This window comes from Kribbella deserti, assembly GCF_042434725.1.
GTDB classification, from domain to species: Bacteria; Actinomycetota; Actinomycetes; order Propionibacteriales; family Kribbellaceae; genus Kribbella; species Kribbella deserti.
In genome coordinates this window covers 171,844-228,685 of the sequence record NZ_JBHLTC010000011.1, presented here as the reverse complement: position 1 = coordinate 228,685, position 56,842 = coordinate 171,844, and the positions used below count along the sequence as shown (strand labels likewise).

Annotated in this window: 43 protein-coding genes and 1 pseudogene (1 of these 44 cut by a window edge); 26 read left to right on the top strand and 18 right to left on the bottom strand. The window is 68.0% G+C overall.

Annotated features, from left to right (window positions below):
* Positions 1–90: 90 nt before the first annotated feature.
* The 3 genes from ACFFGN_RS10450 to ACFFGN_RS10440 are packed head-to-tail and all read right to left on the bottom strand — an operon-like array spanning position 91 to position 1,952.
* On the bottom strand, positions 91–303 hold the full coding sequence (locus ACFFGN_RS10450; protein WP_380045899.1) for a hypothetical protein: 213 nt from the start codon (positions 301–303) through the stop codon (positions 91–93).
* The gene (locus ACFFGN_RS10445) at positions 300–1,307 is read right to left on the bottom strand and encodes an aldo/keto reductase family protein (RefSeq protein WP_380045897.1); all 1,008 of its coding nucleotides are present in this window, start codon (positions 1,305–1,307) and stop codon (positions 300–302) included. Before ACFFGN_RS10445 ends, ACFFGN_RS10450 begins: the two co-directional genes overlap by 4 nt.
* Positions 1,308–1,346: 39 nt before the next feature.
* Complete coding sequence (locus ACFFGN_RS10440; protein ID WP_380045895.1) at positions 1,347–1,952, bottom strand: DUF3043 domain-containing protein; 606 nt, start codon at positions 1,950–1,952, stop codon at positions 1,347–1,349.
* A gap of 154 nt (positions 1,953–2,106) precedes the next feature.
* On the opposite strand from ACFFGN_RS10440, the gene ACFFGN_RS10435 reads away from it, so the two are divergent.
* From ACFFGN_RS10435 to ACFFGN_RS10405, 7 genes are all read left to right on the top strand, one after another.
* Complete coding sequence (locus tag ACFFGN_RS10435; RefSeq protein ID WP_380045892.1) at positions 2,107–2,907, top strand: PspA/IM30 family protein; 801 nt, start codon at positions 2,107–2,109, stop codon at positions 2,905–2,907.
* A complete protein-coding gene (gene pspAA, locus ACFFGN_RS10430; protein WP_380045890.1) occupies positions 2,907–3,182 on the top strand; it encodes a PspA-associated protein PspAA in 276 nt (91 codons plus the stop codon). The genes ACFFGN_RS10435 and pspAA overlap by 1 nt, the downstream gene beginning before the upstream one ends.
* A 382-nt stretch (positions 3,183–3,564) precedes the next feature.
* Positions 3,565–4,998, top strand: a complete 1,434-nt coding sequence (locus ACFFGN_RS10425; RefSeq protein ID WP_380045888.1) for a sugar transferase — start codon at positions 3,565–3,567, stop codon at positions 4,996–4,998.
* Positions 4,998–5,942 (top strand): GDP-L-fucose synthase family protein, encoded by a 945-nt coding sequence (locus tag ACFFGN_RS10420; RefSeq protein ID WP_380045885.1) that lies wholly within the window; start codon positions 4,998–5,000, stop codon positions 5,940–5,942. The genes ACFFGN_RS10425 and ACFFGN_RS10420 overlap by 1 nt, the downstream gene beginning before the upstream one ends.
* Entirely contained in the window at positions 5,939–6,928 is a 990-nt protein-coding gene (gmd, locus tag ACFFGN_RS10415) for a GDP-mannose 4,6-dehydratase (protein ID WP_380045883.1), read from the top strand. Before ACFFGN_RS10420 ends, gmd begins: the two co-directional genes overlap by 4 nt.
* Position 6,929: 1 nt before the next feature.
* Complete coding sequence (locus tag ACFFGN_RS10410; RefSeq protein WP_380045881.1) at positions 6,930–7,718, top strand: WecB/TagA/CpsF family glycosyltransferase; 789 nt, start codon at positions 6,930–6,932, stop codon at positions 7,716–7,718.
* On the top strand, positions 7,610–8,989 hold the full coding sequence (locus tag ACFFGN_RS10405; RefSeq protein ID WP_380045879.1) for an MATE family efflux transporter: 1,380 nt from the start codon (positions 7,610–7,612) through the stop codon (positions 8,987–8,989). Before ACFFGN_RS10410 ends, ACFFGN_RS10405 begins: the two co-directional genes overlap by 109 nt.
* On the opposite strand, the gene ACFFGN_RS10400 is transcribed toward ACFFGN_RS10405, so the two are convergent.
* Both ACFFGN_RS10400 and ACFFGN_RS10395 read right to left on the bottom strand, forming a co-directional pair.
* Complete coding sequence (locus ACFFGN_RS10400) at positions 8,962–10,488, bottom strand: fibronectin type III domain-containing protein (RefSeq protein WP_380045877.1); 1,527 nt, start codon at positions 10,486–10,488, stop codon at positions 8,962–8,964. The genes ACFFGN_RS10405 and ACFFGN_RS10400 overlap by 28 nt on opposite strands.
* A 147-nt stretch (positions 10,489–10,635) precedes the next feature.
* Positions 10,636–12,828: a LamG domain-containing protein gene (locus tag ACFFGN_RS10395; RefSeq protein WP_380045875.1), complete on the bottom strand. Its 2,193-nt coding sequence runs from the start codon at positions 12,826–12,828 to the stop codon at positions 10,636–10,638.
* Positions 12,829–13,085: 257 nt separating this feature from the next.
* On the opposite strand from ACFFGN_RS10395, the gene ACFFGN_RS10390 reads away from it, so the two are divergent.
* Both ACFFGN_RS10390 and ACFFGN_RS10385 read left to right on the top strand, forming a co-directional pair.
* A complete protein-coding gene (locus tag ACFFGN_RS10390) occupies positions 13,086–14,726 on the top strand; it encodes a Wzz/FepE/Etk N-terminal domain-containing protein (RefSeq protein WP_380045873.1) in 1,641 nt (546 codons plus the stop codon).
* The gene (locus tag ACFFGN_RS10385) at positions 14,723–16,180 is read left to right on the top strand and encodes an O-antigen ligase family protein (RefSeq protein ID WP_380045871.1); all 1,458 of its coding nucleotides are present in this window, start codon (positions 14,723–14,725) and stop codon (positions 16,178–16,180) included. The genes ACFFGN_RS10390 and ACFFGN_RS10385 overlap by 4 nt, the downstream gene beginning before the upstream one ends.
* A gap of 193 nt (positions 16,181–16,373) precedes the next feature.
* Here ACFFGN_RS10385 and ACFFGN_RS10380 read toward each other — a convergent pair.
* Positions 16,374–16,982, bottom strand: a pseudogene (locus tag ACFFGN_RS10380) (right-handed parallel beta-helix repeat-containing protein); the annotation flags it as partial.
* A 643-nt stretch (positions 16,983–17,625) separates the two neighbouring features.
* On the opposite strand from ACFFGN_RS10380, the gene ACFFGN_RS10375 reads away from it, so the two are divergent.
* Positions 17,626–18,798 (top strand): glycosyltransferase, encoded by a 1,173-nt coding sequence (locus ACFFGN_RS10375; protein WP_380045869.1) that lies wholly within the window; start codon positions 17,626–17,628, stop codon positions 18,796–18,798.
* A 107-nt stretch (positions 18,799–18,905) separates the two neighbouring features.
* On the opposite strand, the gene ACFFGN_RS10370 is transcribed toward ACFFGN_RS10375, so the two are convergent.
* Positions 18,906–20,642, bottom strand: a complete 1,737-nt coding sequence (locus ACFFGN_RS10370; RefSeq protein WP_380045867.1) for a right-handed parallel beta-helix repeat-containing protein — start codon at positions 20,640–20,642, stop codon at positions 18,906–18,908.
* Between the two features lie 582 nt (positions 20,643–21,224).
* Between ACFFGN_RS10370 and ACFFGN_RS10365 the strand changes: the two genes are divergently transcribed.
* From ACFFGN_RS10365 to ACFFGN_RS10355, 3 genes are read left to right on the top strand one after another with little or no spacing between them, the layout of a single operon-like run.
* Positions 21,225–21,656, top strand: a complete 432-nt coding sequence (locus ACFFGN_RS10365; protein WP_380045865.1) for an adenylyltransferase/cytidyltransferase family protein — start codon at positions 21,225–21,227, stop codon at positions 21,654–21,656.
* Positions 21,653–22,438, top strand: coding sequence for a CDP-alcohol phosphatidyltransferase family protein (locus tag ACFFGN_RS10360; protein WP_380045863.1), 786 nt, complete (start codon positions 21,653–21,655; stop codon positions 22,436–22,438). Before ACFFGN_RS10365 ends, ACFFGN_RS10360 begins: the two co-directional genes overlap by 4 nt.
* A gap of 7 nt (positions 22,439–22,445) precedes the next feature.
* The gene (locus ACFFGN_RS10355; protein WP_380045861.1) at positions 22,446–22,862 is read left to right on the top strand and encodes an FAD synthase family protein; all 417 of its coding nucleotides are present in this window, start codon (positions 22,446–22,448) and stop codon (positions 22,860–22,862) included.
* 17 nt (positions 22,863–22,879) lie between these two features.
* On the opposite strand, the gene ACFFGN_RS10350 is transcribed toward ACFFGN_RS10355, so the two are convergent.
* Positions 22,880–24,055, bottom strand: a complete 1,176-nt coding sequence (locus ACFFGN_RS10350; protein WP_380045858.1) for a glycosyltransferase family 4 protein — start codon at positions 24,053–24,055, stop codon at positions 22,880–22,882.
* A 39-nt stretch (positions 24,056–24,094) separates the two neighbouring features.
* Complete coding sequence (uxaC, locus tag ACFFGN_RS10345) at positions 24,095–25,477, bottom strand: glucuronate isomerase (RefSeq protein WP_380045856.1); 1,383 nt, start codon at positions 25,475–25,477, stop codon at positions 24,095–24,097.
* Between the two features lie 114 nt (positions 25,478–25,591).
* On the opposite strand from uxaC, the gene ACFFGN_RS10340 reads away from it, so the two are divergent.
* The 5 genes from ACFFGN_RS10340 (at position 25,592) to ACFFGN_RS10320 (ending at position 31,942) form a co-directional block, all read left to right on the top strand.
* Positions 25,592–26,575 (top strand): LacI family DNA-binding transcriptional regulator, encoded by a 984-nt coding sequence (locus tag ACFFGN_RS10340; protein ID WP_380045854.1) that lies wholly within the window; start codon positions 25,592–25,594, stop codon positions 26,573–26,575.
* Between the two features lie 14 nt (positions 26,576–26,589).
* On the top strand, positions 26,590–27,501 hold the full coding sequence (locus tag ACFFGN_RS10335) for a PfkB family carbohydrate kinase (RefSeq protein WP_380045852.1): 912 nt from the start codon (positions 26,590–26,592) through the stop codon (positions 27,499–27,501).
* Positions 27,498–28,889, top strand: a complete 1,392-nt coding sequence (locus tag ACFFGN_RS10330) for a mannitol dehydrogenase family protein (protein ID WP_380045850.1) — start codon at positions 27,498–27,500, stop codon at positions 28,887–28,889. The genes ACFFGN_RS10335 and ACFFGN_RS10330 overlap by 4 nt, the downstream gene beginning before the upstream one ends.
* A gap of 99 nt (positions 28,890–28,988) precedes the next feature.
* Entirely contained in the window at positions 28,989–30,539 is a 1,551-nt protein-coding gene (locus tag ACFFGN_RS10325; protein WP_380045848.1) for a right-handed parallel beta-helix repeat-containing protein, read from the top strand.
* Between the two features lie 236 nt (positions 30,540–30,775).
* The gene (locus tag ACFFGN_RS10320; protein ID WP_380045846.1) at positions 30,776–31,942 is read left to right on the top strand and encodes a glycosyltransferase family 4 protein; all 1,167 of its coding nucleotides are present in this window, start codon (positions 30,776–30,778) and stop codon (positions 31,940–31,942) included.
* Here the strand turns inward: ACFFGN_RS10320 and nadA are convergent.
* Positions 31,911–33,101 carry a quinolinate synthase NadA gene (gene nadA, locus ACFFGN_RS10315; RefSeq protein ID WP_380045844.1) on the bottom strand — a complete coding sequence of 397 codons (1,191 nt, stop codon included), beginning with the start codon at positions 33,099–33,101 and terminating at the stop codon, positions 31,911–31,913. The two genes, ACFFGN_RS10320 and nadA, sit on opposite strands and share 32 nt — an antisense overlap.
* 172 nt (positions 33,102–33,273) lie before the next feature.
* Here nadA and ACFFGN_RS10310 point away from each other — a divergent pair, with 172 nt between their 5' ends.
* From ACFFGN_RS10310 to ACFFGN_RS10300, 3 genes are all read left to right on the top strand, one after another.
* The gene (locus ACFFGN_RS10310; protein ID WP_380045842.1) at positions 33,274–34,368 is read left to right on the top strand and encodes a glycerate kinase family protein; all 1,095 of its coding nucleotides are present in this window, start codon (positions 33,274–33,276) and stop codon (positions 34,366–34,368) included.
* A gap of 254 nt (positions 34,369–34,622) precedes the next feature.
* Complete coding sequence (gene erpA, locus ACFFGN_RS10305; RefSeq protein WP_380045840.1) at positions 34,623–34,985, top strand: iron-sulfur cluster insertion protein ErpA; 363 nt, start codon at positions 34,623–34,625, stop codon at positions 34,983–34,985.
* A gap of 258 nt (positions 34,986–35,243) precedes the next feature.
* Positions 35,244–36,047: a hypothetical protein gene (locus tag ACFFGN_RS10300; protein ID WP_380045838.1), complete on the top strand. Its 804-nt coding sequence runs from the start codon at positions 35,244–35,246 to the stop codon at positions 36,045–36,047.
* 64 nt (positions 36,048–36,111) lie between these two features.
* On the opposite strand, the gene ACFFGN_RS10295 is transcribed toward ACFFGN_RS10300, so the two are convergent.
* A complete protein-coding gene (locus ACFFGN_RS10295; RefSeq protein ID WP_380045836.1) occupies positions 36,112–37,272 on the bottom strand; it encodes a DUF3800 domain-containing protein in 1,161 nt (386 codons plus the stop codon).
* Between the two features lie 280 nt (positions 37,273–37,552).
* On the opposite strand from ACFFGN_RS10295, the gene ACFFGN_RS10290 reads away from it, so the two are divergent.
* Positions 37,553–40,432 (top strand): FAD-binding and (Fe-S)-binding domain-containing protein, encoded by a 2,880-nt coding sequence (locus ACFFGN_RS10290; RefSeq protein WP_380045834.1) that lies wholly within the window; start codon positions 37,553–37,555, stop codon positions 40,430–40,432.
* A gap of 10 nt (positions 40,433–40,442) precedes the next feature.
* Entirely contained in the window at positions 40,443–41,192 is a 750-nt protein-coding gene (locus tag ACFFGN_RS10285; RefSeq protein WP_380045832.1) for a class I SAM-dependent methyltransferase, read from the top strand.
* A 53-nt stretch (positions 41,193–41,245) separates the two neighbouring features.
* On the opposite strand, the gene ACFFGN_RS10280 is transcribed toward ACFFGN_RS10285, so the two are convergent.
* Positions 41,246–42,406: an NAD-dependent formate dehydrogenase gene (locus ACFFGN_RS10280; RefSeq protein ID WP_380045830.1), complete on the bottom strand. Its 1,161-nt coding sequence runs from the start codon at positions 42,404–42,406 to the stop codon at positions 41,246–41,248.
* A 145-nt stretch (positions 42,407–42,551) separates the two neighbouring features.
* Positions 42,552–43,139, bottom strand: a complete 588-nt coding sequence (locus ACFFGN_RS10275; protein WP_380045828.1) for a helix-turn-helix domain-containing protein — start codon at positions 43,137–43,139, stop codon at positions 42,552–42,554.
* A 406-nt stretch (positions 43,140–43,545) separates the two neighbouring features.
* On the opposite strand from ACFFGN_RS10275, the gene ACFFGN_RS10270 reads away from it, so the two are divergent.
* Positions 43,546–44,589, top strand: coding sequence for a class I SAM-dependent methyltransferase (locus ACFFGN_RS10270; RefSeq protein WP_380045825.1), 1,044 nt, complete (start codon positions 43,546–43,548; stop codon positions 44,587–44,589).
* A 59-nt stretch (positions 44,590–44,648) separates the two neighbouring features.
* Positions 44,649–46,187: an MFS transporter gene (locus ACFFGN_RS10265; RefSeq protein WP_380045823.1), complete on the top strand. Its 1,539-nt coding sequence runs from the start codon at positions 44,649–44,651 to the stop codon at positions 46,185–46,187.
* On the opposite strand, the gene ACFFGN_RS10260 is transcribed toward ACFFGN_RS10265, so the two are convergent.
* The 4 genes from ACFFGN_RS10260 to ACFFGN_RS10245 all read right to left on the bottom strand — a co-directional run bounded on the left by ACFFGN_RS10260 (position 46,171) and on the right by ACFFGN_RS10245 (position 50,945).
* Positions 46,171–47,124 (bottom strand): LysR family transcriptional regulator, encoded by a 954-nt coding sequence (locus ACFFGN_RS10260; protein ID WP_380045821.1) that lies wholly within the window; start codon positions 47,122–47,124, stop codon positions 46,171–46,173. The genes ACFFGN_RS10265 and ACFFGN_RS10260 overlap by 17 nt on opposite strands.
* A 301-nt stretch (positions 47,125–47,425) precedes the next feature.
* Positions 47,426–48,301: an exodeoxyribonuclease III gene (locus tag ACFFGN_RS10255; protein ID WP_380045819.1), complete on the bottom strand. Its 876-nt coding sequence runs from the start codon at positions 48,299–48,301 to the stop codon at positions 47,426–47,428.
* 66 nt (positions 48,302–48,367) lie between these two features.
* Entirely contained in the window at positions 48,368–49,555 is a 1,188-nt protein-coding gene (locus ACFFGN_RS10250; RefSeq protein WP_380045817.1) for a M20 family metallopeptidase, read from the bottom strand.
* Positions 49,556–49,586: 31 nt separating this feature from the next.
* Positions 49,587–50,945 carry a serine hydrolase domain-containing protein gene (locus ACFFGN_RS10245; RefSeq protein ID WP_380045815.1) on the bottom strand — a complete coding sequence of 453 codons (1,359 nt, stop codon included), beginning with the start codon at positions 50,943–50,945 and terminating at the stop codon, positions 49,587–49,589.
* A gap of 145 nt (positions 50,946–51,090) precedes the next feature.
* On the opposite strand from ACFFGN_RS10245, the gene ACFFGN_RS10240 reads away from it, so the two are divergent.
* Positions 51,091–51,828 carry a M50 family metallopeptidase gene (locus ACFFGN_RS10240; RefSeq protein WP_380045813.1) on the top strand — a complete coding sequence of 246 codons (738 nt, stop codon included), beginning with the start codon at positions 51,091–51,093 and terminating at the stop codon, positions 51,826–51,828.
* A gap of 976 nt (positions 51,829–52,804) precedes the next feature.
* Here ACFFGN_RS10240 and pulA read toward each other — a convergent pair.
* Positions 52,805–56,842, bottom strand: partial view of a pullulanase-type alpha-1,6-glucosidase gene (gene pulA, locus ACFFGN_RS10235; RefSeq protein WP_380045811.1) — the 3' portion only. Its footprint extends 1,722 nt past the window's final position; 4,038 of the gene's 5,760 nt are visible here — the last part of the coding sequence; the start codon falls outside the window, past its right edge — the gene reads right to left on this strand; its stop codon occupies positions 52,805–52,807.

The window sequence follows — 56,842 nt, the reverse complement described above, 5'->3', positions numbered from 1 at the left end:
CCGCGCGAAACCCCGGCAGCGGGCACCCAAATCCCGGCAGCCGCGCGAAACCCCGGCAGCCGCGCAGAACCCCGGCAGCCGCGCGAAAAGCTAGTCCTCCTGGGCGGCGAGGCTCATGGGGCCGTAGACCTCGCGGCCGTCTTCGAACAGGCGGACCTGGGCGACACCGGCTTCGGCCAGTTCGCGCCAGAACTCGCCGAGCCAGCTCTCGGCGTCACCCTGGGCGGAGAACTCGGCCGTGGCCAGGTCGCCCGGGTCGGCGGGTTCACCCGTGGCGGTCTCGAACCGCCATGACCAGCTCATACCGGCCTCGTCTGGGGCGCGTTCTGGGCGGTCTTGGCCGGGTCGCGCTCGACGATGGTGCCGAGCACCTCGTCGATCTGCTTGAGCAGGCTGTCCTCGAGTTTCACGCCGGCGGCCTTCACGTTCTCGCCGACCTGCTCGGGGCGGGAGGCGCCGATGATGGCCGAGGAGACGTTCGGGTTCTGCAGCACCCAGGCGACGGCGAGCTGGGCCAGGCTGAGGTCCACCTCGGCCGCGATCGGCTTCAGCTCCTGGACCCGGGTCAGTACGTCATCGGTGAGGAACCGCTTGATGAAGTTGGCGCCGCTGGCATCGGTCGCGCGCGAGCCCTCCGGAACCGGCTGACCCGGCAGGTACTTACCGGTGAGCACGCCCTGGGCGATCGGCGAGAAGACGATCTGGCCGATCCCGAGCTCCTCGGAGGCGGGTACCACCTCGCCCTCGATCACCCGCCACAACATGCTGTACTGCGGCTGGTTCGAGACGAGCGGGATCCGCAGCTCCCGGGCCAGCCGATGGCCCTCGCGGAGCTGGTCGGCGGTCCACTCGGAGACGCCGACGTACAGCACCTTGCCGGCCCGGACCAGGTCGGCGAAGGCCTCCATGGTCTCTTCCAGTGGCGTCTCGGTGTCGAAGCGATGCGCCTGGTAGACGTCCACGTAGTCGGTCTGCAGCCGCTTGAGCGAGGCGTTGATCGACTCGTGGATGTGCTTGCGGGACAGTCCGGTGTCGTTGGGGCCGCCTGGCCCGGTCGGCCAGTAGACCTTGGTGAGGATCTCCACCGACTCCCGGCGGACCCCCGCGAGCGCCTCACCGAGAACCACCTCGGCCTTGGTGTTCGCGTAGGTGTCCGCGGTGTCGAACGTGGTGATGCCCGCGTCCAGCGCGGCCTTCACACAGGCCTTGGCCTGGTCGTTCTCCACCTGCGAGCCGTGCGTGATCCAGTTCCCGTACGAGATCTCACTGACCTTGAGGCCACTGTTTCCGAGGTAGCGAAAGTCCATGCTCCGACCCTACGTCGTCGTACCCGCGAGTGGGCGTTGTTACAGCTTCTGGCCACGCTCGACCAGCGGCTTCGGCAACCGCCAGCGGCGCATCTGCATGGTCCGGCGCACGGCGTAGAAGCCGACGCCCTTGGTCGGCTCGTCCGGGAACCGCTCGGTGACGGCCTTGCGCAGGCCGCGGGTGAGCAGGAACCAGTCCAGCGCGATGGCGAGAATGATCGCCAGGAAGAGCATGTTCACCGCGCCCGGCACCCACGGAATACCCGAGAACAGAATGCCGGCGAACGAGAAGACCAGCAGTACGGGCAGCGCGTACTCCATCACGGACCAGCGCACGTCGACGTAGTCCCGGGCGAACCGGCGCACCTTGCCCTTGTCGGCGAGCGGCAGGTACCGGTCGTCACCCGACTTCATCGCCTCCTGGACCTTGATCCGCTCGGCCCGCGCCTTCTCCCGGCGGTACGCCGCCGCCTCCCGGCGGGTCCGCGGCTTCTTCAGCCCGGCCTTGCGGGCGGCCTCGGCCTCCTTGCGGGTCGGCGTCGGGCGGCCCTTGCCGCCTTCCTTCGGGCCGCGCTCGGCGGCCGGCGTGGGCTTCGGGGCTGTTTCGGTCTTGGCTCGACGGAACACGGGGACTGATGACCTCATTCGGCTGTCTTTGGTAAAACCGGCACTCGGGGTGGTCCCCGGACGTTTCACCACTTTATCCGGGCCGGTCCTGATGGTGCCGTGACCCGTGGCGACATAGGGTGGTTGACGCACGCCGGGTCCACTCGCCGGCGCAGAAGGGGTACGGATATCGATGAGCATCTTCAAGCGGATGTCGACGATCTTCAAGGCCAAGGCCAACACGGCGTTGGACAAGGCCGAGGATCCTCGCGAAACCCTTGACTACTCGTACCAGAAGCAGCTCGAACTGCTGCAGAAGGTACGGCGGGGCGTCGCCGACGTCGCCACCAGCCGCAAGCGGGTCGAACTGCAGGCGGCCCAACTGCAGTCACAGTCGCAGAAACTGCACGACCAGGCGCAGAAGGCGCTCGGCATGGGCCGGGAGGATCTCGCTCGCGAGGCCCTGACCCGCAAGTCGGCCCTGCAGGGCCAGATCGACGACCTCACCACCCAGCACGCCCAGTTGCAGGGTGAGGAGGAGAAGCTCACGCTCGCCTCCCAGCGGCTGCAGGCCAAGGTCGAGTCCTTCCGTACCAAGAAGGAGACGATCAAGGCGACCTACACCGCGGCCGAGGCGCAGACCCGGATCAACGAGGCCTTCTCCGGTATCTCCGAGGAGATGAGCGACGTCGGTCTCGCGGTGCAGCGGGCCGAGGACAAGACCCAGCAGATGCAGGCCCGGGCCGGCGCGATCGACGAGCTGCTCGCCTCCGGCGCGCTCGACGACGCCAGCGGTACGAACAAGGACAGCGTCACCCTCGAGCTCGAGCGGCTCTCGTCGAACTCCCAGGTGGAGGACGAGCTCGCCCAGCTCAAGGCGCAGCTGGCTCCCGCCGAGGCGCCGAAGCAGATCGCCAACGATCCCGCCGCGCCGCCGGTTCAGCAGCCCGCCGCCCAGCCGCAGCAGGCCCGCCCGCAGGACGGAGTGCAGTGATGATCGTTCGCATCATGGGCGAAGGCCAGTGGAGCCTGCCCGACGAGAAGCTCGACCAGCTCAACGAGGTCGACGGCAAGCTGGAGCAGGCCGTCTCCGGTAACGACGAAGAGGGCTTCAAGACCGCCTTCGCCGCGTTGCTCGACCTGGTCCGCGGTGGCGAGAAGGTGGCCGACGACGTGCTGCACGACTCCGACGTGATCCTGCCCCCGGCCGACAGCACCTTGTCGGAGATGCGGGAGCTGATCAGTGGCGACGGTCTGATCGCCGGCTGAGTGCCGACACCCCGCCCGGTGAACGGCAAGGCACGGTCCGGTGAACCCCGGTGGACCAGCAGTAGACAACAGGCTGTAGATGGCGCTATCCCACAGGCCGATACTCGTTGTACCCTAGGCGGAACTGCCGCCGAGGGGGTACTCGGCCTGCGGCAGAAACGCTGTACAGAGTGGCTGTTGGCTCTGAAGTTTCACCGGGGGGTGACCGAGGGTGACGGATAGTGCCGTCATGGGGGATGCTGTGCCTGAACTGAGTTCGACCGAGCGGTCGAGTGCGCCGGTGAAGCCACCGGCGCAGCCGACGGCTTCACCAAGACCGATTGCGCCGGTAACACCGATAACACCGGCCGAGTTCTTCGAACGGCGCGGACCCGTCTGGGTCGTGCCGAACGAAGTGCCCGCCATCGTGCCGCGATCCGCCCGGCTGACCGAGCCGCAGTGGGTCTGCGTGTACCGCTGGGCCGCGCTCGGCGGTGACCTGCTGGCCGGGGTGATGGGCGTTTCGATCGCCCTGCTGACCCGGTTCGGCTACCAGGTCGGTACCACCTATCTGCTGTTCGGCAGTCTGTTGCCATTGGCGTGGGTGGCCGCCGTCGCGCTGTCGAGGGGTTACGAGCCGCGCTTCTTCGGCGCCGGCCCGGACGAGTTCCGGTCGATCCTGCGCTCCGGCGTGGGACTGACCGCGTTCGTTGCCGTCGCGTCGTATGCGACCAAAAGCGAGATCGCCCGCGGGTTCGTCGTACTGGCCATTCCGGCCACCGTGGTGCTGGCGTTGCTGCTGCGCTACGGGCTGCGCAAGGACCTCAGCCGGCACCGCCAGCGCGGCCGTTGTATGCGCCGCGTACTGGTGGTCGGCCGCAACAGCCAGGCGGAGACCTTGAGCGAGCATCTGGAAAAGCGTCCGTCCGACGGGTTCCGGGTGGTCGCCACCTGCCGCCCACGCGACGGCCGCCCGGGCGACAGTCTCGGACCGGACGAGCTGGACGAGTCCGACATCATGTCCGCGGTCGATCGGCACGATGTCGACGTGGTCGCCGTCGCCGCCGATCCCGAGCTGGCCGGTCAGTCGCTGCGGCGGTTGTCCTGGGCGCTGGAACAGCGTGGTGTCGAGCTGATCGTGTCGCCCGGCATCATCGAGGTCGCCGGTCCGCGGATCTCGGTCCGTCCGGTCGCCGGCTTGTCCCTGCTGCACTTGGAGCGTCCGTCGGTCAGCGGCGGTCCGCACCTGCTGAAGAGCGTGTTCGACCGGGTCGTCGCGCTCGGCCTGGTGATCGTCGCGGCGCCGCTGCTACTCGGGTTGGCCCTCGCGGTGAAGCTGAGCAGCAGGGGGCCGGTGCTGTTCCGGCAGAGCCGGGTCGGTCGCTCGGGCGTCGAGTTCAGCATGCTCAAGTTCCGCAGCATGTACGTCGATGCCGAGCAGCGCCTGGGCGATCTGCACGCGCTGAGCGACGGTAACGCGGTCATGTTCAAGATGCGCGACGATCCCCGGGTGACGCCGCTCGGCCGGATCATCCGGCGCTTCTCGATGGACGAACTGCCGCAGCTGATCAACGTGCTGCGCGGTGAGATGTCCCTGGTCGGCCCGCGTCCGCCGCTGCCGCAGGAGGTCGCGTTGTATGCGGCCGACGACACCCGGCGCATGCTGGTCAAGCCCGGCCTGACCGGCTTGTGGCAGGTCAGCGGCCGCAGCGACCTGTCGTGGGAGGAGTCCGTGCGGCTCGACCTGCGCTACGTGGACAACTGGTCGATGACGCTGGACCTGCTCATCCTGTGGAAGACCTTCCGCGCCGTCTTCCGCGGATCGGGCGCCTACTGATGCGCCTGGATCGAAACGCCCGTGTGTACGTCGCGGGTCATCGCGGCCTGGTTGGTTCGGCGGTGTGGCGGCGCCTCGAGGCCGAGGGGTTCACCCGGCTGATCGGTGCCACCTCCCGCGAGCTGGACCTGCGCGACCGGGACGCCACGATGGCCTTTTTCGCCGAGCACCGGCCGGAGGTCGTGATCGACGCGGCGGCCAAGGTCGGCGGCATTCTGGCCAACCGGGACCACCCGACCGAGTTCCTCAGCGATAATCTGCGTATCCAGGTCAACGTGATGGACGCGGCCCTGTCGGTGCGTACGCCCCGGCTGCTGTTCCTCGGCTCGTCCTGCATCTATCCCAAGTACGCCGAGCAGCCGATCCGCGAGTCGAGCCTGCTGACCGGTGAGCTCGAGCCCACCAACGACGCGTATGCGATCGCCAAGATCGCCGGCATCATGCAGGTCCAGGCGGTCCGGCGGCAGTACGGTCTGCCCTGGATCTCGGCCATGCCCACCAACCTGTACGGGCCGAACGACAACTTCGACCTGACCAGCTCACACGTGCTGCCGGCCCTGATGCGCCGGTTCCACGACGCCAAGCAGAGAAATCTCGACGAGGTCGTGCTGTGGGGGACCGGCACGCCGCGGCGGGAGTTCCTGCACGTGGACGATCTGGCCGACGCGTGCCTGTTTCTGCTGGAGCACTACGACGACCCGCAGACCATCAACGTGGGCGTCGGCACGGACGTGACCATTCGCGAATTGGCCGAGACCATCGCGAAGGCCGTCGGCTACACCGGTGCGATCGGCACCGACCCGTCGAAACCGGACGGGACTCCGCGCAAGCTGCTCGACGTGAGCCGGCTGGGCGCACTGGGCTGGAAGCCCGGTATCGACCTCGAGGACGGCGTTGCGAGCGTTTACGCCTGGTACCTCGAGCACAGCAGGGGGGACGCATGAAAAAGGCCTTTGTCACCGGTATCACCGGACAGGACGGGTCGTATCTGGCCGAGTTGCTGCTGGCCAAGGGATACCAGGTGCACGGCCTGATCCGCCGCGCCAGCACGTTCAACACGCACCGGATCGACCATCTGTACGAGGACCCGCACGCCGAGGACAAGCGGCTGTACCTGCACTACGGGGATCTGACCGACGGCTCGCGCCTGGTCACGCTGCTGGCCTCGATCCAGCCGGACGAGGTCTATCACCTGGCCGCGCAGAGCCACGTCCGGGTCAGTTTCGACGAGCCCGAGTACACCGGTGACACCACCGGCATGGGGACCACCCGGCTGCTCGAGGCGATTCGCATGATCGGCCTGAACTGCCGGTTCTACCAGGCGAGCAGCTCGGAGATGTTCGGCGCGACCCCGCCGCCGCAGAACGAGCTCACCCCGTTCTACCCCCGTTCGCCGTACGGCGCCGCCAAGCTCTACGGGTACTGGATGACCCGGAACTACCGCGAGGCGTACGACATGTTCGCGGTGAACGGCATCCTGTTCAACCACGAGAGCCCGCGCCGGGGCGAGACCTTCGTGACGCGCAAGATCACCCGGGCGGTCGCGCGGATCCAGCTGGGCCTGGAGAACCGGCTCTACCTGGGCAACCTGGACGCCTGCCGTGACTGGGGATACGCCCCGGAGTACGTCGAGGGCATGTGGCGCATGCTGCAGCACGACCACCCGGACGACTACGTGGTCGCCACCGGGACGTCGTACTCGGTGAAGGACTTCGTGCAGCTGGCCTTCCAGCACGCCGGTCTGGACTGGGAGAAGTACGTCGACTACGACGCGCGCTACGAGCGGCCCACCGAGGTGGACTCGCTGATCGGTGACGCGTCCAAGGCGCAGGCGGAACTCGGCTGGAAGGCCCAGGTCCACGTGCCCGAACTGGTCAAGATCATGGTCGACGCAGACCTGGCCGAGCTCACCCGCAAGGACGAGGACTGACATGACGGGCGGCCGCGTCGACGTTCTCGGCGTTCACGTCAGCGTCATCACGATGGACGCCACCGTCGACACCTTCGGGCAGTGGATCGCCGCGGGAGAGCGGCACCTGGTCTGCGTGTCCGACATGAACGCATTGCTGCACGCCCGATCCGACGAGAAGTTGACCCAGGTCTACAACACCTCCGGTCTCACGCTCGCCGACGGTATGCCGCTGGTCTGGGCCGGCAAGCTGGCCGGCTTCTCGGCGATGGAACGAGTCTGTGGTCCCGACCTGATCGAGCGTGTGATGGCCGAGTCGGTCGAGCGCGGCTGGTCGCACTACTTCTACGGTGGCGCTGACGGCGTCGCCGAGCAGTTGCGGGACAACTTCGTCGCGTTGCACCCGGGCCTCAAGGTCGCGGGTGTCTACTCTCCGCCGTACCGGGCACTAACCGAAGCGGAGGACGCCGAGATCATCGAGCGGCTCAACACGGCGGCGCCGGACATTATCTGGATCGGCCTGGGCGCGCCGAAGCAGGAGCGCTGGATGGCCGAGCATCGGGACCGCCTCACCGCACCGGTCCTGATCGGCGTCGGTGCGGCATTCGACTTCCACACAGGGCGGCTCGATCGGGCGCCACGCTGGATGCAGCGGTCAGGGCTCGAATGGGCCTTCCGGCTGGCGAAGGAGCCACGCCGGTTGTGGCGGCGGTATGTGCTCGGCATTCCGCGGTTCGGCCTGGGCATGCTGCTGCGCCGCCCGCGTCCGGTACTGCCCGCCGGACCGCGTGTGAGCGGGAGTTCCCGCTGAAGCTCCCCAAGCTGACAGCTCGCAAGCTGGTGGGACCGGCCCAGCGAGCAGGCTGGGGACTGGCCGACCAGGCGTTGTCCAGCCTTAGCAACCTCGTTGTCGGCGTCCTGGTCGCCCGTAGCAGTACGGTCGCGGAGTTCGGCATCTACGCGCTGGCCTTCGGCGGCTACACGATCGCGCTGAACCTGTCCCGGGCGGTCGCCACCGAACCACTAGCCGTCCGCCACTCGGGCGACCGTACGCCGGCGTGGCGTGACGCGATCCGGGCCAGTACGGCGACCGCACTGGTCGTCGGCCTGATCGCGCTGTTCGTCGGTCTGGCCATCGCACTGTGGCCGGGGATGCCGGCGCGCGGGGTGCTCATCGCCTTCGCGGTGATGATGCCCGGACTGCTCCTTCAAGACGCGTGGCGCTGGTCCTTCTTCGTCGTTGGAGGCGGACGGCAGGCGTTCCTCAGCGATCTGGTCTGGCTACTCGGGATGAGCGTCATTTTCGGCCTGCTCTATGCCACCGGTTCGGCGTCCGCCACGCTGCTGGTGCTCGGTTGGGGTGCGGGCGCCTTGATCGCCGCGGTGTTCGGGCGGTACCAGTCCGGCGTTCTGCCGCGGTTCGGAGCGGTCAGAGCGTGGATGCACGCGCATCGCGATCTGACCCCGAAGTACGTGGCCGAGATGGTACTGATGAGCGGAACGGTCCAGGTCTACATGATCGGGATCACCGCTGTGACAGGGATCGCGGCCGTCTCGGGCATTCGTGGTGCGCAGATCCTGATGGGGCCGGTGAACGTGCTGAACCAGGGAATTCGCGCTTTCGCGGTGCCGGAGGCCGCGCGGGCGCTGAAGCACTCCACCCGGCGGCTGCGGCTGGTCGGCCTGGCGGTGACGGCCTTCGTCGGCGCCGGGGCGCTGGCCTGGGGCGCGGTCTTCCTGCTGCTCCCGGATGCTGTCGGCCGGGAGCTGCTCGGGGTTGAGGTCTGGGCAGAGGCCAAACCTGTACTGATCCCGGTGATCCTGTTGTGGGCCCTGGGCGCGGCCAACGCCGGCGCCTTCGCGATCCTGCGGGCCACGGCCGCGGCGAACCGCGGGCTGTCGATCCGGATCGTGTCGTCGGTGCTGTTCGTGATCGCCGGCATTGGTGGTGCCGCGATCGCGGGCGCCCAGGGCGCTGCCTGGTCGCTCGCGATCGCGGCGTCGGTGACGTTACTGCTGTGGTGGTGGCAGGCGGATCGGGCCGTGCGGACTGGTCACTTCACCGTTACGACGGCGGAGTAGTCGCTGCGCACGGTGTTCTTGCCGTCGGTCACCTCGACCCGGTACTGCACCTTCGCGCCCGGTGCGAGGGAGGTGTCGCTCAAGGTCACCTTGGGCTTCCACCAGAACGTCGACACCACTGTCTTGCTGGTCACCAGCTGGCCCATGGACCAGCGCAGCAACCGGTAGGTCAGAACCGTGTCGTCAAGGTCGGTCGTGGCCGGCAGGCTCACGTCGACCCGGCGGGTGGTGGGGGTGGTCACACTCGGCTTGACCGGCTTGACCGGGGCCACGCCATTGCCGAGGCCAGTGAAGCGGGTGAGCCCCTGCTGGCCTTTGCCGTTCACCGTGGTGAAGTCGCCCCCGACCCAGAGATCGGCGCCACCGGTGGCCATCGCCAGCGGACCGACCTGGGTGTCACCGGTCGCGTTGGTGTTCGGCACCCAGGGACCGATCCGGCCGGTGGTAATGCTCTGCACCAGCAGGAACTTGTTGCCCCACGGACCTTCCGGGAAATCGCCGTTCTTGCTGCAGTCATGCGCGTGGGAGCCCTTGTACAACCAGCCCTTCACGTAGGTGATGGCCTCGGTGGCTCCAAGGCAGTAGTTCTTCCACACCAGATCGCCCAGGCCGCTGACCTTGGCGGCGAAGGTGCCGTCGAAACAGCCGGCACCGTCACCGGCGGCCGCGACGTACACCCGGTCGCCGTAGGTCTCGATGTCCTTGACCCGGGAAACGCAGCCGGGAGTGGGTTGCGGCATCGCCCCGGAGGCTTTGAAGGGCTGCAGCACACCGGTGTTCGGGTACGGCGCGAGGCTGGCCAGGCCGTACCGGCTGGTGCCGTTGACGGTCTTGAAGTCACCGCCGACCAGTACCCGGGAGCCGTTGTCGGCGACGTCGATCGCATGCACGTCGGCGTCGTCGGTCTTCGGCACCCAGGCCAGTACGCCGCCGGTTGCGTTGTTCAAGCCGGCGAGCCGCTTGCGGGGGTACTTGGTGGCGCCCACGGTGACGTTGTTGAAGGCGCCGCCGATGTACAGCACGCTGCCGTAGCTGGCCATCGCCTTGACCCGCCAGTCCACCGATGTCCGGAACGACGAGATCAGCTTCATGGTGGCGGTGTCGATGGCGGCGATCCGGTGATGGGTCTCGCCGTTCACCGTGGTGAAATCGCCACCGATGAAGACCCGGGAACCGGTCGGCGTGGAGGTGATCGACCAGATCTGGCCGTTCAGGGTCAGATTGATCGGCTCCAGAGCGCCGGTGGTGGCGTTGAAGACGGCCAGATAGCTGCGGGCCGTCTCTTTGGTACCGGCCGCCGCGCCCGGCGGCCGAACCTTGGTGAACTTCCCGCCGACGTAGACCTTGCCCTTGGTGACGTGCAGGGCCTGGACCGGCGCGTTGGTCTGCCAGGCCGAGCTGGCGTTCGCGACGATCGGCGTTCCGGTGGCCTGTGCCGCCGGGTTATGGATGGTGCCGGCGAGCAAAAGCCCGACGGCGAACAACGACAACTTCCTCACGATGGTTCTGTCCCTCGAGTAATTCCCCGTTCGGGTAGGTGGGAGGCGAACCGCCTGGCGGGGCGTGGAACGCCCGCCTCCCACCGGTGACCGGTGCAATCTACCCCAGCTGGATAGATCCGAGCAGAGCTTGGTTTTGTTGAATCGTCAGCTGGTCTGGTAGTGCGTCAGAACCTGCTGAGCGGTCAGTGCGAACGGATACACCGCGAGCTCGTCCAGCGTGCCGGACAGACCCGCGGACAGCGGGCGGTTCGGCCAGCCGTTCAGGCTGTCGGTGCCGGCTCGCCAGTACCCGCGATAGATGTCCGCGATACCCGGGGTGACCCCGGTCGCGACCAGGGCGCCGTCGACGTACAGCTTCATGCTGCCCGGTTCGAAGGTGCCGACCACATGGTGCCACTGGCCGTTGGCGATGGAACCCGGCGATCCGATCGTCTTGATCCCGCCGCTGCGGACACCGAACCGGACTCGGTTGTTGCTGTCCACGTACAGCATGCGGTCCGACATCGAGCTGGTTCCGGCCAGACTGTTGCCGAAGCCAAGGATCCGGCCACCGAGCAACGAGCTGGTCCGGACCCAGGCCTCGACCGAGAAGGCCGCGTCAGAGTTGGACACCTTCGAGCCGTTGATCCGGCCCGAGCTGCTGAACGTCGCCGCCCGGTTACCGTCCGCCGTACGGCCGGGCTGGTTGTAGGTGACGTTCGAGGACGCGCCGGTGTTGCCGGAGCCGGACGAGTCCGCTGCCGAGGTCGAGCCCGAAGCGTCACCCAATCGCCAGTAGAGGTTCGTCGGGTTGTCGGCGATGACCTGGCCGGTGTAGTTGGCCGTGGTACCCGAGACGATGATGTGCGCGGAGTAGTTCGACAGCACCGTGTTCGCGCCGTCGGTGACCTCGACCCGGTAGATCTGGTCCGAACCGACGGGCAGACCCGCGTCGGTATAGGTCAGCTGCTCCTTGCGCCACCACTCCGCGAAGCCGGTCCACGTGTGGATGAGCTCCTTGTTGAAGCCGCGGTACAGCTTGTAGGTCAGCGTCGTGTCGTCGGCGTCGTACACCGTCTGTACGTTGATCTTGACCTCACCGGGCTTCGGACTGAAGACCTTCGGCGCGGCCGGCTTGGCCGGCGCCGCACCCGGACCGGTGGAGATGAACCGGGTGATGCCTTGCTGACCGCCACCGTTGACCAGGTTGAAGTCGCCGCCGACCCACAGGTTGCCGCCGTCGGTCGCCATCGCGAGCGGCCCGACCTCGGTCGGCGGACCGGCGTCGGTGTTCGGCGTCCACGGCCCGATCGCGCCGGTGTTGATGTCCTGGGCCAGCAGGAAGCGGTAGCCCGCGCCCTGCGGGAAGTTGCCGCCGCCGAGGTTGGCGCAGTCGTGGGCGTGTGAGCCCTTGTAGAGCCAGCCGTTCACGTACTCGATGGCCTCGGTGGCGCCCAGGCAGTTGTTCTTCCACAGCAGCGCGCCGGTGTCGACCGCTGCGGCGAAGGTGCCGTCGAAGCAGCCGCCGCCGTCACCGGAGTTGGCGAAGAAGACCTGGTTGCCGTGGGTGGTGATGTCGCGGACCCGGGAGATACACGAGCCGCTCGGCTGCGGAATGGCCGAGGCCGCAGGGAACGGCTGCAGCGCGCCGGTGCCCGGGTTCAGGCTGGCGACCGTGTTCGCGGGCGTGCCGTCGATGTTCGTGAACGGCCCGCCGGCGTACAGCTTGCTGCCGTCGTCGGACAGCGCAAGCGCGTAGACCTCGTTGTTCGGTTCCGGTGCCCAGGGCAACAGCGTCGCCGTGTCGGCGGTTACGGCCGCCAGCCGCAGCCGCTCGACGTTGTTCACCAAAGAGAACGAACCGCCCAGCCACACCGTGTTGTCGCGGACCTCGATGGCCTTGACCCGCCAGGACGCCGACGGGCGCCATTGGCTGCTCAGAGCGCCGGTCGCGGCGTCGAAGGCCGCCAATTTGCGCCGGGACTGGCCGTTGACGGTGGTGAAGTCACCACCGACGAAGATGCGGGACCCGTCCGCCGAGGCCGCGATCGAGTAGACCGCGTCGTTCAGGACGGGATTGAAGCCCATGTCCAGCGCGCCGGTGAGAGCGTCGAACCGCGCCAGGTAGGTCCGTGAGACCTCGTTGGTCCCCGGCGCCGAACCCGGCGGCCGCACGGTCGTGAACCGGCCGCCCGCGTACACCTTCCCGCCGCTGACCGCCAGGATCCGGACGTCGGCATTCGTCTGCCAAATCGGCTGTGGGTTGGCCCCCAGCGATGCTCCCGTGCTCTGAGCCGGTAGCGACGGCAGCAGCGCCACCAGTAACGCTCCGAGCACGAAAAGACATACTTTCCTCATGCAAAAACCCCCATTGAAGAGCGCGGCACCCCACCGCACTAACCCACCCCGAGACTTCCCCCACGCGAATAAGAGCACGCAGCGTGATATCGCGCAAGATCAAAAGCTCAATTGGTTACCGATATGCTAGGTAAGTCTCATCGGTGATGACTATTCGTAGTCATCGGGTCTGGATCGGCTGATGAAATCGGCCGGGCGCGCTGATGCGGACAAACTTCAGCCGTCTGGTCGCGGGGGCCGCCGGTGGATCGACGAGCATGGCAGCGAAGGTGGGGTACCGGATGGAACCGGGCACGATGGTCTGGCGCGACGCGGTTCAGTCGCTGTGGCGACGCCGCTTGCTGATCGGCGCCTGCACGTTACTGGGAGTGGCCGGCGCCTTCGCCTTCGCCCTGCCACAAACCGCGCGCTGGACCGCTACGAGTGAGATCCTGGTCGGCCCGGCCGTGCCGCCGGCTCTGCTGGATCTGCCCGCGGGGCTGGACAAGACCGGCCCGCTCGGCATGGACCTGCCCGCCGAGACGCAGGCGCGGGTGGTCGCCAGCCCGTCGACGATGCGAGTGGTCGCCGCCCGGCTCGGGTTGTCGGTCGCCGACGACGAGGTGCAGAAGATGTCGGCTGCCACCCGGGTAAAAGCCGTCACCGACAACTCCTACATCATCACCACCGACGGGTCGTCCGCCGAGGAGGCTGTTCGCCGGGCGAACACCATCGCCGGGGTCTATCTCGAGCAACGCCGCGCGGCCGCGCAGAGCGTGCTCGCCACCCTTGCCGCGCAGAACGAGCAGCGTGCCACCACGACGGCTTCCCAGGCTGCCGGCCTGCAACGGTCGATCGACAACGCGCTCAGCCGCTCGCAGGACGGCCTCGCCTCATCGCTGCGCGACAAGCAGGTCGATCTCCGCACAAGCTCTGTCGACTTCAAGGACAAGGCGAAGGCACTGCGCGAAGCAGCCGACTCCGCCGGCAGCACCAGCAAACTGGTCACCCCGGCGTCGCCCGAGGCAGTGACCGTCTCACCGAACATCACTCGCGACGTGAGCGTCGGCGCGGTGCTCGGCTTTGTGCTCGGTATCGCCCTGGCCCTCGGCAGCACTCACCTCAGCCCTTTCGTCGCCACTCGGGACGAGGCCGCCCGCAGCGCTGGTGCGCCGGTGCTCACGGCCTCGACGACCGGACGCCGTTGGTGGCACCGCACGGCTCGCAAGCTCGACCTGTCCGAACTGACCGCCCTGGGCACCGAGGTCGTCTCGGCGATTGCCCGCCGGGGCTATACCGAAGACGGCGAGGGCGCCGTACTGGTTGTTTCGGCCTCACCCAGCCCGAACGCGGACGGCGTAGCGCTGGCGATGGCCTGCGCTACCGCGCGGGAGGGGCGTCGTACCGTGCTGGTCTTCGCGGATGTGCGCGGACCGCGTCCCGACGTCGAGCTCGGACGGGATGCGCCCGCCAACCCCGACGGGCTGGTCAACCTGGTCGGCGAGCCGGCCCACTCGCGTAGCGACAAGGCTCGCAAGTTGCTGGTGCCCGGGCCCGCTCCCGATCTGCAATTGCTGATGCCGGGCAGTGGTGACGAGCAGGCGCTGACGGTCGCACCCGCGCTGGTGCCGGGCATCGTGACGGAGCTGCGCGGATCGGCGGAAGCCCTGGTGGTGCACGGCCCGGCCGCCGATCGCAACCACGGGGTGGCTCCGCTCGCGGCGGCGGTCGACGGCTGCGTGCTCGTGGTGCAGTGCGGGCATGATCGGCAGAGCCGGGTGTCCCGCCTGTGCGCGTCGCTCGAGTTCGCCGGTGCACCCGTGCTCGGGGTGGTGCTGATCGGAGCCCACCGCGATGACGAGACCCTGGGCATCCCGGTCGACGCGAACGGGCATCTGCTCGAGTCCGTCCGGCAATGACCGGCCGCGCCACCGGACCGGGGCCGGCGCGGCCGCTGGCGCTGCCGGGCAAGTCGGCGCGCGGCGGATCGAGTGCCGCCGGCAGCCCGGCTCCGAGGCGCGAGCGGCTGGCGGACTTCGCGCCCGGTGGCTTGTGGGTGGTGTTGTGGACGCTGCTGGTGATCGATGTGCAGCCATGGTCCGCCCGGCCGAGCGCGCCGCAGGGTTCGACGGACGCGAGCAACAGCATGCTCAAGGGCGCGCTGCTCGGCGCCGTCTTCCTGGTCGGCCTGATCGCGACCAAACCCGGCTTCCGGACCCGGGTGGCGGGAACCACGTTGGTCTACCTGGGCTACGTGTTGTTCGCGACCGCGACGGCATTCCTGCTGGATGAACCGCTGACACCGCTGTTGCGGCTGATCCGGCTGGCGACCGGCCTGTTGCTGGCGATGATCATCTGGCGCCCGCTGCTGGCAGTGCCCGAACGGCTGCTCAAGGCCCACCTGTACGCCCATGTGTTTCTCGCCGGGCTGATCGCGGTCGGCGTCTTCGTTTCACCCAGCCAGGCCTGGCGCCAGATCAGCTCGCTCGGCGCCGGTTATCGCCTACAGGGCGTGATCCTGCCGATGCTGCCGCCTCGCGTCGGCGAGGTCGGCGCGCTGGTCTGCGGACTGGCGCTGATCGCGGTGCTCAACCGCCGGATGAAGCCGATCCCCGGCACCGTCTTGGTCTTCGGCGGGCTCACCCTGATCGCGCTGAGCAAGACCCGGACGGCCGCCGCCGCGCTGGGCATCGGCCTGGTGCTCGCGTTGCTGCTGACCCGCAAGACCTGGTTCGGCCGGTTGGCGACGATGCTCGCGCCGCTGGCAGTGGTAGGCGCGTTCCTCGCTGTCCCGGTGCTGAACAACTGGCTGTTGCGCGGCCAGGGCACAAAACAGATCGAGTCGCTGAGCGGACGGACGCTCGCCTGGTCGTACATCATCGAGGAGAAGGTTGCCTTCCAGACGGCCCTGATCGGGCACGGCCTGGGCAACAAGCGTGTGCTGCTGCGCCGCGGTGAGGGCGATATCGACGTGCAGCCGATCGACAACAGCTGGCTCGGGCTCTACTGGGAAACCGGCCTGCTCGGTGTGGCCCTGATCGCAGTCGCCTTCATCCTCGCCTGGGTCGCGGTGGTGCGTGCCCCCACGCCGTACATCCGCGCGTCCACCGTGATGCTGATGGGCTATCTGACGCTTGCCTCGATCAACGAGAGTGGTTTGAGCGACCTCAGCTCGATGACCGTGCACCTACTGGTCGCGGCCGCCGTCGCTGACGCCGATCGATGGCGGTCCCGGGTCGGGCCCGGGACCGTCAGTCGAATCGGCCGTCCGGATCGAAACCTGCGCCTTGCCATTGCACGGGCGTCACGTCCCGTCCACCCGTCTCGAACCGCCGCGCCTCGGGATGATCCAGATCGTAAGAGTTCTTCCTGAACGTCACCGTGCCGGCCGGGATGTCCGCGTCCCCGAGCTGCACTACGCCGGTCTGGGCGGTGCCCTTGGTCATCGTGACCCGATTGACCCGCACGGTGATGTCGCGCAGCAGATACGGCCCGCGAGGGCCGTTGCCGCGCGGGCGGGACTGCAGGGAGATGCCGTTCAGGTTGCCGGTCACGACGTTGCCGGTGATGGTCACGCCGGACGCGGTGTTCACGTTGATACCGGCGCCGTCGAGTAGGGTCGGCCCCGAGCCGCGCCCGCCGAAGAACCCGTTGCCGGACACCAGGTTGCGCTCGATCGTGCCGTCGTAGCTGATCTCGTAGCGGATCCCGTCGGCGGCGTTACCGACGATCCGGTTGGTCCGGATGTGCCGATCGTAGTCGGCGACATCGCTCCAGATCCCGTTGCCGAGGTTGGCCTCGACCAGATTGTTCTCGATCACGCCGGACGAGCGGGTGGACTTGATGCCGCCGGACTCCCAGTCGATCACCCAGAAACCGTCGGTGTTGTTGCGGGAGACCTCGTTGCCGGCCATTAGCACGTGTTGCGAGCGATGCTGGCTGATGCCGAGCTGCCCGTTGAAAACCACCTTGTTGTGCAAGAGCCTGGCCCGGTCGCCGCGAGCCACCAGAATGCCCACCGCGTGATTCCAGCGGACCTCGTTGGCCTCGACCACCCAGTCGTGCCCCACGGTCAGGGCCGCCTTCTGCGGACGGCTGGCGAAGTGCTGGATGGTCAGTCCGCGCACGGTCACCCGCGGCACGTTGCCGTCGGTCGCGCTCAGCGCCGTCGACATCTCGACCAGTTTCCCGGCCGGATCGTCGGCCAGATAGGTGATGTCCCGCTGGTAGTCCTGGAAGAACTCGCCAGGGCCGAGGGCAGCGATCGTGGTCACCCGGTCGAGGTGCTTGCCGTCGACAAAGATCTGCTCGCCCTGGTGACACGGATTGGCCCGGTTGTCCTCGCATTTGCCGACCCGGCCGTACGGCTCGGGCAGCAACCCGCGCGCGATCCAGTGCGGCCCTTGCCTCGTCCAGGAGCGGATCACTCGGGAGCCCGATATGACCGCCCCCGCGCTGCTGGCGAGTACGTCGCCCGGCTGCGGACGCAATGGCGCGCCGATCCGGAACAATCCGCGGGCGAAGCAGTACGTCGTACCGGCGGGGTGGCTGTCGAGCACGCGCTGTACGTTCGCGCCGGGCTGGATCGCTACGCCGTCGCAAGCGCCGGCGCGATCGATGCCCGCGGCGACTGGGGCCGTCGGGCCGGCCTCCAGCGCCGGCCCAGCCGCGGGTGGCTCGGTGGCCGACGCCGGCTCGCCCTTGGCAGAGCAGGCGGCAAGCAGCAGGATCGCGACGACGGTCGCGGCCAGGTCCCGCCGGGATCTCGTGTGCTTCATCGATCGCGTCATGTCAGCCGCCCATCTACTGTTGCACCCTATGCGGGTTCTGGTGGTGCACAACTGGTACCGATCGGCTCAGCCGAGCGGCGAGAACGTCGTGGTCAAGCAGCACGTGGACGTGTTGCGGGCGGGTGGCCACGAGGTCGAGGTCTATTCCCGGTCGAGCGACGATATCGCCGATCTGCCGGTGACGGGCCGGGCCCTGGTGCCGGTCCGGTCATTGTGGTCGCGGGTGGACGAACGGGATTTCGGGTCCGAGATCACCGTACGACGTCCGGATGTCATTCACGTCCACAACACCTTCCCGTTGATCAGCCCGTCAGTGCTGAAGGCGGCCACGTCGGCTCAGGTGCCGGTGGTGGCGACCCTGCACAATTTCCGTCTGATGTGCGCGAACGGCCTGCTGCAGCGCGACGGCGTGCCATGCGAGGACTGCGTCGGCAACGGGCCGTGGGCCGGGGTCCGGCACGGGTGCTATCGCGACTCGCGGATCGCCAGCGCGCCGCTCGCGGCAGGCATCCAGCTGCACCGGCAGCTGAAGACCTGGCACCGTTATGTCACGACCTTTGTCGCACCGTCGGCCTTCGTGCGGGAGACCTTTGTCAAGGACGGGTACGACCCAGCGCGCATCACGGTGAAACCGCACTCGGTTCCGCACACCGGCCGGTTCCGCTCCGGCGAGGGCGAGCACGTGTTGTTCGTCGGTCGGCTGGCCGCCGAGAAGGGCATCCTCGATCTGCTCGAGGCCTGGGACCCCGCGCTCGGCCAGCTCGTGATCGCGGGCGACGGGCCGTTACGCGCGGAGGTGGTCGCGGCCGCTGAGGCGACGCCTTCGATCACCTACCTCGGGGCTGTCTCATGGCAGGCATGCATGGACCTGATGGTTCGTGCGCGCCTCCTTGTCGTACCGGCCCGGTGGTACGAAACCTTCGGCATGGTCGTCGTAGAGGCCTTCGCTCACGGAGTGCCCGTAGTGGCCGCGCGGATCGGAGCCCTGGCCGAACTCGTCCAGGACGGCACCAACGGCGCCGCCTTCGAACCAGGCGACATCTCCGCACTCCGAACCGCCCTGGCGAAAGTAGCGGCCAACACCATCACCCTCGGCCAAGCCGCCCGAGCCCTCTACCTGGCGCGCTTCACCCCTGAAGCCGATCTAACCGCCACCGAACACCTCTACGCCTCCGCGGTCAGCGGCCGCCGCCAACAGTGACGAGGTGAGTGCTGGCCGCCCACCGCAGGGCTACCGGGATCCGGAGAGGTCCCGGGCAAAGGGTCGGGCCGGCCCTTGGGCAAAGGGCCGGCCCGTTGGTGGTGCGGTTATCTGAAGGTGCCGGTGGTGTCGTTGCCGATCGACTTCCACTGGCTGGCGGTCATCAGCTTGTTCATCCAGTTGAAGCGGCTCGCGGACGGGGTGTCCACGTTGTACTGATTGCCGCTGAAGGTGACCGCGCCGGCGGGGATCGATGCGCTGCCGAGGTACACCGCGCCGATGGTGGCGGTGCCTGAGGCGATGTCGATCTCGTTGTTGATGACCTTGACGTTGCGCAGTACGAACGTGCCCTGGCCGCCGGTGGCGGTACCGCGGTTGCGGGACTGGACCGCGACGCCATTGCGGTTGCCGGCCAGAGTGTTGCCCTCGATGCGCACGTTCGACGAGGTGTTGACGTTGATGCCACCGCCGTCGAACAGGCTCTTGCCGCCACCTGCTCCGGTGCGGCGGACGCCGAAGCCGTTGTTGGTGATGGTGTTGCCGATGATCGTGCCGTTGTAGCTGATCTCGTAGCGGATACCGCACGCCGCGTTCTGGTCGATGCGGTTGCCCTTGATCACTTTGTTGGTCTCCTCGATGTCCGACCAGATGCCGATGCCGAGGTTGTTGTGCACGTGGTTGGCTTCGATCAGACCGGACGACCAGGTGGACTTGATGCCACCGGACTCCCAGTCGGCGATCCAGAACCCGTCGGTGTTGTTGTTGTCGATTTCGTTGCGCAGGATCTGTGCGCCCTGCGAACGCCACTGGCTGATGCCCAGCTGCCCGTTGCGCGTCACCCGGTTGGCCCGGACGACGGCCTTGTCGGCGCGCGCGAGCTTGAGACCGACCGCGTGGTTGTCGCGGAACTCGTTGGCGATGGCCTGCCAGCCGGGTCCGATCTCCACCGCGGCCGACTGCGCCGGGCTGGCGAAGTGCTCGATGGTCAGCCCGCGCACGGTGACGCCGGTGCCACCGGTGCCGATGGCCTGGGCGGTCTTCGACATCTCGATCGAGTGGCCGGCGGGATTGCGCCCGATGTAGATGGCGTTGGCGGAGTAGTCGCCGTAGAAGCTGGTCGGCGTGACCTGACTGAGCGAAGCCACCCGGGTCAGATGCTTGCCGTCGAAGAAGATCTGCTCACGCAGATCGCAGATGTTGGCCTGCTCATCTTCGCACTGGCCGATCTTGCCGTACGCCGCCGGGAGCGCGCCGCGAACGACCCACTTGTTTCCGCTGGGCTTGAAGTAGCTGTCGGAGAGCCGGACCGAGCCGCTCAGTACGGCGCCGACGGAGCTGGCGAGGACCTGGTTGGCCTTGGGCCGGAGCGTCTTGGTGATGCGATGTACGCCGGCGGCGAAGCAGAACGTCGTACCGGCGGGCTTGGAGTTGATGACCGACTGGGGGTCCTGGCCGAGCTTGATCGGCGTGCCCGAGCACGGGCCGGCAACAGCTGGGCCGACCGTGAGATTGGCTGGCGGCGTGGTTGTGGGCGGCGGGACCGGGGGAGTCGGGGGCTTGGTAGAGGTGGTCGGTGGGACGGTCGGCGTCGGCTTGCTCGACGCGGTCGTCGTCGGCGTGGTGCTCGGTTTCACCGTGGCGGACGCGGTGGGCGTCGCCGTCGGCCGGGGCCGCTTCGTGGGCCACTTGGTGGTCGGCGTGTGGCCCGGCCAGTAGCGGGAGACGGCCTCTGGGGTTGCCTTGGACGTCGCGGCCGAACTGTCGGCGGGACCCCCTCTGGCGAACCAGACTGTACCGGCGGAGACGAGCACCGCGATAATCGCGGCGTACAGCAACTTCTTCAACTGAAACAACCTCCGAGGCTGATGTTGGCGCGCTATGTCCCCAGTAGCGGCCGGGTCAATTCCCTCCGCCCTTCTGAAAGGGCGCCCTCGTGCGGTTCGTCATGTTGCAAGATCGTTACGATGAGGTCAAGTAGTTCCACCGGCGGCAAGCGGGCTCTGAACGGCTTGGTGCACGCTCCGCTTGCGACGATGGACCGTCTGTTCAAGCTCTCACCTGGGCAAACGCACCAGCCGACTCCGCAGGGTTACGGTACCGACCGGTTCGGTAATCAGTGAAACTGGCCGGGATTTAACATTGCTCACAATTTTCTGCCCGGATAGCGATCGCAGTTCAAACAGCTGAATGAATTGCCTGGCTGCTTTTGTATAAGTCAAGAGCCGCGGCGATGTGGCTGGTTCTGGGCCGATCTCGACGGTGCGTCATGGCTAGGTCCCGGCGGTTACCGGGTGTAAGGTGCGTGCAGTGGATTTCCAGGGCGAGCGCAGAGCGGCGCAGGTCCTGGACATCGGTCCGGCAAGGATCGGGTTGAGGCGCCGGGGGGCGCGAGGCGTGAGCCTTCAGGGCTCGGTGGGGGGACCGTGGTGACCAAAGTGATAGGCGGCTACCTGTCCGGCGTGTTCGATCTGTTCCACGTCGGACACTTGGACTTGCTCCAGCAGGCAGCGGCGAGCTGCGACCGGCTGGTCGTCGGCGTGCTCACCGACGAATGGGCTGAGGAGAATCTCGGCCTGAGGCCGTTCGTGCCGCTGATCGAGCGCCAGCAGATCATCAGCAGGTTGCGCTGTGTCGACGAGGTCGTGGTGACCAACGGCGCCAGCGCCGACGTGGTGAGCGCACTCGGGGTCGACCTGGTCTTCACCGGGCCTGGCCTGGAGGATGCCGTTGAACAGGCGGCGTCCGCACTGGTCTTGTCGGCCCCGGTCGTTCGGCCGCTCGAGCTCACCCGGATCACCGAGAGCGCGATTCTCCGGGCGGCCCTGAGCCAGCGGGTCTCCCGCAGTTCGGTCGCATGAGCCGGGTCGATCGCACTGCTTCGATCGGTGAACTCGTGGCGGCGCTCGCGTCCGCGCAGAAGCCCGCTGCCGGTACTCCGGCGTACTCGCGGTTCATCAACCGGCGTCTCGGCCGCTACCTGGCCGCGGTCGCGTACAAGCTCGGCCTGACGCCGAACCAGGTCAGCGCGGCGAGCGCACTGTGTTCCTTCGCCGCCATCTTCGTCATCGCGCTGGTGGAGCCCACCGTGGCTGTCGCCGTGCTCGTGACGGCGCTGCTGGTACTCGGTTACGCGCTGGACTCGGCCGACGGCCAGGTCGCACGGCTGCGTGGTGGCGGTAGTCCGGTCGGCGAATGGCTCGATCACATGATCGACTGCACCAAGATCGCGACGCTGCATCTGGCGGTGCTGATCGGGCTCTACCGCTTCACCTCCTTCGACACCGACCTGGTCCTGCTGATCCCGATGGCCTATGCGGTAGTCGGCTCGGTGACGTTCTTCGGCCTGATCCTGATCGAGCAGCTACGCCGCAACAACGGCGCGGCCAAGCCGAATCCCCGTGGCGAGTCGGTGCTCAAGTCACTGCTGATCGTGCCGAGCGATTACGGAGTGTTGTGCCTGGTCTTCGTCACGCTGGCCTGGCCGGCCGTGTTCCTGACCCTGTACGGGCTGTTGCTGGCGGTCAATCTGCTGCTTCTGCTGGCCGCGGTGACCAAGTGGTACGGCGAACTGACTAGTCTGGGCGCGCAGTCTCCGCAGCTACCGCCCCAGACTCCGCCTGAAGTCTCCGCCCGAGGTTGAGGTCCGCATGACCGTGATCGGCTACGCGCCCGGTGTGTACGACATGTTCCACATCGGCCATCTGAACATCCTGCGCCGGGCCCGGGAGAACTGTGACTTCCTGATCGCCGGCGTCGTCGAGGATGACGTCGTCGCCGGGATCAAGGGCCGCCTTCCGGTGGTGCCGCATCACGAGCGGATGGAGGTGGTCGGCGCGATCGACCTGGTCGACAAGGTCGTCAGCGACTTCTCCAGCGACAAGTTCGAGATGTGGAAAGAGCTGAAGTACGACGTCCTGTTCAAAGGCGACGACTGGAAAGGCACCGAGAAGGCCATCCGGCTGGAGAAGCTCCTGGCCGAGGTTGGTGCTCGAGTGCACTATTTCCCCTATACGGCCTCAACGTCGAGCACCGGCCTACGCCGCCTCCTCGACGGCGCTCACTGATCCAGCCTGCTGAAGGGCTAGCGGGCCTTCACGACCGACTGGTACCAGTCGTCGACTACGCCCGGCAGCCGGGCCGGTGACCAGCGCAGTGTCGGTTCGGGCCGTGTCTTGTCGGTCGAGGCGAGTGCGCGCGCTAGTTCGCCAATGACGTCGCCATGTGGCGCTACGACCCTTCCGGCGGCTCCAGCCAGCAGCGGTGGTCCGCCGAGTTCCAGGCAGACCACGGGACATCCGAGTGTGGCGGCCTCTGCGACGGCCCAGGGTGCCGAATCGTGCAACGACGGGAAGAGCATCGCGTCGGCGTCCCTGACGGCCGCAAGAACCTCGTCGCGCGGCCGCATGCCTAGAAATCGCACACGCTCGCCTAGACCCAGACGATCCACTTCGGCTGCCAAGGCTTCCCGCTCCGGGCCAGCCCCGTAGAAGTCCAAGGTCCACCCGGCAGCCTCGGGATGGGCGATAGTCGCCACAGCGAGCCGTACGCCCTTCCAACCGACCAGGCGTCCTACGAACACCGCGCGCTTCCCGGGCTCTCGGTCGAGCGCAGCCGGTGGTACGTCGGAGAGGTCGATGGAGGAGTTCGGCTCGACCACGACGCGACGGGCGTGACGGAACCGCCGGGCCACATCGTCGTTCAGCGCTACGGTCAGTTCGGCCTGACGGGCGACAGGGTCTCCCAAGGTTCGCCGGGCCAGCTCCGTGAACGGAGTCCGGATCAGCTCACCGACGATGCCGCGGGTACCGAGCCAGCGCTGCGCCAGTCGCCACGGGGGCCGGGTGGCTCCGCCGACAGGACCCCAGACGAGTGGTACGTCCCGCAGGCGGCGTACACCGCACGGCAGCCAGTCAGCGGCGAAGGTCACGTGGTGCGCGACATCGAACCCGACCTCGCGGTGCAGACGTTCGGCGATCCGGCCGAGGTCGCGTTGCCACAGGGTGTAGTACCAGTAGACGTCACGCGGTCGCTTCTTTGCCTTTAGCAACCGGTCGCCCAGGTCGTGGTATGTGACATGCAGCCGCTCGCGTAGCACCGGATCGGCGGCGCGGTGACGCTCGATCGACTGCTCGAACCGGCGTCGGGTCACCACCCAGACCTCGTGGTTCTCCGCCGCCGCCCGCACGAATGCCCAGCCCGCGCCGGGCTCGGATCCCTCGTCCGGCCCGCACGCATAGGCGCTGATCAGCACCTTCATCCCGCACCCCCTCAAACCCGGGCGCAAGACTACCGGCCGTCAGCGTCGGTAGGTGGTTGATGCCAGGTTGTAGGCGAGGTCGGCCGCCACTTCGAGCGCCTCGTCCTCGGCGAGCCGGTGTTCGGTCACCAGCCGGGCCAGGTAGCCCGCGTCGATCCGGCGGGCTAGATCGTGTCGAGCCGGAATAGAGAGGAAGGCCCGGGTGTCGTCGACGAAGCCCGACATGTTGGCGAACCCGGCAGTTTCGGTCACTAGCTCGCGGAAACGTCGCATCCCGTCCGGGCTGTCGAGGAACCACCAGGGCGCTCCGAGGCGCACGGTCGGGTAGACCCCGGCCAGCGGGGCAAGCTCGCGGGAGTAGACCGTCTCGTCCACCGTGAACAGGACGAGCCCGAAGCCTTCGGCGTGGCCGAACCGTTCCAGGAGAGGCCGTAGGGACCGGGTGAACTCCGTCTGCACAGGGATGTCGTAACCCCGGTCGCGCCCGAAACGATCGAGTACGTCGGTGCTGTGGTTCCGCAAGACGCCCGGGTGCAACTGCATCACCAAGCCGTCCTCGGCGGACATGGCCGCCATCTGGAACAACATGTGTCCGGCGAAGGCTTCAGCGGCTGCACCGGCCTCCCCGCGCAGGGCGTCGGCATAGACGGCCCGAGCCGCTTCGTCGCTCAGAGGTTCGGTGGACGCGCTGAAGTGGCCATGGTCGGACGCGAGCGCGCCGGACTCGATGAAGGCGCGTCGCCGTTCGCGAAGTGCCTCCAGATAGCCGTCGTACGTCGAGGTGTCCTGGCCGGCGATTTCGCCGAGCAGGCGCACGTTTTCGGCCCAGCCGGGGGTGTCGACGTATACGAGGGCGTCCGGGCGGAACGTCGGAATCACCCGGCCGGGCAGTTCCGCCGCCAGGGCCTTGTGGTGGGCCAGATCGTCGGTCGCCGCGTCGGTGGTCGAGATGAGCTCGATCCGGAAGGCGTCGAGCAGGGCCCGCGGGCGGAACGAGGGCTCCGCGAGGCGTGCGCTGATCTCGTCGTACAGCTCGTCGGCCGTTTCCGCCGAGGGCGCGAGCTTTACGCCGAGCACCTCGGCCAGTTCGTGCTCGATCCAGTACCGGCTGGGCGTACCGCGGAAGAGGTGCCAGTGCGAGCAGAAAGCCCGCCAGATCTCGCGCGGGTCTCCACCGGCGCTGAGGCTCTCGAGCGGCACACCTTGCGACACCAGCATGCGGGTGACGTAGTGATCGGGAACGACGAGCAGATCCGCCGGGTCTCCGAAGGGCTCGTCCGTGGCGAAGAGGGCAGCCTCCACGTGGCCGTGGAAACACAGCAGCGGCAGGTCCCGCACCGACTGGTAGATCCGCCGGGCGATGTCACGGGCCTCACCAGCGGGCAGAGCGCGGTCGGGGTGAGGCTGCAAGGCCTTCGGCATGGGAACTCCACGAAGCATCGAGTGAAACGGACGCTGCAAAGGATTGCAGTCACTGATCCAAGGCACAAGCCCTCGCTGTTGACACGGGAATGAAACGGCCTGCAAACTCGCGCTGTGTCCTCCACCATTCGCGACGTCGCCCGCTTGGCCGGGGTTTCGGCCTCGACGGTGTCGCGCGCGCTGTCGATGCCGGAGATGGTGAACGCCGCCACCCGGGAGCGGGTGCAGTCGGCCGCGGAACGGCTGGGCTACGCGCCGAACCGGGCGGCCCGGGGGCTGATCACCGGCCGGACCGGCAATATCGGCCTGGTCGTACCGGATCTGGCCAATCCGTTCTTCCCGAGCGTGGTCAAGGGCATTCAGGCGCGGGCCCGGGCGGCCGATATCGCGGTCTTCCTGGCCGATACCGACGAGGATCCGGCCGCCGAGGTGGGCCTGGTCCGGGCGTTGGCCAAGCAGGTCGACGGCATGATCTTGTGCTCCCCACGCGCCGGCCTGGACGAGCTGACCGGTTTCGCCGCCGATACCCGGGTGGTGCTGGTGAACCGGGAGGTTCCGGACATCGGCTCGGTCACGTTCGACAACACCGACGGAATGCGCCAGGCGGTCGGCCATCTGGCCGCGCTCGGACATCGCCGAATCGCCTGGGTCGGTGGCCCCGCCAAGTCGTGGTCCGATGGCGAACGCGCCCGCGGCCTGACCGACGCCGCGGCCGCCGCCGGACTCGAGGTGGTCAAGATCGGGCATTTCCCGCCGCACTACGACGGGGGATACGCCGCCGCCGACCAGGTCGTCGCTTCCGGGGCCACCGCAGTGGTGACCTACAACGACCTGGTCGCGATCGGCCTGATGGCCCGTCTCGACGCCCGGGGAATCTCCGTACCGAACGACTTCAGTGTGGTCGGCATCGACGACATCGCGATGTCCCGGATGGCCCGGCCCGCTCTGACCACCGTGAGCCTGCCCAAGCAACAGGCGGGCCGGGTCGCGGTGGAACTGCTGCTGGCGCTCTTGGACGACCCGGACGGTTCGGCCGGTCCCAGCCGGCAGTTGCCCGGTGAGCTGATCGTGCGCGGCTCGACCGGCGTCACCCCATGACTGGAGGAGTCCCTGTGACAACCCCCGACGTGTTCGTACTGGGCGAGGTCCTGGTCGAACTCACCGCGACCGAACCACTCGACTCTGGTACGTCGATGCGGCTCGCGTTCTCGGGAGACGCCTTGAACGCCGCGGCCGCGTCTGCCGCCGCGGGGGCGCATACCGCGTTGCTGGCGCGCGTACCGGATGACGACCTGGGGGATCGGCTCCTTGCCCGGGTCAACGACCTCGGCATCGACAGCAGCCGTGTAGTGCGCGTATCCGGCCAGCACGGGCTCTACATGCAGCACGCCGATCCAACCGGTGGACGCGAGTTCCTCTATGTACGCAAGGGCAGCGCCGGCTCAGGCCTCAGCCCCGAGGACGTGCCCGACAAGCTCGGCGCGGTTCTCGCGAGCGGGATCGCCTGCGCCATCTCGGAATCAGCCGCGCAGGCGGTTCGTAAGGCTGCGGCGCTCTCCGCCTGTTTCGTGTACGACCCGAACTGGCGGCCGCGACTCGTCGACGCCGCAGGCGCTGCGGAACACCTTCGCGTACTAGCGCCGTACGCGCGGCTCATGACGCCTGCGTGGCCGCAAGAGGCGCAGCTGATCGCCGATACCCCCGAAGCAGCTTGTACGACGTTGAGGCAGCTCGGGGCCCGGGCGGTCGCTCTCACGCGAGGCGCCGAAGGTGTGTTGCTGGACGAGGGCGGCGAGTTCAGCGAGGTCCCGGTCGTGCCGGCTCCTCGAGTGGTCGACCAGACTGGTGCGGGCGATTCCTTCGCCGGTACGGTCACGGCCCGCCTAGCTCTTGGCGACGACCTCGCGCAGGCCATCCGGCTTGGAGTGGCTGCGGCCTCTCTGTCGGTCGGAGGCCTCGGCGGTACCGGCTACGTCGCCACCCTGGAAGAAGTCCGCGCCCACGCATTGGCGGTTCGTTCATGACCGAGCGTCTTTCCTTCGACACCAAGCCGTCTACTGCGGTAGACCCGCGTGAGCTCTCGATCGGCCTGGTGCATCTCGGACTGGGCGCCTTCCATCGAGCCCACCAGGCGGTCTACACCGAACTAGCGGCGGCTGCTACCGGCGAAACGACTTGGGGCATCTCCGGCGTCAGCCAACGGTCGACGACCGTGCGGGACCAACTAGCGCCTCAAGATGGCCTGTACTCGGTTCTAGAGCGCGGTCTCGGTGAACCGACCGTCCGGGTGATCGCCAGCATCCGCGAGATGCTGGTTGCGCCTGAGGGCGTCGTCGAGCGAATCGCCGACCCTGCCGTGTCGGTGGTCACCCTGACCGTCACGGAGAAGGGCTATCGCGCCTCGCCGGATGGCGGCCTCGACTTCAACGACGAAGGCGTAAAGGTGGATCTGGCCTCCGCGACACCGCGCACGGTCGTCGGACAGCTCGTCGCGGGTCTGGCCGCTAGAGCCCGTACCGGCGCCGGACCGCTCACCCTGCTTTCGTGCGACAACCTCGTCGCCAACGGCGCCGTACTGCGTCGACTCGTGCACGAGTTCGCCGAGGCCAAGCCAAGCCCGGGTCTCGCGGAACAACTCGAGAGCGCGCGATTCCCGTCGAGCATGGTGGATCGCATCGTGCCCGCGACAACCGATGCCGACCGCGCCGACGCGGAACGTCTGCTCGGCTGCCGCGACGAAGGTGTGGTCGTGGCCGAGCCGTTCCGGCAGTGGGTGATCGAGAACGACTTCGCGGCAGCCCGTCCCGCCTGGGAACGCGCCGGGGCCATCCTGACCGACGACGTCGCGCCCTGGGAACGCGTGAAGCTGCGCATGCTCAACGCGACCCACTCGCTGCTGGCGTATCTCGGTGCGCTCAAGGGCTACGCGACGATCGCCGAGGCCGTCCGGGACGAAGAGCTCTTCCGGCAGGCCTTGGACCTGATGACCGAGGACGTCGTACCGACGCTCGACCCGCCTGCAGACCTCGACCTCACGACGTACGGCGAGAGCGTGCTGGAGCGGTTCGCGAACCCGGCCCTCAAGCACCGGACCGCCCAGGTCGCGATGGACGGTTCGGTGAAACTGCCGGTCCGCTTGCTCGGCACAGTGCGGGACCGCCTCGCGGCCGGGGCCGAACCACGTCACGCTGCCTTGGCCGTCGCTGCCTGGATGCGCTACGTCAGTACTGCGGAGGCGATCGACGATCCGCTCGCCGACCGCCTGCGGGCTGCTGTCACCTCCGCGAAGGCTGGACCCGCTGGACTGGTGGACGCGCTCCTGGGAGTCGAGCAGGTCTTTGCGGCCGATCTACGCGACGACACGACGTTCCGGGCGCTGCTGACTACCCACCTGGCTGAGCTCTCGCGGTAAAGCTTGCAGCTTGTTGCAACGTAGAGGTCTGTGCGAGCGCAAGACCCTCACCTAGCGTCGGCGAAGGACTTATCCGGCAAGCTTTGTGGGGGTTTTGCGATGTCTAGCAAGCGTTGGAGGGGGTTCGCGGCCCTGGTGCTGGCAGCTCCGGCCACTGTCGCCGTAACCGGGACAACCGCGCAGGCGGCTGATACCTGCGCCGGGGTGAACGTTGCCCTCGGCGCCAACATCCAGTCGGTAGTGAACGCCAACCCGGCTGGTACGACGTACTGCCTCGCAGCCGGCGTCTACCAGCTGACGGCGCCACTGCAGCTCAAGACGGGTGACACGCTCTGGGGCGCTGGACCGTCCCCGACGAGCGGCACGATGCTCTCGGGCGCAATCGTGCCCACGGCGTGGACCGCCTCCGGCACCAACTGGTACGCGAGTGGCGTTCTACCAGCCGCCTACACCGACCCGAACGGCCAGTGCGAAAACAATGTGGCCAACCTGTGCCGGAAGTCCGAGGACGTCTTCCGCAACAGCACGCAGTTGGTCCGCGTCGGTAGCCTGGCCGAACTTGGACCGGGCAAGTTCTTCCCGGACTACGCGGCCAACCGGGTCTACGTACGGGACAACCCGACGACGGCAACGATGCGGGTCAGCCGCACGCGTACGGCACTGCCCGCCGGTACCGCGACCGACGTGACGGTTCGCGGCCTCGGCGTGCGGCACTTCGCGTCGCTGAGCCAGAACGGCGCGGTGGAGATCGGCACGCGCTGGAAGGTCTTCAGCGTGGACGTCAGCTACAACCACGCGCTCGGCTGGAAGATGATCGGCAACGACGCGTCGTTCACCGCGTCGCGTACGTCGTACAACGGCCAGCTCGGCGGCGGCATCTACCGGGCCGACCGTTTCACCGTCGCCAACGTGGAGATCGACCACAACAACCACCAAGGTCTTTACTGGGTGGCCGACTGGGAGTCCGGCGGTATCAAGATCACGACTGGCGCCACCGGCGTGATCGACGCCGCCTTCACCCACGACAACCTCGGCATCGGTCTGTGGGCCGACGGCGCCGCGGGAGACCCGGCCATTCCGAACTCGCTGGAGTTCCGGAACTCGACCATCACCAACAACTCCGCTGACGGCGTCCGGTTCGAGATCAGCAGCAACGGCAAGATCTCCGGCAATACCGTGACCGGGAACGGCTGCGACCTGCTCGGCCGCCGCGGTGTCACCGAGGGCGGGCTGTACGACGGCGCCGGCATCGACGTGAACTCGTCGGTCAACGTCGAGGTCTCGAACAACACCGTCGCCGGCAACCACAACGCCATCGGCGGCCAGGAACGCCAGGGCCGCGAGCTGCACCTGCAGCACCTGCGCGTGGTCGACAACACCATCACCAGCACGCGCTGCGCGAACGGCTTCGGTCTTGGTCTGACCGGTGTTGTCAGCAACCAGAAGGCGGACCGGCCGGAGTACTGGGGTCACGCATTCGATGCGGTTGGTGACAATCGGTTCATCGCCAACGACTACAAGATTCCCGCGGCCGACGGTGGGCTCGAGGCGAAACGCTATGCCTGGAACGGCAGTTACATGCACAAGTGGTCCACCTGGATCGGCGTGGACGGCCAGGACGCGGGCGGCACCGCCGTGGTGATTCCGTAGATTTCCGCGTTCTCCCGGCGTATTCCGGCATTTCTTCCGGTCGAAGAGCCTAGGCAATAACCCCGTTGCTGCTTTACTCTCAGGGCGAGGACGGTGGGCTATCAGCCAACTGGGGGAGTACTGGGGGTTCCGCGATGGGGATCGCAGGGCGGCGGCATGAGGAAGTGGGGGCGAGTGGGCGCTGGCGGGTGCCCTGGCTCGAACCGGCGGTGGATCGCTGCTGAGGGGCCGCCGTGATGTCAACGGCGAAGGTCCTGATCAGTGCCAGCGCTTGTCACCCCGAGGGTGACCGCGAGGCCGAAGCGGCTTGGGCATGGTGCCGAGCCGCGGCGGCGACTCATGACGTCCATCTAGTGACCAGCGCGGGTTCGGCGCGGCGCCTCACGGCCGAGCTGACCCGCCGACCCGTACCCTCCCTGACCGTCGTCGGGGTCGACCTGCCCGCTCCCCGGCGCCTCACCTGGGGGCGGCAGGCGGCCCGCACCATCCGGCGACTGCACGCCGAACAGCACTTCGACGTGATCCACCACCTGGCCACCGACACCGACCGGTATCCCACCGGCCTGGTACGGCGTACCGGGGCGCGGGTCATCTGGGGCCCGGCGGGCGCCTCCGAACCGGTGCCGTTGCCGTTGACCCGCTGGCTCGACGGGCCCGGGCTGGAGGCGGAATTGCTGCGGCGACTGTTCACCGCCCCGGCCCAGCGGGTAGCGAATCACCGGTTGCGGCAGCACGTGGATCTTGTGGTCGCGCGGGATCACGAGGCTGCCCACGCCTATCGCGGTACGGGTTCGGTGGCGATCCACCCCGCGGTCGTGATGCCTCGGTTGAACAGTGGCGGCCCACAACGACATGAGCGGGCTAGTGCCGATGGGCGGACTGCCTTGTTCGTTGGCCGGCTGATCCCGTCGCGGGGACTTGTCCCGGCCATAACCACCCTTGCCCGGCCGGGTGCGGAGGACTGGGAGCTACGCGTAATTGGCGACGGACCCGACTGGCGACGGGCGGATCGCCTCGCGGACCGGCTTGGCGTCCGCGACCGGGTTGAGTTCCTCGGCGAGCTGCCCCGGGCCGACGTACTCCGGGCGATGAGTACCGCCGATGCCCTGCTGTCACCGACTCTCGGCGATTCAGCCGGTTGGGCGGTCGCGGAGGCCCTTGCCAGCGGATGCCCGGTTGTCTGCCTGGACCGCGGCGCGCCGCCAGTACTCGTTGGCCCGGGCGAAGGGGCCGTTGTTGCCTGGCAGGGGGATCTGCCCGGCGCCCTGGCGTCCGGCCTCGCGGGATTGCGCGGCCGGATCGAGCCGGTGGACCGGTGGGCGCCGAACCACCTCGGCGACGTACTCGCCGAGTGGTACGAGGGCAGTGCGGTCAGTCGCGAAGGGACTTCCCCGGCAGGCTGAGCATGCGGTCCAGCGCGACCTTGGCGTACTTCTCGGTCTCGGGATCGACCTTGATCGTGTTGATCGCGGTACCGGCGACGAGGTTCTCCAGCGCCCAGACCAGGTGCGGCAGGTCGATTCGGTTCATCGTCGAGCAGTAGCAGACGGCCTTATCCAGGAACACGATGTTCTTGTCCGGGTGAGCCTTGGCCAGGCGCTGGACCAGGTTCAGCTCGGTGCCGATGGCCCAGGAGCTTCCCGGCCCGGCGGCGTCCAGGGTGTTGATGATGTACTCCGTCGAGCCGACCAGGTCGGCCTTGGTGACCACCTCGTGACGGCACTCCGGGTGGACCAGCACGTTGACCCCGGGGACCCGGGCGCGCACGTCGTCGACCGAGGCGGCGGTGAACCGGCCGTGCACCGAGCAGTGCCCGCGCCAGAGGATCATCTTGGCCGCGGCCAGCTGCTCACTGGTGAGACCGCCGTGCGGCTTGTGCGGGTCGTACACCACGCATTCGTCCAGGCTCAGCCCGAGCTCCAGCACGGCGGTGTTGCGGCCGAGGTGCTGGTCCGGCAGGAAGAGCACCTTCTCGCCGCGCTCGAAGGCCCAGTTGAGAGCCACCTCGGCGTTGCTCGACGTACACACCACACCGCCGTTGCGGCCGCAGAACGCCTTGATGTCGGCGCTGGAGTTCATGTAGGTGACCGGCACGGTGACGTCGGCGATGCCCGCGTCCGCCAGCGCGTCCCAGGCGGCCTCGACCTGCTGGATCCGGGCCATGTCGGCCATCGAGCAACCCGCGGCCAGGTCCGGCAGGATCACCGTCTGGTCGTCGTTGGTGAGGATGTCGGCGGATTCGGCCATGAAGTGCACGCCACAGAACACGATGTACGGCGAATCCGGCCGGGCCGCCGCGTCGCGCGCGAGCTTGAACGAGTCACCCGTGACATCGGCGAACTGGATCACCTCGTCGCGCTGGTAGTGATGCCCCAGCACGAACACCTTGTCGCCGAGCGCGGCCTTCGCCTTCCGCGCCCGCTCGACCAGGTTCGGGTCCGACGCCGGTGGCAGCGCGCCCGGGCATTCCACCCCTCGCTCCGAGTGCGGGTCCGTGTCACGCCCGAGGAACAGCAGCGGCAGGGACTTCGGCACATCCGCGGTAGTCGTCACGACAACCATCGTGCCACGCGCCCAACCAGGTCAGCCCACCCTTGCCCAACCGCCCACCATGTGATCTACACCGCTTGGTTCGGGCCTGCTCGCGCGTGGTCCGACCACATCCGGTCCGGCCGCGGTGTCTCGCTCGGTGGGCGTGGCGACAGGCTGAGCGGTCGTACGCAAGGATGTCGCCATGCGCGTGCTGATTGCCCCGGACAAGTTCGCAGGCACCCTGACCGCGGTCGAGGCCGCGGCCGCGATCGAGGAGGGTTGGCGCCGGCGTGACCCGGAGGCCGAGGTGCTGGTGGCCCCGATGGCCGACGGTGGCCCGGGCTTCATCGACGTACTCGCCGCCGTGATCGACGGTTCCCTGCTCTCCGGTACGGCGCGGGGCCCGCTCGGCGACGAGGTCCCCGCGACGGTCCTGGTGGCCGGTGAGACGGCCTACATCGAGACCGCCCAGGCCTGCGGATTGCACCTGGTGGAACCGGCAGACCGCCGCCCGGAGGACGGTACGACGTACGGCGTGGGCCAACTCGTCGCGGCAGCCGTCGAGGCGGGCGCCAAGCGGATCATCCTCGGCCTCGGTGGCTCCGGTACGAACGACGCGGGCGCGGGCCTCCTCGCGGCACTGGGCGCGACCGCGACCGGTGGACGCCTCGACGCGGGCGCGGCCGGGCTGGCCGGGGTGACGGCGGTGGACCTGGCGCCGGCGCTGGACAAGCTGGATGGTGTCGAGTTGATCGCGGCCAGTGACGTGGAGAACCCGCTGCTCGGGCTACGCGGCGCGACCAACGTCTTCGGTACGCAAAAAGGCGTCACCGACGAGCGCAAGCCGGTAGTCGACGAGTGGCTGACCGGGTTCGCCAAGCTCGCCGGGCGGAAGATCGCCGACGCCAAGGGCGCGGGCGCGGCCGGTGGGCTCGGGTACGCCTTGCTGCTGCTCGGCGCCAGTCGCGTCTCCGGTATCGACCTGGTGGCGGAACTGACCGATTTGCGCGCCAAGGCCGGTCAGGTGGACCTGGTGCTGTCGGGGGAGGGCGCGTTCGACTTCCAGTCCCGTGACGGCAAGGTCATCGCTGGGGTCGCGAAGGTGGCGAACGACGCGATGCGGCCGTGCGTCGTACTGGCCGGAAAGGTACTGATCGGGGCGCGGGAGATGCGCACGATGGGCGTGGAGTCGGCCTACTCCCTGGTGGACGCGGTAGGCGAGGAAAAGGCCTTCGCCGACGCCTACGGCTCGCTGGCCACGGTCGCCGAGCGCGTCGCCAAGACCTGGGCGCGCTGACCACCACGGCCTTTCCGGCTGTGTCCGCGCCTGGTCCGGGTGGACTTCGGGTGCGTCCGGGCTGGTTCGACCGGCGGTTCGGCTGGTCTGCCGAGGTCCGGCGGGCGTGGGCGCTCGTTGGAGGGTTGGATTTGGTGTGCGACCATGGGAATGCGCTCGGGATGACAGTTGTTGCCCGAGGTGACAGCGGAATTTTCGCACCGGTCGGCTGCCCAGAGACCGAGTGCTGACATCACAGATGACTGGAGTCAGGAATGACTGAAGCGCAGACCGAGCAGGCCACCACCACGGCAACCGGCATCCTCCTCAGCGATGGTGCTGCCGCCAAGGTGAAGGCGTTGCTGGACCAAGAGGGTCGCGACGACCTCGCGCTGCGCGTGGCCGTGCAGCCGGGTGGTTGCTCCGGCCTTCGCTACCAGCTCTTCTTCGACGAGCGTCAGCTCGACGGCGACGTGGTGGTCGACTTCGACGGCGTCAGCGTCGTCACCGACCGGATGAGCGCTCCGTACCTCAAGGGCGCCACCATCGACTTCGTCGACACCATCGAGAAGCAGGGCTTCACGATCGACAACCCGAACGCCACCGGCTCCTGCGCCTGCGGCGACTCGTTCAACTGATCCACCGCCGAAACCCCCGCCACCCCTCGTTTGGGTGACGGGGGTTTCCGCATTCCCTCCATCTGCTCCGCCCCGCCGCCGCCGATCGGCGTCTTGGCCGCCGGGTGCTTCCGGGCGTGTGGCTGCCTAGGCCTTTCACGCGTGAGAACCGATCGCACGGTCTCGTCCAGGTTGTCCACAGGCGGCGAAATCGTCTGATCGCCCGGTCCTTCGGCTCGTACCTTCCCTGCACATCGTTCTACTCAGGGAGGGATCCGGATGGTCATCTCAAGTCTGTTGCTCGCCATCGCCGGTCTGCTCGGCCTCGCAGCGGCGCCGGAGCCGGGCATGATCGCGAATCAGGCACACCAGTTCACCCGCGGCCCCGCGGTGCCACATCCGCCGGCCAGCCAGCCCCGCGGCCTCGCCTACCTCCATCGCCGCGACTGGCTAGTGCTCTATTCGTACGACGCCGGCCGACATCGCAGCATGCTGTCCGTGATCGACCGAGCCTCCGGCCGACGGGTGAAATCCGTCTCCGTCCGGCCCGGCACGGTCGGAGGCCTGGCAATCGCCGAACACCTCTGGCTGACCGCCCACGCAACGGGAAACCGTCACTACATCCGCCGCTTCAGCCTCGCCAAACTGATCAACGCACCCAACGGCGCGTATCTCGCTCCAGACGCGGCCTTCCCAGTCCGAGCCTCCCGCTACGCCGCCATCTACGGCTCCGACCTGTTCGTCGGCGGCCAAACGGGCCTCACGGGACAGCTCTACCGCTACCGCTTGTCGCCCACCGGCCAGGTGCCTCGTTCACCCGCAGCCGTGCTCGACACCCCAGCCCAGGTGACAGGCGCAGTGGTGACGCCTGACCACATCCTCTTCAGCCGTTCCGCCGGACCGGACCAATCGAGCCTCTTCACGATCCAGCGAAGGTCGACCGGCATGAGCTCGACCTTCCTCCTACCCAGCCAAAGCGAAGGCCTGACCAGAGCCGGTTCCCGCGTCTACCTCGCCTTCGCCGCAGGCACCCGCCACCTCAAACACGCGTCCCTCCACCACCTAACCGCCCGCGTCCCCTGACCACCGTCCGGCGGATCCGCCCGGCATGTCTGCTCGGACGGTCGCCGTCGGACGCGCTGGCTGGTCAGTGGTGGTGGGGTAGCGCCGGGGCAGGGCTGTCGGGGCGAGGGGTGGTGAGGGGCTCGGTAAGGCGGGACCAGCTGGGGGCGTCGGCCCAGATTGAGGTTGGTTCGAGGTAGGGGCTGAGAAGGGCCGTCAGTTCGGGATCTCCGTGACCGTGCAGCTGGTCGGAGGCGATTCGGCGGGCGGCTCCGGCCAGCAGGTCGGCCACTTGGACGCGGGCCTCGGTGCGGGAGTCGACCTGGCGTAACGACAGCAGCGGGCCGGTTCGGCCGGGCCAGGTCTTCACGAGTACCCGCTCGATCTGGCCTATCCGGTGCAAGGTGAGCGAACTCTGCTCGTCGTGAATGACCGACACCCGTCGGCCGTCCGCACCCCAGGCCAGCGCGGTCTCGACGAGGGCCGGCATCAACGGTTCCAGCGGCGGCAACGTGGTTCTCTCATCGAGGACCTGACTGAGGTACGGCTCGATCCGGGCGCGACCGGAGCGTAACTCCTTGATAGCCGGACTGGACTCTCTCGCAGGACCGGAGGTCAAGCCCGCAAAGAGTTCGTCCGTCATCGGCTCGACCTGGCTGCGGTACTTCGCACGCATCAAGGAGGTGAACGCCAGCAAAATCCCGTGCCACTTGTCCGGCCCAAAGACGCGCGGTCCGTCATGGTGCAACGCGAGCGCCTTGGCTCGACCCTTGGGATCGAGGCTGGTTCCGGAAGCGTAGGTCGGCTCGGTGGTCAAAACGTCGATCATGCGTGAGACCGCGAAGAAGGTCTTGTCGGTCAGATGCACCCGGGCGCGGCCGTGGATCGGCCCGTCGGGGCCAAGCAGCCAGTTGAGCATCGGCCGCTGGCGTTCGCGAAGGAGGTGGTTCGCCTTGAACTCGTCACCGTAATAAGGCAAAGACCGTCGGGCCGCCTCGACCCAGGCCTTGGCCGAGCGCAGGTCCAGCTCGACCGCGGCGTGCACGAAAACAGGGCTGTCGGGATCGAGCATGTTGGTCCCCGAAAAGCCGGACTCATCACAGGCGATCTCGACCACCTCGTCGGTATCGCCCGGTGCTCCGGCGAACTGCTCGACCGCAGGCGGCTCCGCCCGGTCCACGTCGCGGAGATCGGGCCGCTCTGGATCAGTACTGGAAAGGGGGTGAATGACGTTGAAAAGCTGCATATGGAGGTGCTCCTGGGCATGGCTGATGGACGAAGGGACTGCACACGGGTGGAACCCGCGGGTCACTTCGCGGCAGCAGCCGGCCCAGACGTCATACCGCCATCATGGCCCGGTGGCCGAGTCGCCGCCATCCGATTTCCCGGTTGAGTGGACACCGAGCTCACGAGTAGGCGACCACGGGCAGGGACTCGCGGCGGCCCGGCGCGGCGCCAGATCCCGGCGATCCGCCCAGCTGGGTAGATTGGCGACGAGATACCCCCAGCCCGGTGGAGGGTCGTGCATGAGCCCGTACGACGTGGCGCGACTGGCCGCCGCTCTTCGCGCCGAGGTCCGCGGTGCAGTTGGAGATGACGCCCGCACTCGCGCGTTGTACGCGACGGACGGGTCGAACTACCGAGCGGTCCCTGACCTGGTCGTGGTCCCGGCCGACGTGGAGGACCTCGCGACGGCTGTCACCATCACGGCAACCGCTGGTGCGCCAGTCACCATGCGCGGCGGCGGTACGTCCATGGCGGGTAACGCGATCGGTGGTGTGGTGATCGACGGCTCGCGCCACGTGAACCGCATCCTCGCGCTCGACCCGCAGGCCCGCACCGCTGTGGTCGAACCAGGCGTCGTGCTGACGCATCTACTCGCCGCCGCGCGTCCACACGGTCTGACGTTCGGTGCCGATCCGTCCTCGGGTAGCCGCGCCACCCTCGGCGGCATGATCGCGAACAACGCCTGCGGAGCCCATTCGGTGGCCTGGGGTACGACGGCGGACAACCTGCGCGCGATCGAAGTACTGCTTGCCGACGGCACCTACCTCAGCCTGGATACGCCTTCCGGGCAAGACGACCCAGGCGTACGTCGTACCGCGGCGGCTGAACGTCCCGGGCGGGTGGGGCAGCTCCATCGAGCCCTGCAGGAGTTTGTCGACCGGAATGAGCTGGCCATCCGTCGGCGATTCGGGCAGTTCACCCGACAGATTTCCGGTTATCCGCTGCACCGCCTATTGCCCGAACACGGCTACGACGTGGCGCGGTTGCTCTGTGGGACCGAGGGTGGATTCGCCGCCACCCTGCGGGCCACCGTGCAGCTCACGCCGTTGCCGGTCGCGAAGGTGTTATGCGTGCTCGGGTTCAACGACTCGATCGCCTCGGCGGATTGCGTGCCCGTCGTGCTCAGACACGGCCCGCTGACGATGGAGTCGATCAACGCCGAACTGCTGGCCCGTCTTCCGGCGGAGGTGCGCGACGCCGCCGACCTGCCGCCGGGAACCGCCTGGCTGCTGGTGGAGCTCGGGGCCGACGACGTCCCGAGCGCGGTGAGGACCGCGCGCGCGATGCTGGAGGACCTCCGCGATTCAGGTGTCGCTGTTACGGCCGAACTCGTCACGGATACCGGGCACCAAGCCGTGCTCTGGCGCTGCCGCAAGGACGCGGCGGGCCTCGCGACGCGCCGAGCCGACGGCGCCGAGGCATGGGGTGGTTGGGAGGACGCGGCCGTTCCACCCGCACGGCTGGGCGACTACCTGCGCGGGCTGGATGAGCTGCTCGCGCGGCACGGTTTGTCCGGCGCGTCGTACGGCCACTTCGGCGAAGGCTGCATGCACATGCGGATCGACTTCGACCTGCTGAGCGAACGAGGCCTAGCGACGTACCGCGCCTTCATCGAACAAGCCGCCGATCTGGTCGTGTCCCTGGGTGGATCGGTCTCGGGCGAACACGGTGATGGACGCGCGCGGGGCGAACTGCTCGGCCGGATGTACGGCGCGGACGGGCTCGCTCTGCTGGCCGAGGCTAAACGGATTTGGGATCCAACCGGGGTGCTGAACCCAGGTGCGGTGGTGGATCCGCCACCGTTCGACGCCGACATCCGGCATGACGGACCGGCGCATACCCGGCAGTTGCTCACCGTGTTTGCCTACGGCAACGACAACCGTGACTTCGCGCAGGCTCAACGGCGATGTGTGGGGATCGGCAACTGCCGGCAGACCTCCGGCGGCGTGATGTGCCCGAGCTACCAGGTCACTCGCGACGAGCTGCACAGCACCAGAGGGCGCGCGCATCTGCTCTGGGAGATGCTCGAAGGCACCCTCGTGCGGAACGGCTGGCGCTCGACCGAGGTCCGTGACGGGCTCGACCTCTGCCTTTCCTGCAAGGGCTGTCTGTCGGATTGCCCGGTCAACGTGGACATGGCGACGTACAAGGCGGAATTCACGCATCACCACTTCGCGGGTCGACCGTGGGCGCGTCCACGCTCGCACTGGTCCATGGGCTGGCTGCCGCTGTGGGCCCGGCTTGCCAGCGGACCTGCGGCGCGTACGGCCGGCCGGCTCGCCTCGACCTCCGCGGCTCGCAAGCTCGGTGGCATCGCCGATGAACGGGAGGTCCCGTCGTTCGCCCGGCAATCCTTCACCGACTGGTTCGGGGCGCGCTCACCGGTCGCTGGCCGGAAACGGGTGTTGCTGTGGCCCGACACCTTTACGAACTACCTCACGCCGGAGGTGGGGAAGGCAGCCGTGGCTGTGCTGGCAGATGCCGGGTTCGAGGTGGTGCTGCCGGAGCGGCCAGTGTGTTGTGGACTGACCTGGATCTCCACCGGCCAACTGACGATCGCCCGCCGGGTCTTGCGGCGTTCGCTCGCGGTGCTGGAACCACACCTGGCCGCCGGGACACCGATCGTCGGTCTGGAACCCAGCTGTGCGGCGGCGCTCCGCCACGATGCACCGGATCTGCTCGGCGACGACGCTTTGGCGGCGAAGGCTGCGCGATCGACGTACACCTTTGCGCAGGTGTTGCGGGAGTTCGCGCCGGATTGGGAACCGCCTCGGGTCGATGGCCAGGCCTTGGTGCAGACGCATTGCCACCAGCACGCGGTGCTCGGGTTCGACGCCGAACGGGCGCTGATGGCCGCGGCCGGGATCGACGCCGATGTACCGGATTCGGGGTGCTGCGGTCTCGCCGGGAACTTCGGGTTCGAGCGCGACCACTACGACGTTTCGATGGCGGTGGGGGAGCGGGTGCTGCTTCCGGCCGTTCGTGCCGCCGACCCGGCGACGGCCATCTTGGCGGACGGTTTCAGCTGCCGTACTCAGATCGCCCAGGCCACCACGCGTCGACCGCAGCACCTGGCCGAACTGTTGGCGAACGCCCTTATCGATCAAGGTCCGGATTAGGGGACTACGAATGTTGCAAGCAGAGTTCAACGATCCTCGTCTGGTCGCGGTGTACGACGCGGAGTGTCCCTGGTCCCGCGACGACGACTACTTCGTCGCCACGGTCAAGGCCCACGCGGCGAAAGGCGCCCGGGTGCTCGACCTCGGGTGCGGCACGGGCCGACTGGCCCTTGGACTGGCCAACGAGGGGTACCGCGTGACGGGAGTCGATCCAGCCGTGGCATCGCTACGACGGGCCCGCGACAAACCTGGCGCGGACAGAGTCACCTGGATTGAAGGCACGTCGGCGGTGTTGCCCGGCTCGGCGTACGAGCTGGCGGTGATGACCAGTCACGTCGCGCAGTTCTTCGTGGACGAGCACGAGTGGCGTCGTACGTTGAGCGATCTCCGGCGGGCGCTCGTACCGGGCGGGTGGTTGGTGTTCGACAGCCGCGATCCAGATGCGCGCGGCTGGGAACGCTGGAACCCGGTCGATTCCCGGCGGCGGATCACCATGCCGGACGGCAGCGTCGTCGAGGTGTGGACCGAGGTGACGACGGTAGAAGACGGCGCTGTCACCTTCACTCGCCACTACGAGTTCCCACCCGAGAGCGAGTCGCTGGAGTCGGCCAGTACGGCGACCCAGCGTTTCCGTTCCGAGCAGGCGCTCCGCTCCGCGCTCAGCGAGGCTGGCTTCGTGGTGGAGCACGTCCACGGCGGCTGGAACCGCGAACCAGTAGGCGCTCCCGACGGTGAACTCCTCGTCCTAGCCCACACCTGAGCGATCATCCGCCGAAGAGCCCTTGTGTTGCTGGGCCCTTCGGCGAGACCGGGCTACTTGGCGGTGGAGTAGGAGTGCGCGCCCGTACCGGCGAGAGCGCCTCCATCGACGATCAGGTATTCGTCGCGAATCGGGGTGCCCTCGAAGTACGACTCGAGGATTTCACGCGTGCCGGCGGCGTACCGGGCCTGGGCAGACAAGGAGGAACCGGAGATGTGCGGCGTCATGCCGTGGTGGGGCATGGTGCGCCAGGGGTGATCGGCCGGCGCGGGCTGCGGGTACCAGACATCGCCCGCGTATCCCGCGAGTTGACCGCTCTCCAACGCGCGCACGATCGCATCTCGATCGGCGATCTTGGCGCGGGCGGTGTTGATCAGGTAGGCGCCGCGCTTCATCGTGCCGAGCAGCTTGTCGCCGAACAGGCCTTCGGTCTCCGGATGCAGCGGCGCGTTGATCGTGACCACGTCCAGATGTGGCACCATCTCGTCCGTGCTGGCGTGCCAGGTCAAACCGAGTTCCGCTTCGAGCTCTGCCGGAAGGCGGTGCCGATCGGTGTAGTGCAGATGTACGTCGAACGGCGCGAGACGGCGCAGTACCGCGAGGCCGATCCGGCCCGCCGCCACCGTACCGACGTGCATGCCCTCGAGGTCGTACGAACGCGAAACCGCATCGGCGATGTTCCAGCCACCGTCGAGCACGATCTGATGTGACGGGAGGTAGTTCCGTACCTGCGACAAAATCATCATCACCACGTGTTCCGCGACGCTGATGCTGTTGCAGAAGGTCACCTCGGCCACGGTGACGCCGCCCTCGATCGCGGCCTGTAAATCCACGTGATCGGACCCGATTCCGGCGGTCACGGCCAACTTGAGGTTCGGCGCCTTCGCGATCCGCTCGGGTGTCAGATAGGCCGGCCAGAACGGCTGCGAGATGACGATCTCGGCGTCGGCAAGTTCCCGCTCGAAGACCGAATCCGGCCCGTCCTTGTCGGATGTGACGACCAGTTCGTGGCCGAGCCCTTCGAGATAGGGCCGCACCCCCAGCTCGCCGGATACGCTGCCGAGCAAATGTCCCGGCGTGAAGTCGATGCCCTTCGGACTAGGCAATTTCTGCCCGTCCGAATAGTCCGGAATTGTCGGCAGATCGTCACGCGCATAGTTCGTCGGATGACCGTCGACCGGGTCGTCATAAAGTACGCAAAGCACCTTCGCCATGGGGAATCTCCTTCAATACAAGGGGTTTCGTGATTCCACCCTCGTCCGATCGATCCCGCCGGTCAAAGCGAATCTTTCTATCCTCCAACAGCCTTTCCCTATCGCCGCCCTGACCCGACCCGAGCCAGGTTATGCCGGCGGGGCACTACTGGGACGAAGGCGCTACCCGTACGTGTGCGCGCTCGCCCTGTTTGCCGATGAGGCTGAGGAACTCGACCGGCCCGGCACTGGTGGCGCCGAACCAGTGCGGCGTACGGGTGTCGAACTCCGCGGCTTCACCGGGTTTCAGTCGTAGGTCGTGCTCGCCGAGGACGAGGCGCAGAGTGCCGTTGAGCACGTACGCCCAGTCGTAGCCCTCGTGGGTACGAAGGTCGGGCTCGGCATTGTCGTCACCACGCGGCAGTACGAACTTGTACGCCTGGATCCCGCCGGGCCTGCGGGACAACGGCAGGATGACCGAGCCGTCCTCACACGTGATGGGCCGCATGGTGACGAGCGGATTCCCGGTCGGCGGTGCGTCAACGAGCTCGTCGATCGTCACCCCGTAGACGCGAGCGAGCGGCAGCAACTGCTCCAGCGTGGGGCGGCGCAGGCCCGCCTCAAGCCGGGACAGCGTGCTCGTCGAGATACCCGTCTCCGCCGCCAGGTTGACGAGCGTGATGTCGCGGCGCAATCGAAGCTGCTTCAGCCTCGGCCCCACCGCGTCCAGGGTCCGGTCCAGCGAGTCATCCATGGCGACCAATTTTCCATTCGGCAACGAAGTTTGCGTATCTGTCCCCATGGTCGCACGCTCGAAAGACCAGCCGAAAGGACGCAACATGCCAAACCCCCACCAGCCGACAAAGAGCCCCTCCGGCCCAGCCAGCCCTGCCGACGCCCAACCGCCCGAATCCGCCGCCGCCGAAGCAGCCCAAAGCACGGTCGACCAAACGGCCGAAAGCTCCGCCGACCAGGTAGCCCACGGGGTGGCCGGTCGAGCGGCCGGAAGTGCGGGTGGTTCAGCACTTGACGGGGTTGTTGGCGAGGACGTCGGCCATTCGACGGAAGGTGGGGCGAGGGCGCGCGAATCCGCTAACGGGTTCGACAAGGACTTCTGGGAGCAGCACTGGCAAAAGCGCGGAGACGGCGCGGCCGGTTCTATGAGCACTAACCCGCCAAATCCGTACCTGGCCCGCGAAATCAGCCGCATTGAGCCTGGTACCGCGCTGGACGCCGGTTGCGGTGCGGGCGCCGAGGCGATCTGGCTCGCCGCCCACGGCTGGCAGGTAACCGCCGCCGACATCTCCGCCGAAGCCCTCACCCAAGCCACCACCCGCGCCGCAGCCCTAAGCCAAGCCACCACCCGCGCCGCCTTACCCGACCACTTCGACCCGGCGGTCGGTTCCGCGGCGCCACCTGACTCGCTCGCCGTTACCGTCGCGCCCGCAACTGGAGCCCGTACTAGTGCTGGCGGTGTAGCTACACCAGGAGGCGACGCGGGGCCCGGCGGAAGGGGCACGTCTGGAGGGGGTGCGGGCGTCGGCGGTGTGGTGGTGACGGAGGTGCCGGGCCATTCGGCACATCGTTCGAGAGAGGTCGCGGCGGCGGTTTCGGGGGATGACCAGAAAGCCGCGTGGGATGGCTCGGGGACGGTGGAGTGGGTTGAAGCGGATCTCAGCGTGTGGGAGCCGGGTAGGCAGTTCGACCTGGTTACAACGCATTACGCCCATCCGGCGATGCCGCAGTTGGAGTTCTACGACCGCATCGCCGAATGGGTCGCTCCCGGTGGCACTCTCCTGATCGTCGGGCACCTCCACACCGGTTCGGCCGACGCCAGCCGCCACCACGGCCGCCCAGACAGCGACCATCACACCCGAAGCCACGCCCACCACGACCACCACGACCACCACGACCACCACGGTCACGTACACGGAGGCGGTCGTCACACCCACGGTGCAGGCGGCCATGGCAGTGGTCGCCACGGTCACGGTGATCGTGGCTCCGACGGGCATGGGCATGCGGAGGGCCAGGGGCATGTGGGGGAGGTGGCGGTTACGGCTGCGGCTGTGGTGGCGCGACTGGACGAGGCGGAGTGGGAGGTCCTGACTGCCGCCGAGGAGCAGCGGACCTTGGCCGGTCATGGCGGAGTGCTGCATGACGTCGTCGTGCGAGCGAGTCGGCGCCACAAGCCACTTCGCGGCTGATGCGTCGGTGGCGGGGTGGTGTGGGTCGGTGTGCATGGGATCGAGAGGGAGATAGTGGCGTGAGTCAGGTTGTTGTGGTCGAGGACGGCGTTGTTGAGGATCCGCGGCGCCGGCGGGCGATCTTGATGGCGGTTTGCATCGCCCTGATGGCCGTTATCGCTTCGGTGTCGGGTCTGAACGTGGCCCAGCCGGAGCTTGCGGTTGAGTTCGGCGCGTCGCAGAGCACGGTTTTGTGGATCATCAACATCTACACGATCAGTCTCGCGGCGTTGTTGCTACCGCTTGGTGCGATGGGTGATCGATGGGGACGTAAGCCGGTACTACTGGCCGGCCTGGCCGTGTTCGGAATGGCCAGTGCGGCCGCCGGACTCGCCCCCTCGACCGAGCTGATGCTGGCGGCGCGCCTGCTCGGTGGCGTTGGTGCCGCGATGATCATGCCGGTCACGCTTGCCGTCATCACCTCGACGTTCCCGGACGAGGAGCGTTCCAAGGCGATCGGCGTCTGGAGCGGGGTCGCGGGCGGTGGAGGCATCTTGGGTATGTACCTGTCCGCCGTACTGGTCGACCTCGCGACCTGGCGCTGGCTGTTCGTGCTGCCGGTCGCACTCGTGGTGGCCGCGGTGGTCATGGCCTTGCGGGCGGTGCCGAACTCCCGCGAGGACTTCGTGCACAAGTTCGACCGCGTTGGTTCGTTCACGTCTGTGGTCGCTGTGCTCGGGCTCATCTACGTTCTGCACGAAGGACCCGTGCACGGCTGGACCGAGCCGCTGACCCTCATCAGTTTGCTGGTTGGCCTGCTTGCAGCTGTGGCGTTTGTGCTGTGGGAGTTGCGCCAGCAGGCTCCGCTACTCGACGTACGCCTGTTCCGAAAGCGCGGATTGGCCAGTGGTTCGGTGTCGCTGCTGGCGGTGTTCGGCGTACTGGCTGGGATCTTCGTTGTGCTCTTCCCGTACTTCCAGGCAGTGCTCGGCTGGTCCGGCCTCCGGTCGACGCTGGCGCTGATGCCGATGGCGTTGCTGATGATGTTCGCTTCCGGGCTAGCGCCGAGAGTGGCAGCGCGGGTTGGCAGCCGTACGACGATGGCGGCAGGGATCTTGCTCGGGGCCGTGGGCTTGGCGTTGATGGCCGTGTTCGTCTCGGTTGAAGGCGGCTACCTGTCGGTGCTGCCGGGCATGGTCGCGATGGGACTGGGCATGGGGTTGTCGATGACGCCGTCCACCGAGGCCATCACCACCGCGTTGCCGCGCGAGCGCCAAGGCGTCGCATCCGCGCTGAACGACGTGACCCGGGAGTTCGGTACGGCGCTCGGCGTCGCGATGCTCGGAGCGATTCTGTCGGCCGGCTACCGCAACGCCATCGACGCGCGGCTGGCGGGGACCCCCGACGAGATCGCGGACGCGGCTCGGGATGGCGTGGCGAACGCGCTGGCCGCCGCCGAGGGAGCCGGTCCGCAGGCGGGCGCGTTGATCCGGATCGCGCAGGAGTCGTTCGTGGCGGGGTGGCGCCAGGCCATGTGGGTCGGAGTCGCGGTGATGCTGGTGCTGTTCGGGTACGTCGTCGTGCGCGGTCCGGAGAAGGCCACTACCGATTCGAAGTGAGGCCGGCAGCAGGCGTAGGCCCGATGTGGGTGGCGGCGGAGCCGTCGAGGGTGGTTCGCACGTTGAGGTGGCGGGCTACGTCGAGCAGAGCCCGGGCGAGGATGGACTCGGGCTCCCGGTCGGCGAAGACCAGGCCGATTCGCGGCGACGGGGCGACGTGTTCGAGGCGGACCGCCCGCATTCCGGCGGGTATGCCGAACATGTGCAACCAGGCGTGCGAGATCACGCTGCACCACGACAGCGAGGCGATATGCGAGTACAGCGCCGCCACGGTGTCGGTTTCGACGGCCGGTACGACGGTGGTGCCGGCCGTCGCGAACATCTGGTCCAGAATCCGGCGATTCCGCATCTGCCCCGACAACAGGCACAACGGCAGCTTCGCGGCGTCAGCCCAACTCACCGGTTCGCGGTCGACCAGTTCGCTGTCGTCCGGCACCAACAGCAGGTACCGCTCCTTGTACAAGGGGAACGTTCGCACGCGCCCGAGCGGTTCCCCGTCCAGATAGGTCATTCCAACGTCCAGCTCGAACTCGGTCAAGCCGTGGCTGATCTCGGCCGACGACAGCGAGGCGATCGACACTCGCGAGCGTGGATGCCGTTGGCAGAAAGGCGATGTGAGCAACGGTACGACCGTCTGAGCGGTCGGAATCGCCCCGATTCGCAGTACGCCGCTGAGGCCGTTCTCCAAGGTCGAGAGGTCCTGCCGCAGGGCGTCCCGCTCGGCGAGGATCCGGTGGGCCCAGAGCAGTACGCGTTCACCTTCGGGCGTCAGGCCGTCGTACTTGTTGCCGCGGCGCACGATCGGTACATCCAGTTCGTGTTCGAGCTTGCGAATCGCGGCGGACAGGGAGGGCTGCGAGACGTGACAGGCTTGTGCGGCGCGGGAGAAGTGCCCTTCGCGGGCGAGCGCCACGAGGTACTCCAGCTGTCGCATCATCCCGCACGCCTCCCTCACTCGCCGAGGCTCCAGCCCGATGAGCGTAGCGCGTCGACTGTATTCAGTATGCCCTAGAAGCTGGGCCCCGGCCAGGCGACGGCTCGTGGAATCACGACGACTTGCGGATGCCGCGGCCACCTCAACGACGTTCGATCCGGCAAGCCGGTAAGAACCCGCGCGACCGGGTGGCGTGAGCTGGACAGGCCAAGCCCGGAACTACCCGTCGGACCTGGCGAACCCAGGCAAGTGTGCTCAGCGCGCCGTATTCACGCCCTAAAGCGGCTAAGACAGTAAGGGAGACTCAAGCCTTCTTGGTGCGCGGCGAGCCCTGGGGGAGCTTGCCGCGGCGAGGACCCGCGGCGGACGGCGGGGGCACCATCGGGCCGATGTCGCCGTCCGGAGCCTCGTCGAGGTCCACCATCACCGGTGCGTGGTCACTCGGGCCGGTGCCCTTACGGGCCTGCCGGTCGATCCAGGCAGCCTTGACCCGCTCGGCCACCGGCTTGCTGGCGAGGGCCAGGTCGATGCGCATGCCGAGGTTCTTGTGGAACATCCCGGCGCGGTAGTCCCAGTAGCTGAAGACCGTCTCGTTCGGCCAGCGATCACGCACCACGTCGTGCAGGCCGACCGCCTGCAGCGCGGCCAGGGCTTCCCGCTCGGCCGGAGTAACGTGGGTGTGTCCGGCGAAGGCGGCCGGGTCGAAAACATCCGCGTCGGTCGGGGCGATGTTCATGTCACCGCAGACGATCACGTTCGCCGGGTCGGCGGCGACCTGCTTGCGCAGCGCCTCGAGCCACTCCAGCTTGTAGCGGTAGTGGTCCGAATCAGGCTCGCGCCCATTCGGCACGTAGAGCGAGTGCACCCGGATGCCGCCGCAGGTCGCGGAGACCGCGCGCGCCTCCTGATGCGGAAAACCCGGGCCGTCCGGAATCCCGGCCACGACGTCGTCCAGGCCCACCTTCGACAACAGCGCGACGCCGTTCCACTGCACCTCGCCGTTCAGCGCGACCTCGTAGCCCCGGCTGGCCAGCTCGGCCTCGAACAACTCGGTGAACGCCTCGTTCGCGAGCTTGGTCTCCTGCAGGCAGACCACGTCGGGCTGCCGTTCGTCCAGCCACGGCAAGAACCGGGGCAGTCGCTGCTTGGCCGAGTTCACATTCCAGGTAGCAATCCGCACACCCCGACCCTAACCGAGCCGCCATCAGCACGCAGCGGCCCTAACCGAGCCACCGAAGCGACGGCTCTAACTGAGCAGCCGAAGCGCCAGCAGCGTGTACGCCCGCGCCGCCGTAAGCAACTCGTCCAAAGCAACGGACTCATCGGCACGATGCGCCTGATCGTTCAGCGACCCCGGCCCCAGCACCACCGTCGGTACGCCAAGATCACGAGCGATGAACCCGCCATCACACGCGGCCGCCCATCCACCGGGCGGAAGACCCGGACCACCCGCATCCGTCACGGCCTGATCGGCGACAACCACCAGCGGATCATCAGCAGCCGTCTCGAAGGCGGGCATCTCCATCGGCATTTCCAGCTCGACCGTCAACCCTCGCTCGGTCAAGCCCAACGCGTCCACTCGACGCCGGAGATCCGCGAGCACCTCGGCAGGGGATTCCCCTGGTAGCAGCCGCCGGTCGGCCATCAGCACGCACTCGGCCGGCACGATCGAGGCGCCGGTGCCGCCGTGGATCTGCCCGACGCTCCAGGCCGCCGGACCGAGCAGCGGATGCGGATCGCGCGCCAGCTCGGCGTGCACGCGCTCGATTTCCGCGATCACCGCCGTGGCGCCGTAGATCGCGTTCACGCCGGCGGCCGCGTTCCCCGCATGCGCCGCGCGGCCGGTCACCTTCACCCTGAGGTACGAATCGCCGCGCGCGCCGATGATCGTCTGCAGGTCGGTCGGCTCGGCGACAACGCACGCCCGGTACGCCGTACCCGAGTTGGCGTTGATGAAGTGCTGGATGCCCTTGCCGGTCTCCTCCTCGTCGACCACGACGGCGAGTTCGACCGGGCCGCTGAGCTTGACGCCGGAGGCCCGCAGCGCGGCCATCGCGATCACGCACGCGGCCAGACCACCCTTCATGTCCGCGGCGCCCCGGCCGTAGATCCGGCCGTCGCGGATCTCCGCGCCGAACGGATCGACCGTCCAGCCTTCGCCGACTCCGACCACATCGCTGTGGCCGAGTAGCAGCAGGCCGGGGCCGTCACCGCCGGTGAGCACCGCGCTGAGGTTGTCCCGCCCGGGCTCCTCGACCCGGACCGCCTCGAAATCGAGGCCGAGTTGTACGCACCCGGCGGCCAGCGCCGCCACCGTGTCGCCCTCGTCGCCCGGCGGGTTCTCGCCGTGGGCCCGCAGTAACGAGGTAGTGAGTTTGATCAGGTCATCGCCGTTGACCAGATCCAGAACGGACTGTTCGGCCGGAGTGATCATGTCTCCAGAGTGACACCGTTACAGCGAGTACTCAGCCCGCCCTGCCGATCAGGGTGGTATCTGCTGGTCCGAAGCCGACGTTCACGTGGATGTCGACGGTGATCGTGTCGCCATCCGGACGGCAGGTGAGCGTGTACAGCTGAGGTGTCTCGGCAAAGCGCATGCTCGCCGTGAACGGATCACCGGTCGCGCTGGTCAGCAACCGATCGCCAAGCCATCCCAGCCGCCACCGCGTCTCCGCCCAGTCGCCCTCGCGGCACACCACATCCTGCACCGTGCCGGTGGCGCCGAGGTCGAAGCTGAACGTGCCGCTGCCGTCCCGATCGAGTCGGGCGGTCAGCAGGCCGAACTGGTTCGCCTCGAACACGTACGTCGTTCCGTCGCCAGGCGCAGCCTTACCCAGCGAAGGCGGCTTGAGGTCGAAGTCGACCGTTGGGGCGTACACACCGTCGTCCGGACCCTCCAACGCCGGCAAGAGGTGTTCCCAGATAACCTCGAGTACGGCCTGCATGTTGGGCGCTGCGCTGGTGATGACGAGTACGGCGTCTTGCTCGGGCAGAACCACTAGGAACTGCCCGAATGCGCCGTCAGCCCGGTAGGAGTTGTGGCGGGAGCGCCAGAACTGAAAGCCGTATCCCTTCCGCCAGTCCGGGTTGTCCTGGTTGTCGTTCGGGACCTGCTTGGAGGTGGCCGCCTCGACCCAGTGAGCCGGGATGACGTCACCGCCCCTGTCCAGCAGGAGCTGTCCGAAGACCGCGACGCTTTCCGTATTGAGCTCGAGTCCCCAGCCGCCGGTGTTGATGCCGTCGGGTGTCTCCTGCCACCTGGCCTCGGTCGCACCGATTGGTTCGAACAGGCGCGGTTTGAGGTAGTCGAGCAACTTCTGGCCGGTCACGCGCTGCAGGATGGCCGACAGCATGAACGTGGCGCCCGTGTTGTAGACGAAGAGCGTGCCGGGCTTCTCCGCCACCTCCGTAGCGAGGAACTGCCGCCGAGGGGTGTCCGAGCCGGCGACTACGACGTCCTCGGTATGGCCGGTCGTCATGGTCAACAGGTCGCGCACCCGCATCGCGGCGAGGTTGTCGCTGATCTCGGCAGGCAGATCCGCCGGGCCGAAGAACGAGACGACCTGATCGTCCAAGCCGAGCAGGCCGTCCTCGATGGCGAGGCCGACGCCCATCGAGGTGAAGCTCTTCGAAATCGAATACAGCGCGTGCCGATCGGTGATCCGGTACGGCGCCCACTCCTGCTCCAGCACCACCTTGCCGTGGCGGAGCAACATCAACGTCTGCAGCTCTTGCCCGGAGGCCGCGAGCGCCTCAACGAACACGCCCAGCCTGCCGGCGCCGACACCTTCGACGCCAGCCTCACTCCGCGCAAGTCTCCTCATTCCGGCAACGCTATAACCCTGCTCTGCGTTCGTTCGTCGGAATCCGCCCTTCGAACACCGGCCGGCCGCCGCGTCCGCTCCATCGGAAAGCCCCGAACGCAAAGGCGGGGGAGAGTTGATTTGACGAGGTTGGCAGGATGGCGCGATGGATGAGGTGTGGGACAACCTGACGGCCGTGCAGCCGGCGCCGTCGGGCCGAGTGCTGATCGCGATCGCGGTACTGACGGCGGTGCTGGTGATCTGGCGGCCCGTCTGGCGGCACGTGCGCCAAGTCGTCACGATCGCGCACGAAGGCGCTCACGGCCTCGTCGCCGCTCTCGCGGGCCGTCGGCTGACAGGCATCCGGCTGCACTCCGACACGTCCGGCCTGACCGTGTCCCGGGGGAAGCCGAGCGGCGCGGGCATGATCGCGACCCTGCTCGCCGGTTATCCCGGTCCGGCCCTCTTCGGTCTCGCCGCCGCCTTCCTGCTCAGCCGCGGCTACGCCGTCGCGCTGCTGTGGGTGTTGCTGGTGGCGCTGGTCCTGCTGCTCCTGCAGATCCGCAACCTCTTCGGCCTCTGGTCCGTGCTCGTCTTCGGCACGATCGTTTTCGCCGTCACCTGGTGGGCCTCGGCCGAGACCCAGTCGGCGTTCGCCTATCTGCTCACCTGGTTCCTGCTGCTGGCCGCGCCGCGAGCGGTCGCCGAGCTCCAGCGCAGCCGTCGAGGCGGTGCCGGCGGCAACTCCGACGCCGACCAGCTCGCGCATCTGACCGGCGTGCCGGCGCTGCTCTGGGTCTTCGTCTTCACCACCCTGACCGTCGGCGCCCTCCTGCTCGGCGCCTACCTCACCGTGCCAGCCCTCTCCCCATTCATCTCCGACTTCACCACCGCCCGCCCCTGACACCAACGACCCGAGACGAGCAAAGCCCGCCCTGCCATCTCGGTACCTCGCCGCATCCTGCTCAGCCCGCCTTTGGTGCGTCTGCGGGTCATCTCTGCGGTGACAGAACGCCCCGCAGGCCAGTGAGGTGGGTACGGCGCCACGCTTGGCCGCCGCAGTCCCGCCCCGCGGCCGAGCAGGAGCAACTGTGCCCGGGCGGGGGAAGCGGGTCCTGGCAGAAGGTTCGTGGTCCCGGCAGGGAAATGGGTTCCTGGCAGGGGTTATAACCCCTGCTAGGAAGCGGCTTGGGGTCGAGGACTCCGCGAGGTGTCTTCAGTGCGGCCGCACCGCGCGCCAGCTGTCCCCTTCGCGTCGCCTTGCAGGCAAGCGCTTGAACGAAGCTTGATGGTCGACATCTCCGATCGGGGGTCGACGTCCCAAACTTGGCAAGTCCACCTCCGGTTTCACAGGTCGACCCCCGGAACTGGCCGCCGCGATCGGCCCGCGCGGATCCGAGGCGCCGCCGGCCCGCTGCGATCGGCCCGCGCGGACACGACCTGGCACCGAGGCACGAGGCACGCGAGGCACCCAAGCCACCCGGTGGGCCGCCGGCGGCTGGCATGGGTCGGCGTGGGGCCGGCCGGAGGCGTGGGGGTGGCTGGCCATTGGCGAGGTGGGTTACCACCCCGGAATCCGAGGTGGTAACCCACCTTCCGGATGGCCAGCCACTGCCAGGCGCCGGACCAACTGGTGCCTTGGGTGGTCTGCACGGCGCGGGTGCCGGGATTTGCGCGACTACCCGGTTGTGGTGGCACCGCCGCCACGCCCGTTCCGCAACAGGTTTGCAACCAGGTACCGGCGCCAAAGCCGGCCGCCGGCCGGCCCACACCACCGGTCGCCTCAACCACCCAGCCAAGACGACGGTCAACCCGAGGGCCGACGGACGCGGTGCAGACGCGCCCACTCGCGGACCGAGGACACCGCGCCTGGGGCGCGATCAGTGCTGGTGGAGGACGGAGACGGTTCGTGCGGGCACGGTTGCCGTGCCGGTCGAGGAGTTCCACGTTGTCTGCTTGACGACCGGGTCGGACCCATTCGCCTGGACTGGTGAAAGTGCCAGGGACGCGCCGGCCAGGCCCGGGACCGTCTGACTGACGGGACCACCCGTGGTGTTGAAGACGACCACCAGACCACGCAGGCGCGGATCCACCGACGGCCCGATGGTGTCGTCGATGCGCATGACGACAACGCCCGGTACGGCGCCGGGGGTACCGCTCAGCGGGAACGAGACCTTCTGGTTGATCAAGGCCGCCGAGCCGAGCCGGAACAACGGCGTCGAGAAGCGCAGCTTGAGCAGTTCCTCGGCTTGCGCGGAGGCCTTCGCGACGTCGGCCGCGCTCGGCTTCAGCGCCGGATCGGCCAGTAGCGGGCGCATGAATCCCCACTTGTCCTCGTTGTCCGGCTTGGGCGGCAGACCGTGGCCGAAGCCGTTGTCCGCGCCGGTCCAGTCCAGCGTGTTGAACCAGTCGCCGGAGTCGTACGAGTTCCGGTCGAGCGACTTGCTGCGCAGCAGATCCGCGCCCGCGTGCCAGAACGACGGCGTCTGCGCCAGCGCGGTGGTTGCCAGCGACAACGAGTTCATCCGGACCCGGTCCGCCATCGGCAACGACTGCGGCAGCTTGTACGTCAGCGCGTCCCACAGCGTTTCGTTGTCGTGGGCATCCACATACGTGACCACCTCGTTCGGCTGGTCCGCGTAACCGGCGGGGGAGCCGTTGTAGTCGACGCCGTCGCCACGCACCGTCGTACCGGTCTTGGCCGACCGGAACTGGAAGGCCCGCAGGTTCGCCGCGAGACCGAGCTGGACCAAATCCGTGTCGTGAGCCAGTCGCGCCGCTCGTTCGGCTGGTGTTCCGTTGACCGGCGCGCCGTTCGGATCGGTCGCGGCGCCCGAGCCGAAGCCCTGCACTCGCGGGTCCTCGTCGAACGGGCCACCACCTCGTACGGCGTCGCGCAGGCGGTCCGAGAACGTGCCGATCCCGGTGCCGCCGAGGTTGCCCTGGCGGGCCTGGACGAAGCGCGCGTCGTTCGTCACCTCGCCGAAGTTCCAGCCCTCGCCGTACAGGTAGACGTTCTTGCCGTCAACACCGTCCCGGGCCAAGGTCAGCCGGTCCAGGGCGGCCCGGACCTTGAGCATGTTCGCCTTGGTGTGATGGCCCATCAGGTCGAACCGGAACCCGTCCACGCGGTAGTTCCGGGCCCACGAGACGGTCCCGTCGATCATGATCTTCTCGGCCATCACGTGTTCGGTCGCGATGTTGCTGCAACAGGTGGACGTCTCGACCGAGCCTTCGGCATTCAGCCGCTGGTAGTACCCGGGCACCACCTTGTCGAGCACCGAGGTGGGCGCCTGCCCCGCTGCCGGGGTGTGGTTGAACACCTGGTCCAGTACGACGCGCAGGCCCGATCGGTGCAGGCCGCCCACCATCGTGCGGAACTCCGCCACCCGGTCCAGGCCTTCCCGCCGGGTCGCGTACGAGCCTTCCGGCGCGAGCCAGTGGAACGGGTCGTACCCCCAGTTGAACGCGTCCTTCCCGGCGACGGCGGTGACGCACGCCTGCTGGTCCTCCGCGGCCGGCCCGTACGACTTCAGATCGCAGGCGGGCTTCTCCTGCTTGGCCGGGTCCTCCGGAATCGAGGCGATATCGAACGTCGGCAGCAGGTGCACCGTGTTCAGACCGGCCTTCGCCAACCGGCGCAAGTGCTTCGTCCCGTTGCCCTCGTCGGCGAACGCGAGATAGGTCCCGCGATGCGCCGCCGGCACGGAGGTGTCGCCGATCGAGAAGTCCCGCACGTGCAACTCGTAGATCGTCGAGTCGACCGAGCGTGCCAGCCGGGGCGCCGGGGTCTTCGCCCAGAGCGCGGGCCTACCCGCCGCATCGTTGAGGTCCACCGCGACGGAGTGTGCCGAATCGGTGCTCAAGGCAACGGAGTACGGGTCGGTGACCACGTTCTTCTCCACCTTGCGGGTGCTTGGCGCGTAGACCGTCACCTCGTACCGATAGCGCGCGTTCCGCCAGGCCCGGCGGCCTTCCGCGGTCCAGGAGCCGTCATCGTGGCGGCGCATCGCCACCCGCTCGGAGCCGACCAGCAGCGCGACGTTGTGCGCGGTCGGCGCCCACAGGGTGAACCGCGGCACACCTCCGTGCCAGGTCACGCCGTACGACCGGTGGGCCGCCGCGCCGTACAAGTCGTCGACCACCCCCGGGATCTGCACGCCCGTCGCGTCGAGCAACCGGCCCACGTCGTCGTACTGCGCGAGGCCGAGCTGGCCCGTCAGCATCTTGCGAGCGTCGACGCGATCCAGCCGCAGGGCGGTATAGCCCTTCAGATGCGGGAACCGCGCGAGTACCGAGGCCGGCAGCCCGCGTGGGTCGTACCGCAGGGCCGTGGACGAACCGCCGATGTCCTCGGCGTCGACCGCGAGGCCTCCCGTCGGTGACCAGTGCAGCCGCCAGCGCGAGCGCTCCGGATGCGGCACGGCCGGTACGGCGACCAGGTCGCGCGCCACCCACTGCGCCTTCGCCTTGGCCAGATCCGGCTGCGCGCCGGGCTTGGTCGAGGTGACGGTCAGCACGTGGCTCGCCAGGTCGTACGTGAAGGTGACGACGAGCCCGTCGGCCGGAACCGTGACGGCGATGTTGCCACCGGTCGGGCTGCCGCCGGCGCCGTAGCTCTCGTCCCAGGACAGACCGTGCGCGACCTTGACCTCATAACTGCCCGCTCCGATCTCACTCGTCGACCAGCTGAGCTTGCCGTCGCCATCCTCGTCGGTCAGCCACGGCCGCATGCAGTCCGGTTGCCAGTCACCCGGACAGCCGAGTTCGGACTGCAACGAGCCGGGCACGGTGATGATCGGCGCCTGCGCGGTGGAGGTGACGAAGTGGCGGCCGTGTTCGTAGTAGAACGACACTGGACCGGCCGGCGCGGTGTAGGAGATGTTCGAGCCGTTCGATACGCCACCCGCGCCGTAATTCTCGTCCCAGGACTTGTTGATCGCGGCCTTGTAAGCGTGCTCGCCCGCCGGGATCGTGACGGTCTTCTTCCAGACCTTGTCCTTCGGGTCGAGCGTCAGCTGCGCCTGGCCGCAATCCGGCTGCCAGTCGCCAGGACAACCCATCTCGCTGTTGTGATCACCCGGCACGCTGACGTTGGCGGGCTGCACCACCGGACCCGTACCGCTACCGCCGCCGCCCGTGGGCGCGGGATCACCCACCACGCCGTACGAGCCGGCGACCGAGTAATTGCCCGAGGCATCCTTCAGGACAGCCCGGTACTCGAGCAGCGTGCCCTTCGGCAGACCGGTCACGTCGTGGAAGACCCGGTACGGCGCGTTGTCGTCGGCGCCGAGCCGCTGCCATGCCGTCGTACCCACCGGGCGGTAGCCGAAGGTGACCGTGGCGGGCGTGTTCGCCGGTACCGCCGCGGCGATCTCGGCCCGGCCGCCAACCGTCGCGCCCGGTTCCGGCGTCTGCAGGTACACCGCAGGCGCCTTCGCCCGGTGCTTGACCGGCGCCACCGCGCGGAACACCGACACGGACAGCGGCGCGACCGACACCTTGACCCGGCCCTCGTGATCGGTCCGAAGCGCCTGCGTCGTGCCGTAGAGCGGCTTCAACCGCATGCCACCTGTGTACGTCGGAACCGTGGCGGTCTGTGGAGAGTTCGAGTTGTTCGCGACGACCAGGTACTCGGTCTTGTCCTTGCCCAGCCGGCTGAACGCGTACATGCCGTTGGAGTTCGACGAGTACCGATGGATCTGCGTGCCGTCGGCCAGCGCGGGATGTGCCGCGCGGAGCTTCTGCAGCGCCGCGATGTGCCGGTACATCGGCGAGGTGGTGTCGTAGCGGTCCTTGCTGCCGATCGTGGTCGTGCCGGTTCCGTCGACCACCTCGTCATCGGCATACTCGGCGGTCTGCGTGGCGAACATGTCCTGCCGGGCGTCCTTGTCGCCACCCGGACCGGTGAAACCCTG

What these genes read in the sequence shown, in the direction of transcription:
- ACFFGN_RS10450 (WP_380045899.1), bottom strand. Translation starts at nt 303, where the DNA reads ATGAGCTGGTCATGGCGGTTCGAGACCGCCACGGGTGAACCCGCCGAC.
- ACFFGN_RS10445 (WP_380045897.1), bottom strand. Translation starts at nt 1,307, where the DNA reads ATGGACTTTCGCTACCTCGGAAACAGTGGCCTCAAGGTCAGTGAGATC.
- ACFFGN_RS10440 (WP_380045895.1), bottom strand. Translation starts at nt 1,952, where the DNA reads ATGAGGTCATCAGTCCCCGTGTTCCGTCGAGCCAAGACCGAAACAGCC.
- ACFFGN_RS10435 (WP_380045892.1), top strand. Translation starts at nt 2,107, where the DNA reads ATGAGCATCTTCAAGCGGATGTCGACGATCTTCAAGGCCAAGGCCAAC.
- pspAA (WP_380045890.1), top strand. Translation starts at nt 2,907, where the DNA reads ATGATCGTTCGCATCATGGGCGAAGGCCAGTGGAGCCTGCCCGACGAG.
- ACFFGN_RS10420 (WP_380045885.1), top strand. Translation starts at nt 4,998, where the DNA reads ATGCGCCTGGATCGAAACGCCCGTGTGTACGTCGCGGGTCATCGCGGC.
- gmd (WP_380045883.1), top strand. Translation starts at nt 5,939, where the DNA reads ATGAAAAAGGCCTTTGTCACCGGTATCACCGGACAGGACGGGTCGTAT.
- ACFFGN_RS10410 (WP_380045881.1), top strand. Translation starts at nt 6,930, where the DNA reads ATGACGGGCGGCCGCGTCGACGTTCTCGGCGTTCACGTCAGCGTCATC.
- ACFFGN_RS10395 (WP_380045875.1), bottom strand. Translation starts at nt 12,828, where the DNA reads ATGAGGAAAGTATGTCTTTTCGTGCTCGGAGCGTTACTGGTGGCGCTG.
- ACFFGN_RS10390 (WP_380045873.1), top strand. Translation starts at nt 13,086, where the DNA reads ATGGCAGCGAAGGTGGGGTACCGGATGGAACCGGGCACGATGGTCTGG.
- ACFFGN_RS10385 (WP_380045871.1), top strand. Translation starts at nt 14,723, where the DNA reads ATGACCGGCCGCGCCACCGGACCGGGGCCGGCGCGGCCGCTGGCGCTG.
- ACFFGN_RS10375 (WP_380045869.1), top strand. Translation starts at nt 17,626, where the DNA reads ATGCGGGTTCTGGTGGTGCACAACTGGTACCGATCGGCTCAGCCGAGC.
- ACFFGN_RS10360 (WP_380045863.1), top strand. Translation starts at nt 21,653, where the DNA reads ATGAGCCGGGTCGATCGCACTGCTTCGATCGGTGAACTCGTGGCGGCG.
- ACFFGN_RS10355 (WP_380045861.1), top strand. Translation starts at nt 22,446, where the DNA reads ATGACCGTGATCGGCTACGCGCCCGGTGTGTACGACATGTTCCACATC.
- ACFFGN_RS10350 (WP_380045858.1), bottom strand. Translation starts at nt 24,055, where the DNA reads ATGAAGGTGCTGATCAGCGCCTATGCGTGCGGGCCGGACGAGGGATCC.
- uxaC (WP_380045856.1), bottom strand. Translation starts at nt 25,477, where the DNA reads ATGCCGAAGGCCTTGCAGCCTCACCCCGACCGCGCTCTGCCCGCTGGT.
- ACFFGN_RS10330 (WP_380045850.1), top strand. Translation starts at nt 27,498, where the DNA reads ATGACCGAGCGTCTTTCCTTCGACACCAAGCCGTCTACTGCGGTAGAC.
- ACFFGN_RS10325 (WP_380045848.1), top strand. Translation starts at nt 28,989, where the DNA reads ATGTCTAGCAAGCGTTGGAGGGGGTTCGCGGCCCTGGTGCTGGCAGCT.
- ACFFGN_RS10320 (WP_380045846.1), top strand. Translation starts at nt 30,776, where the DNA reads ATGTCAACGGCGAAGGTCCTGATCAGTGCCAGCGCTTGTCACCCCGAG.
- nadA (WP_380045844.1), bottom strand. Translation starts at nt 33,101, where the DNA reads ATGGTTGTCGTGACGACTACCGCGGATGTGCCGAAGTCCCTGCCGCTG.
- ACFFGN_RS10310 (WP_380045842.1), top strand. Translation starts at nt 33,274, where the DNA reads ATGCGCGTGCTGATTGCCCCGGACAAGTTCGCAGGCACCCTGACCGCG.
- erpA (WP_380045840.1), top strand. Translation starts at nt 34,623, where the DNA reads ATGACTGAAGCGCAGACCGAGCAGGCCACCACCACGGCAACCGGCATC.
- ACFFGN_RS10300 (WP_380045838.1), top strand. Translation starts at nt 35,244, where the DNA reads ATGGTCATCTCAAGTCTGTTGCTCGCCATCGCCGGTCTGCTCGGCCTC.
- ACFFGN_RS10295 (WP_380045836.1), bottom strand. Translation starts at nt 37,272, where the DNA reads ATGCAGCTTTTCAACGTCATTCACCCCCTTTCCAGTACTGATCCAGAG.
- ACFFGN_RS10290 (WP_380045834.1), top strand. Translation starts at nt 37,553, where the DNA reads ATGAGCCCGTACGACGTGGCGCGACTGGCCGCCGCTCTTCGCGCCGAG.
- ACFFGN_RS10285 (WP_380045832.1), top strand. Translation starts at nt 40,443, where the DNA reads ATGTTGCAAGCAGAGTTCAACGATCCTCGTCTGGTCGCGGTGTACGAC.
- ACFFGN_RS10280 (WP_380045830.1), bottom strand. Translation starts at nt 42,406, where the DNA reads ATGGCGAAGGTGCTTTGCGTACTTTATGACGACCCGGTCGACGGTCAT.
- ACFFGN_RS10275 (WP_380045828.1), bottom strand. Translation starts at nt 43,139, where the DNA reads ATGGATGACTCGCTGGACCGGACCCTGGACGCGGTGGGGCCGAGGCTG.
- ACFFGN_RS10270 (WP_380045825.1), top strand. Translation starts at nt 43,546, where the DNA reads ATGAGCACTAACCCGCCAAATCCGTACCTGGCCCGCGAAATCAGCCGC.
- ACFFGN_RS10260 (WP_380045821.1), bottom strand. Translation starts at nt 47,124, where the DNA reads ATGATGCGACAGCTGGAGTACCTCGTGGCGCTCGCCCGCGAAGGGCAC.
- ACFFGN_RS10250 (WP_380045817.1), bottom strand. Translation starts at nt 49,555, where the DNA reads ATGATCACTCCGGCCGAACAGTCCGTTCTGGATCTGGTCAACGGCGAT.
- ACFFGN_RS10245 (WP_380045815.1), bottom strand. Translation starts at nt 50,945, where the DNA reads ATGAGGAGACTTGCGCGGAGTGAGGCTGGCGTCGAAGGTGTCGGCGCC.
- ACFFGN_RS10240 (WP_380045813.1), top strand. Translation starts at nt 51,091, where the DNA reads ATGGATGAGGTGTGGGACAACCTGACGGCCGTGCAGCCGGCGCCGTCG.